Annotated in this window: 43 protein-coding genes and 1 riboswitch (1 of these 44 running past the window's edge); of the genes, 26 read left to right on the top strand and 17 right to left on the bottom strand. The window is 60.4% G+C overall.

Features of this window, described 5'->3' with window-relative positions; genetic code table 11:
• The 6 genes from DNK49_RS18320 to DNK49_RS18295 all read left to right on the top strand — a co-directional run.
• Positions 1-712, top strand: the final stretch of a protein-coding gene (locus DNK49_RS18320; protein WP_110527940.1) for a type IV pilus secretin PilQ. 1,442 nt of this gene lie to the left of the window's left edge; only the last 712 of its 2,154 coding nucleotides appear in the window; its start codon lies beyond the left edge, outside the window; the stop codon is at positions 710-712.
• A gap of 84 nt (positions 713-796) precedes the next feature.
• Positions 797-1,327 carry a shikimate kinase gene (locus DNK49_RS18315; protein ID WP_110527937.1) on the top strand — a complete coding sequence of 177 codons (531 nt, stop codon included), beginning with the start codon at positions 797-799 and terminating at the stop codon, positions 1,325-1,327.
• Complete coding sequence (gene aroB, locus DNK49_RS18310) at positions 1,315-2,397, top strand: 3-dehydroquinate synthase (RefSeq protein ID WP_110527934.1); 1,083 nt, start codon at positions 1,315-1,317, stop codon at positions 2,395-2,397. Before DNK49_RS18315 ends, aroB begins: the two co-directional genes overlap by 13 nt.
• 5 nt (positions 2,398-2,402) lie before the next feature.
• The gene (locus tag DNK49_RS18305; protein ID WP_110528063.1) at positions 2,403-3,527 is read left to right on the top strand and encodes a deoxyguanosinetriphosphate triphosphohydrolase; all 1,125 of its coding nucleotides are present in this window, start codon (positions 2,403-2,405) and stop codon (positions 3,525-3,527) included.
• A gap of 248 nt (positions 3,528-3,775) precedes the next feature.
• Positions 3,776-8,449, top strand: coding sequence for a glutamate synthase-related protein (locus DNK49_RS18300; RefSeq protein WP_110527931.1), 4,674 nt, complete (start codon positions 3,776-3,778; stop codon positions 8,447-8,449).
• A 2-nt stretch (positions 8,450-8,451) separates the two neighbouring features.
• Positions 8,452-9,918, top strand: coding sequence for a glutamate synthase subunit beta (locus DNK49_RS18295; RefSeq protein ID WP_110527928.1), 1,467 nt, complete (start codon positions 8,452-8,454; stop codon positions 9,916-9,918).
• A 134-nt stretch (positions 9,919-10,052) separates the two neighbouring features.
• Here the strand turns inward: DNK49_RS18295 and DNK49_RS18290 are convergent, their stop codons facing one another.
• Positions 10,053-11,237 (bottom strand): acetate/propionate family kinase, encoded by a 1,185-nt coding sequence (locus DNK49_RS18290; RefSeq protein ID WP_110527925.1) that lies wholly within the window; start codon positions 11,235-11,237, stop codon positions 10,053-10,055.
• A complete protein-coding gene (locus DNK49_RS18285) occupies positions 11,234-12,646 on the bottom strand; it encodes a bifunctional enoyl-CoA hydratase/phosphate acetyltransferase (RefSeq protein WP_110527922.1) in 1,413 nt (470 codons plus the stop codon). Before DNK49_RS18285 ends, DNK49_RS18290 begins: the two co-directional genes overlap by 4 nt.
• Before the next feature lie 199 nt (positions 12,647-12,845).
• On the opposite strand from DNK49_RS18285, the gene glmU reads away from it, so the two are divergent.
• From glmU to DNK49_RS18250, 7 genes are all read left to right on the top strand, one after another.
• Entirely contained in the window at positions 12,846-14,204 is a 1,359-nt protein-coding gene (glmU, locus tag DNK49_RS18280; protein ID WP_110527917.1) for a bifunctional UDP-N-acetylglucosamine diphosphorylase/glucosamine-1-phosphate N-acetyltransferase GlmU, read from the top strand.
• A gap of 56 nt (positions 14,205-14,260) precedes the next feature.
• Positions 14,261-16,087 (top strand): glutamine--fructose-6-phosphate transaminase (isomerizing), encoded by a 1,827-nt coding sequence (glmS, locus tag DNK49_RS18275; RefSeq protein WP_110527914.1) that lies wholly within the window; start codon positions 14,261-14,263, stop codon positions 16,085-16,087.
• Between the two features lie 201 nt (positions 16,088-16,288).
• A riboswitch (glycine riboswitch) is annotated at positions 16,289-16,383 on the top strand.
• Between the two features lie 152 nt (positions 16,384-16,535).
• Positions 16,536-17,204 carry a trimeric intracellular cation channel family protein gene (locus DNK49_RS18270; protein ID WP_110527911.1) on the top strand — a complete coding sequence of 223 codons (669 nt, stop codon included), beginning with the start codon at positions 16,536-16,538 and terminating at the stop codon, positions 17,202-17,204.
• Positions 17,205-17,367: 163 nt separating this feature from the next.
• Positions 17,368-17,895 carry a GNAT family N-acetyltransferase gene (locus DNK49_RS18265; RefSeq protein WP_165843374.1) on the top strand — a complete coding sequence of 176 codons (528 nt, stop codon included), beginning with the start codon at positions 17,368-17,370 and terminating at the stop codon, positions 17,893-17,895.
• Between the two features lie 129 nt (positions 17,896-18,024).
• Entirely contained in the window at positions 18,025-19,590 is a 1,566-nt protein-coding gene (locus tag DNK49_RS18260; protein WP_110527905.1) for a diguanylate cyclase, read from the top strand.
• 117 nt (positions 19,591-19,707) lie between these two features.
• Positions 19,708-22,599, top strand: coding sequence for a bifunctional diguanylate cyclase/phosphodiesterase (locus DNK49_RS18255; protein ID WP_243632436.1), 2,892 nt, complete (start codon positions 19,708-19,710; stop codon positions 22,597-22,599).
• Positions 22,600-22,740: 141 nt separating this feature from the next.
• Complete coding sequence (locus DNK49_RS18250) at positions 22,741-24,000, top strand: nitronate monooxygenase (RefSeq protein ID WP_110527902.1); 1,260 nt, start codon at positions 22,741-22,743, stop codon at positions 23,998-24,000.
• A gap of 37 nt (positions 24,001-24,037) precedes the next feature.
• On the opposite strand, the gene DNK49_RS18245 is transcribed toward DNK49_RS18250, so the two are convergent.
• Positions 24,038-25,300, bottom strand: coding sequence for an Hsp70 family protein (locus tag DNK49_RS18245; RefSeq protein WP_110527899.1), 1,263 nt, complete (start codon positions 25,298-25,300; stop codon positions 24,038-24,040).
• Between the two features lie 197 nt (positions 25,301-25,497).
• Between DNK49_RS18245 and DNK49_RS18240 the strand changes: the two genes are divergently transcribed.
• From DNK49_RS18240 to DNK49_RS18220, 5 genes are all read left to right on the top strand, one after another.
• Positions 25,498-27,120: a thymidine phosphorylase family protein gene (locus DNK49_RS18240; protein WP_243632435.1), complete on the top strand. Its 1,623-nt coding sequence runs from the start codon at positions 25,498-25,500 to the stop codon at positions 27,118-27,120.
• 2 nt (positions 27,121-27,122) lie between these two features.
• Positions 27,123-28,016 carry a ribose-phosphate diphosphokinase gene (locus tag DNK49_RS18235; protein ID WP_110527897.1) on the top strand — a complete coding sequence of 298 codons (894 nt, stop codon included), beginning with the start codon at positions 27,123-27,125 and terminating at the stop codon, positions 28,014-28,016.
• Between the two features lie 192 nt (positions 28,017-28,208).
• On the top strand, positions 28,209-29,123 hold the full coding sequence (locus DNK49_RS18230) for an adenylate/guanylate cyclase domain-containing protein (RefSeq protein WP_110527894.1): 915 nt from the start codon (positions 28,209-28,211) through the stop codon (positions 29,121-29,123).
• 78 nt (positions 29,124-29,201) lie between these two features.
• Complete coding sequence (locus DNK49_RS18225; protein ID WP_110527891.1) at positions 29,202-30,179, top strand: efflux RND transporter periplasmic adaptor subunit; 978 nt, start codon at positions 29,202-29,204, stop codon at positions 30,177-30,179.
• Complete coding sequence (locus DNK49_RS18220) at positions 30,176-33,295, top strand: efflux RND transporter permease subunit (protein WP_110527888.1); 3,120 nt, start codon at positions 30,176-30,178, stop codon at positions 33,293-33,295. The genes DNK49_RS18225 and DNK49_RS18220 overlap by 4 nt, the downstream gene beginning before the upstream one ends.
• 51 nt (positions 33,296-33,346) lie before the next feature.
• Here the strand turns inward: DNK49_RS18220 and DNK49_RS18215 are convergent, their stop codons facing one another.
• From DNK49_RS18215 to DNK49_RS18185, 7 genes are all read right to left on the bottom strand, one after another.
• Complete coding sequence (locus DNK49_RS18215; RefSeq protein WP_110527885.1) at positions 33,347-34,651, bottom strand: TolC family outer membrane protein; 1,305 nt, start codon at positions 34,649-34,651, stop codon at positions 33,347-33,349.
• Positions 34,652-34,665: 14 nt separating this feature from the next.
• Positions 34,666-34,989 carry a rhodanese-like domain-containing protein gene (locus DNK49_RS18210; protein WP_110527882.1) on the bottom strand — a complete coding sequence of 108 codons (324 nt, stop codon included), beginning with the start codon at positions 34,987-34,989 and terminating at the stop codon, positions 34,666-34,668.
• 9 nt (positions 34,990-34,998) lie between these two features.
• Positions 34,999-35,652: a protein-L-isoaspartate O-methyltransferase family protein gene (locus tag DNK49_RS18205; protein WP_110527878.1), complete on the bottom strand. Its 654-nt coding sequence runs from the start codon at positions 35,650-35,652 to the stop codon at positions 34,999-35,001.
• 123 nt (positions 35,653-35,775) lie between these two features.
• A complete protein-coding gene (locus tag DNK49_RS18200) occupies positions 35,776-38,946 on the bottom strand; it encodes an efflux RND transporter permease subunit (protein WP_110527875.1) in 3,171 nt (1,056 codons plus the stop codon).
• Positions 38,943-40,046 (bottom strand): efflux RND transporter periplasmic adaptor subunit, encoded by a 1,104-nt coding sequence (locus DNK49_RS18195; protein ID WP_243632434.1) that lies wholly within the window; start codon positions 40,044-40,046, stop codon positions 38,943-38,945. Before DNK49_RS18195 ends, DNK49_RS18200 begins: the two co-directional genes overlap by 4 nt.
• Positions 40,046-40,705: a TetR/AcrR family transcriptional regulator gene (locus tag DNK49_RS18190; protein WP_110527872.1), complete on the bottom strand. Its 660-nt coding sequence runs from the start codon at positions 40,703-40,705 to the stop codon at positions 40,046-40,048. Before DNK49_RS18190 ends, DNK49_RS18195 begins: the two co-directional genes overlap by 1 nt.
• A 61-nt stretch (positions 40,706-40,766) precedes the next feature.
• Positions 40,767-41,228 (bottom strand): hypothetical protein, encoded by a 462-nt coding sequence (locus DNK49_RS18185; RefSeq protein ID WP_110527869.1) that lies wholly within the window; start codon positions 41,226-41,228, stop codon positions 40,767-40,769.
• A 153-nt stretch (positions 41,229-41,381) separates the two neighbouring features.
• Here DNK49_RS18185 and DNK49_RS18180 point away from each other — a divergent pair, with 153 nt between their 5' ends.
• Both DNK49_RS18180 and DNK49_RS18175 read left to right on the top strand, forming a co-directional pair.
• The gene (locus DNK49_RS18180) at positions 41,382-42,785 is read left to right on the top strand and encodes an aminotransferase-like domain-containing protein (protein WP_110527866.1); all 1,404 of its coding nucleotides are present in this window, start codon (positions 41,382-41,384) and stop codon (positions 42,783-42,785) included.
• A 79-nt stretch (positions 42,786-42,864) separates the two neighbouring features.
• Positions 42,865-43,446, top strand: a complete 582-nt coding sequence (locus DNK49_RS18175) for a Uma2 family endonuclease (protein WP_110527863.1) — start codon at positions 42,865-42,867, stop codon at positions 43,444-43,446.
• A 107-nt stretch (positions 43,447-43,553) separates the two neighbouring features.
• Here the strand turns inward: DNK49_RS18175 and DNK49_RS24455 are convergent, their stop codons facing one another.
• From DNK49_RS24455 to DNK49_RS18145, 6 genes are all read right to left on the bottom strand, one after another.
• Positions 43,554-45,281 (bottom strand): carbonic anhydrase, encoded by a 1,728-nt coding sequence (locus tag DNK49_RS24455; RefSeq protein ID WP_243632433.1) that lies wholly within the window; start codon positions 45,279-45,281, stop codon positions 43,554-43,556.
• A gap of 177 nt (positions 45,282-45,458) precedes the next feature.
• Positions 45,459-46,190, bottom strand: coding sequence for a class I SAM-dependent methyltransferase (locus DNK49_RS18165; RefSeq protein ID WP_110527860.1), 732 nt, complete (start codon positions 46,188-46,190; stop codon positions 45,459-45,461).
• Positions 46,187-47,272, bottom strand: coding sequence for a glycosyltransferase family 4 protein (locus DNK49_RS18160; protein WP_110527857.1), 1,086 nt, complete (start codon positions 47,270-47,272; stop codon positions 46,187-46,189). The genes DNK49_RS18165 and DNK49_RS18160 overlap by 4 nt, the downstream gene beginning before the upstream one ends.
• Positions 47,273-47,319: 47 nt before the next feature.
• On the bottom strand, positions 47,320-48,189 hold the full coding sequence (locus tag DNK49_RS18155; RefSeq protein WP_110527852.1) for a glycosyltransferase family 2 protein: 870 nt from the start codon (positions 48,187-48,189) through the stop codon (positions 47,320-47,322).
• Complete coding sequence (locus DNK49_RS18150) at positions 48,186-50,132, bottom strand: hypothetical protein (RefSeq protein ID WP_133255124.1); 1,947 nt, start codon at positions 50,130-50,132, stop codon at positions 48,186-48,188. Before DNK49_RS18150 ends, DNK49_RS18155 begins: the two co-directional genes overlap by 4 nt.
• A gap of 11 nt (positions 50,133-50,143) precedes the next feature.
• Positions 50,144-50,563, bottom strand: coding sequence for a pilin (locus DNK49_RS18145; RefSeq protein ID WP_110527845.1), 420 nt, complete (start codon positions 50,561-50,563; stop codon positions 50,144-50,146).
• 221 nt (positions 50,564-50,784) lie between these two features.
• Between DNK49_RS18145 and DNK49_RS18140 the strand changes: the two genes are divergently transcribed.
• The 6 genes from DNK49_RS18140 (at position 50,785) to DNK49_RS25175 (ending at position 57,372) form a co-directional block, all read left to right on the top strand.
• Positions 50,785-51,864: a glycosyltransferase family 4 protein gene (locus tag DNK49_RS18140; protein ID WP_110527842.1), complete on the top strand. Its 1,080-nt coding sequence runs from the start codon at positions 50,785-50,787 to the stop codon at positions 51,862-51,864.
• Positions 51,861-52,754, top strand: coding sequence for a glycosyltransferase family 2 protein (locus DNK49_RS18135; RefSeq protein ID WP_110527840.1), 894 nt, complete (start codon positions 51,861-51,863; stop codon positions 52,752-52,754). Before DNK49_RS18140 ends, DNK49_RS18135 begins: the two co-directional genes overlap by 4 nt.
• A 95-nt stretch (positions 52,755-52,849) precedes the next feature.
• Complete coding sequence (locus DNK49_RS18130; RefSeq protein WP_110527837.1) at positions 52,850-54,187, top strand: flippase; 1,338 nt, start codon at positions 52,850-52,852, stop codon at positions 54,185-54,187.
• A gap of 136 nt (positions 54,188-54,323) precedes the next feature.
• The gene (locus tag DNK49_RS18125) at positions 54,324-55,094 is read left to right on the top strand and encodes a hypothetical protein (protein ID WP_133255123.1); all 771 of its coding nucleotides are present in this window, start codon (positions 54,324-54,326) and stop codon (positions 55,092-55,094) included.
• Positions 55,095-55,096: 2 nt separating this feature from the next.
• Positions 55,097-56,206, top strand: coding sequence for a polysaccharide pyruvyl transferase family protein (locus DNK49_RS18120; protein WP_110527831.1), 1,110 nt, complete (start codon positions 55,097-55,099; stop codon positions 56,204-56,206).
• A 311-nt stretch (positions 56,207-56,517) separates the two neighbouring features.
• Positions 56,518-57,372, top strand: coding sequence for a glycosyltransferase family 9 protein (locus DNK49_RS25175; protein ID WP_368737412.1), 855 nt, complete (start codon positions 56,518-56,520; stop codon positions 57,370-57,372).
• Positions 57,373-57,527: 155 nt separating this feature from the next.
• On the opposite strand, the gene DNK49_RS18110 is transcribed toward DNK49_RS25175, so the two are convergent.
• On the bottom strand, positions 57,528-57,671 hold a 144-nt coding region (locus tag DNK49_RS18110; protein ID WP_165843373.1), incomplete at its 5' end, for a transposase.

The following is a 57,671-nucleotide window of genomic DNA, read 5'->3' as shown; positions in this document are numbered from 1 at the left end:
GAACGGCGCCCAACTGGGATTCGGTAAGTCGGAGTTTGTGAGCGTTGGAGCAGATGGAACTATTGATACCGGTAGCAACGCGCTTATTAACGGTATGGTGCAACGTGTTGGTGAGTCCGTGACTTCTGGTGCTGGTTATCAAAGAGGCGGGTTCGGCGTAATGAACTTGACCCTTTTTAACAGCAGTTTGACAAGGTTCTTGAATCTGGAGCTTCAAGCTCTGGAGTCTGATGGGCGAGGGCGGGTTATTTCTAGTCCGCGCGTACTGACCGCGAATCAGGTTGAAGCGTCGATAGAACAGGGGAAAGAGGTTCCTTATCAGGAGTCAACCAGTTCAGGTGCTACTAGTGTTTCGTTTAAAAAGGCCGTATTGTCATTGAAAGTCAAGCCTCAGATCACGCCGGATGGGCGGTTGCAGCTATCGATCGAGGTTAACAAGGATCGAGTGCTTCGTGAGGAGGCCTTGTTCAACGTGCCTCCGATCGAAACCAAAAATGTGAAGAGCGAAGTGCTGATCGAGAACGGTGGTACGGTTGTGATCGGCGGTATCTACGAAGAAGAGGATACAACCAACATTGATCGGGTTCCGGTGCTAGGTGAATTGCCTGTAGTTGGAGCGCTCTTCCGTACGACGAGTCGTGATACCTCTCGGCGCGAGTTGTTGGTGTTTGTCACGCCTCGCATCGTTTCGGACTCGCTGACGCTCAGATAAGTCGCTACCTGCTGCTACAATCCGGGGCGGTGTCTCTCAGTGGGGGCACCGCCCTTTGTTTTTCTGGATTCCGGCGATATTCGTGTGACTTGTCTGATACTGATCGGCATGATGGGTGCCGGAAAAACAACCGTGGGGCGGGAGTTGGCGCGACGTCGGAAGATGCGCTTTGCCGATTGCGATCATGAGATCGTGGCTCGCACCGGGGTGAATATCCCGACGATTTTCGAAATCGAGGGAGAGGCGGGATTTCGCCGGCGGGAGGCGCAGGCGCTTGATGAACTGACTGCAGAGCCTGATCTGGTGCTTGCGACTGGGGGCGGTGTCGTGCTGGATCCAGCAAACCGCGCACTGCTGGCAGCACGTGGTGTGGTGATCTATCTCGATGTGCCGCCGCAAATCCTGTGGGAGCGTACCCGGCACGACCGCAACCGGCCGCTGCTCCGCGTGGAAAACCCCCGTCAGCGAATCGAAGAACTTCATCGGCAGCGTGACCCCCTGTACCGCGAGGTTGCGGACATCATCGTCGAGGGGGGGCGCTGCAATCCGGGTGCAATGGTGCGCCAGATCGAAAAGGCCTTGCAGGCCCTGGACAAGACTTCATGCGAACACTGAATGTCGCGCTGGGTGAGCGTAGTTATCCCATCCATATCGGGCCATCGCTGCTTGAGCGGGCTGACCTGATTCTGCCCCACCTCAAGACTCGTCGTGTCGCCATCGTGACCAATGATGTCGTCGGGCCGCTGTACCTCGCCCGCCTGCAGCAGGCGCTGCAGTCGCAAGGCGTTGATGTTGCTTCGGTTGTGTTACCTGATGGTGAGGCGAACAAGGATTGGCCGACGCTGAATCTGATTTTTGATGCATTGCTTGGAGGACGCTGCGAGCGATCCACGACCTTGATCGCCCTTGGTGGTGGAGTGGTTGGGGATATGGGTGGGTTTGCTGCAGCGTGTTATCAGCGCGGCATGCCGTTCATCCAGATTCCCACAACGCTGCTGGCGCAGGTGGACTCCTCTGTGGGTGGCAAGACGGCGATCAATCACCCGCTGGGCAAAAACATGATTGGCGCCTTCTATCAGCCGAAGCTCGTGCTGGCTGATACCGGTGTGCTCGATACCCTGCCGCCGCGCGAGCTGGCTGCGGGCGTCGCCGAAGTGATCAAGTACGGGCTGATTCGTGATCTGCCCTTTCTTGAGTGGCTCGAGGCCAATCTGGATGCCCTGCTGGTACGCGACCCTGAAGCGCTGGCGTTTGCGATCGAGCGATCGTGTGCGAACAAGGCCGAGGTTGTCGTGGCGGATGAAACTGAGCAGGGTGAGCGCGCCTTGCTCAATCTTGGGCACACCTTTGGTCACGCGATTGAGACCGGTATGGGTTACGGCCAGTGGCTGCATGGCGAGGCCGTTGCGGCGGGCACCATGATGGCAGCCGAACTGTCCCGTCGGCTGGGGTGGCTGACTGATGCTGATGTCGTCCGGGCCGAGACCTTGTTCTTGCGGGCGGGGCTGCCTGTCCATGGGCCGGTGCTTGGAGTGGAGCGTTACCTGGAGTTGATGTCTCACGACAAGAAGGTTGAGGCCGGGCGTCTGCGCCTGGTGTTGTTGCGTGAATTGGGGCGTGCCCTGATGTGGGGTGAGGCTTCTGAGGGTGACATCTCAGCGGCAATCGAGGCGCGTTGCAGGTGACCTTGGTGATCGAGCTTGCGCGCTACGCGGTCGTCGAGGGCAATAGTCGGGGGCGACGGCATGACGAACCGCCTCCGTCCGGACGCAGCGAGTTTCAGCGCGATCGGGATCGCATCATTCATTCGACCGCATTTCGCCGACTCGAGTACAAGACACAGGTTTTCGTCAATCACGAGGGTGACCTGTTTCGTACGCGCTTGACCCATAGCATCGAGGTTGCGCAGCTGACGCGCAGCATTGCACGCGCCTTGCGCCTGAATGAGGATCTGGCTGAGGCGATTGCCCTGGCGCACGACCTTGGGCATACACCTTTTGGACATGCCGGGCAGGATGCGCTCAACACATGCATGAAGCAGTACGGCGGATTCGAGCATAATCTGCAGTCCTTGCGTACGGTCGATCTGCTCGAGGAGCACTACGCGGCGTTCGATGGTCTCAACCTGATGTACGAAACCCGCGAGGGAGTTCTCAAGCACTGTTCGCGAGCCAATGCCGAGCAGTTGGGGGAGTTGGGTCTGCGCTTCATCGAAGGCCGACAGCCCTCGCTCGAGGCCCAGCTTGCCAATCTGGCCGATGAGATCGCCTACAACAATCATGATGTCGACGATGGTCTGCGTTCCGGTCTGATCACGCTGGAGCAGCTTGCCGACGTCGACGTGTTTGCGCGTCATCGTCAGGCGGTCGAATTGCAGTGGCCAGGCTTGGGTGGGCGTAAGCTGGTGCATGAGACGATCAGGCGCATGGTCAATAGCATGGCGCTGGACCTGATTGCCCAGACTCAACGCAACATTGTCGCTGCTGACGTACAGTCGTTGGATGACGTCAGAAGTGCCCCGCGACTGGTTGCATACTCTTCCGACCTGCAGCCCGATCTGCTGCAGCTAAAGCAGTTTCTGCGCGAAAACCTTTACTGGCACTATCAGGTGCTGCGAATGACCGACAAGGCCCGGCGAATCATCGAGGACCTCTTTGGTGCCTTCATGTCCGATGCGCGTTTGCTGCCGCCTCAGTATCAGTCCAAGGCGCGCGAGGACAAGCCGCGCGCGATCGCGGATTACATCGCCGGCATGACTGACCGCTACGCCATGCGCGAACATCGGCGACTCTTTGCGGTAGGTGAAATTCACTGATTTGTCATAGACTTGCCGCAGCGCAAAAAAGTCTTGAACGATGACCGGCCCGGGGGTATATTCGGGCATCCGAAGAAGTGTTCGAAGCGATCGATCTGCGGTAATACCGATCGTGCAAGCCGGGGTGCCCGCGCGCCCGGCTTTTTTGTGTCCGCACGGTTTACACACGTGCGGGTTTGAAAAGCGACGAGAGTCGCCCGAACCGCGCCGGCAAGTCCCGGCGACATGTTGTTTCGAGGACGAACGAGATGGATCTCCCCCAAAAGCAGGGTCTTTACGATCCGGCGAACGAACATGATGCCTGTGGCGTCGGCTTCATTGCGCACATCAAGGGCAAGAAGACCAACGACATCATTCTGCAGGGTCTCGAGATCCTGAAAAACCTGGATCATCGCGGTGCCGTGGGTGCGGATGCACTGCAGGGCGACGGTGCGGGCATCCTGATCCAGATTCCCGATCAACTCTATCGCGAAGAAATGGCCAAGCAGGGCGTCACCCTGCCGGCGCCGGGCGAATACGGCGTGGCCATGGTGTTCATGCCCAAGGAAGCTGCATCCCGCCTGGCCTGTGAGGAAGAGGTCGAGCGTGCAGTGCGTGCCGAAGGTCAGGTCGTGCTTGGCTGGCGGGATGTGCCGGTCAATGCCGACATGCCGATGTCCCCGGCGGTCAAGGCCAAGGAGCCGGTGATCCGTCAACTGTTCGTCGGCCGTGGCCCGGACGTGATGGTGACCGAGGCGCTGGAGCGCAAGCTCTATGTTGCCCGTCGCCGTGCCGCCAACGCCATTGGTGCGCTGCAACTCAAGCACGGTCAGGAGTTCTACATGGTTTCCATGTCGGCCCGCACCGTCAATTACAAGGGCCTGCTGCTGGCCACTCAGGTGGGCGAGTACTACCTGGACCTGGTTGATCCGCGTGCAACCTCGGCGCTGGCCCTGGTGCATCAGCGTTTCTCGACCAACACCTTCCCGAAGTGGAACCTGGCGCACCCGTTCCGCTACATCGCCCACAACGGCGAGATCAACACCGTACGCGGCAACTACAACTGGATGCGCGCGCGGGAGAAGGGCGTGCACTCGCCGCTGCTGGGTGAAGACCTGCAGAAGATCTGGCCCTTGATCTACCCCGGCCAGTCTGATTCGGCTGCTTTCGACAACGCGCTCGAACTGCTGGTGATGAGCGGCTATTCGATGGCCCATGCGGTGATGATGATGATCCCGGAAGCCTGGGAGTCGCACACCCAGATGGACGAGAAGCGTCGCGCCTTCTACGAATATCATGCGGCCATGATGGAACCGTGGGACGGCCCTGCCGCGGTGGCGTTCACCGACGGTCGTCAGATCGGCGCCACGCTCGACCGCAATGGCCTGCGTCCCGCACGCTACCTCGTCACCGATGACGATCTGGTGGTCATGGCGTCCGAGTCCGGTGTGCTGCCCATCCCCGACAGCAAGATCGTCAAGAAGTGGCGCCTGCAGCCGGGCAAGATGTTCTTGATCGACATGGAGCAGGGTCGCATCATCGACGACAAGGAACTCAAGGACAGTCTGGCGTCGGTCAAGCCCTATACCGACTGGCTCAGCCGCATCAACATCAAGCTTGACGGCCTGCAGTCGCCAGCCGACGCTTCGGCACCGGACTGTGCGGCCAGCCTGCTTGATCGTCAGCAAGCCTTTGGCTACACCCAGGAAGACATCAAGTTCATCCTTGAGCCCATGGGCAAAACGGGCGAGGAAGGCACTGGTTCGATGGGCAATGACTCGCCGCTGGCGGTGCTGTCGTCCAAGGAAAAGCCGCTGTACAACTACTTCCGTCAGCTCTTCGCGCAGGTCACCAACCCGCCGATCGATCCGATCCGCGAGCAACTGGTGATGTCGCTGGTGTCCTTCATCGGACCCAAGCCCAACCTGCTCGAGATCAACGAGATCAATCCGCCGTTCCGTCTCGAAGTGACTCAGCCGGTGCTGGACTTCGCCGACATGGCCAAGATCCGCAACATCGCACGTTATACCAAGGACAAGTTCCGTTCGGCCGAGCTCGACATCTGTTACCCGCTTGCGTGGGGCAAGGAAGGGGTCGAAGCACGCTTGGCTTCGCTCTGTGCCGATGCCGAAAATGCCGTGCTGGAGGGCAACAACATCCTGATCGTGTCCGACCGCAAGGTTTCGGCCGAGCAGGTGGCCATTCCGGCACTGCTGGCGTTGTCGGCCATCCATCAGCACCTTGTCACCAAGGGCTTGCGTACTCGCGCCGGTCTGGTGGTCGAGACCGGCACCGTGCGTGAAACCCACCACTTTGCCGTGCTGGCGGGTTACGGCGCCGAAGCCGTGCATCCCTACCTGGCGCTCGAAACCCTGCAGCAGATGGCGGGCAGCGAAGAAGCCGGTGCCAAGTACGTCAAGCACTTCGTCAAGGCGGTTGGCAAGGGTCTGATGAAGGTCATGTCCAAGATGGGCATCTCGACCTACATGTCCTACACCGGCGCGCAGATCTTCGAAGCAGTGGGCCTCAACAGCTCGCTGGTGGACAAGTACTTCACCGGCACCACCACGCAGGTCGAAGGCATCAGCGTGTTCGAGGTCATGGAAGAGGCCATCCGCCTGCACCAGAAGGCTTTCAGTCCTGATCCGGTGCTGGCCAACATGCTCGACGCCGGCGGTGAGTACGCTTTCCGCATCCGTGGCGAAGAGCATATGTGGACGCCGGACGCCATTGCCAAGCTGCAGCACTCGACCCGTTCGGGCAAGTATGACAGCTACAAGGAGTACGCCCGGATCATCAACGATCAGAGCAAGCGTCACATGACGTTGCGTGGTCTGTTCGAGCTCAAGCCCGCGGGCGCACCGGTACCATTGGACGAGGTCGAGCCCGCCAAGGAGATCGTCAAGCGTTTTGCGACTGGCGCGATGTCGCTCGGTTCGATCTCGACCGAGGCGCACAGCACGCTGGCGATTGCGATGAACCGCATCGGCGGCAAGTCGAACACCGGCGAAGGTGGCGAGGATCCGATGCGCTTCAAGCCCATCACCCAGGCCATGAAGCTGTCGCAGATCATTGGCGAGAGCCGCATCGAGCGCGACCTCGAACTGTCGGCCGGCGATTCGCTGCGTTCGGCGATCAAGCAGGTGGCCTCGGGTCGGTTTGGCGTGACGACCGAATACCTGGTCAATGCAGATCAGATCCAGATCAAGATGGCGCAAGGGGCCAAGCCCGGCGAAGGTGGGCAGCTGCCCGGCCACAAGGTGTCCGAGTACATCGGCTTCCTGCGCCACTCGGTGCCGGGTGTCGGACTGATCTCGCCGCCGCCGCACCATGACATCTACTCCATCGAGGATCTGGCCCAGCTGATCCACGACCTGAAGAACGCCAATCCGAAGGCCGATATCTCGGTCAAGCTGGTGTCCGAGATCGGTGTCGGTACCGTGGCCGCTGGTGTGGCCAAGGCCAAGGCCGACCATATCGTGGTGGCCGGTCATGATGGTGGTACCGGGGCTTCGCCGCTGTCGTCGATCAAGCATGCGGGTTCGCCGTGGGAGCTCGGCCTTGCCGAAACTCAGCAGACCCTGGTGCTGAATCGTCTGCGCAGCCGCATCCGTCTGCAGGTGGATGGTCAGATCAAGACCGGCCGCGACGTCGTCATCGGCGCACTGCTGGGTGCCGATGAGTTCGGCTTTGCTACCGCGCCGCTGGTCGTCGAAGGCTGCATCATGATGCGCAAGTGCCACCTGAACACCTGCCCGGTGGGCGTGGCCACGCAGGATCCGGAGCTGCGCAAGCGCTTTACCGGTCAGCCCGAACACGTGGTCAACTTCTTCTTCTTCATCGCCGAAGAAGTGCGCGAGTTGATGGCGCAGTTGGGCATCCGCAAGTTTGACGACCTCATCGGTCGCGCCGATCTGCTCGACATGAAGGGCGGTATCGAGCACTGGAAGGCAAAGGGGCTGGATTACTCGCGCATCTTTTATCGCCCGAACGTGCCGGCCAGCGTTCCGCGCCTGCACACCGAGACTCAGGATCACTGCCTGGAGAAGGCGCTCGACAACGAACTCATTGCCCTCGCAGCGCCTGCGCTGGAGCGTGGCGAGAAGGTGTCGATCGATCTGCCGGTGCGCAACGTCAATCGTACCGTGGGTACCATGCTGGCCGGGCGTGTCGCCGAGAAGTATGGCCATGCTGGTCTGCCCGAGGACACCATCCATGTGCGTCTGACCGGCACCGCCGGGCAAGCCTTTGGCGCCTTCCTGTCACGTGGCGTCACCCTGGAGCTGGTGGGTGAAGGCAACGACTATGTCGGCAAGGGCTTGTCGGGCGGGCGCATCATCGTTCGGCCGCAAGCCGAGTTCCGTGGCAAGACGGCGGACAACATCATCATCGGCAACACCGTGCTGTACGGTGCGACCGAGGGTGAGGTCTATCTGGCGGGTGTCGGCGGCGAACGTTTTGCCGTGCGTAACTCCGGCGCCACCGCCGTGGTCGAAGGCGTGGGTGACCATGGTTGCGAGTACATGACCGGCGGTACCGTGGTCGTGCTGGGTCAGACCGGGCGCAACTTTGCCGCTGGCATGTCGGGTGGCGTGGCCTATGTGCTGGACGAGGTGGGGGATTTCGAGCAGCGCTGCAACATGGCACAGGTGGCGCTCGAGCCGTTGCCGGAAGAAATCGAGGCGCGCAAGGATTCCGATCTGGGCGACGAACTCGAGTCTCATGGCCGCGTCGATATCGACCACCTGACCATGGGGGATGAGCTGATCCTGAAGGGGTTGATCGAGCGTCATGCCCGCTTCACCGGCAGCCCACGTGCCCGTGAAATTCTCGATAACTGGGGGGCCTGGCGTAACAAGTTCGTCAAGGTCATGCCGAATGAATATCGTCGCGCGCTCGCCGAAATGGCCGAGCAGCGCCAGCAGCAACTGGAGGCCGCGTAAAAATGGGCAAGCCCACCGGATTTCTCGAATACCAGCGTCTGTCGCAGGCTTACGAGCCTGTGCCGGAGCGGATCAAGAGCTACAAGGAGTTCGTGCTCCGCCTGTCCGATGAGCAGGCTGCGGTGCAGGGTGCGCGTTGCATGGACTGTGGCATTCCGTTCTGCAACAACGGTTGCCCGGTCAACAACATCATTCCCGACTGGAACGACCTGGTGTATCGCGGTCAGTGGCAGCAGGCGATCGAGGTGCTGCACTCGACCAACAATTTCCCCGAGTTCACGGGTCGCATCTGTCCGGCCCCCTGTGAAGCGGCATGTACGCTGAACATCAACTCGGACGCGGTTGGTATCAAGTCGATCGAGCAAGCCATCATCGACAAGGCCTGGGAGCAGGGCTGGGTCAAGCCGCAGCCGGCTGCCGCCAAGACGGGCAAGAAGATTGCCGTGGTCGGTTCCGGCCCCGCGGGCATGGCAGCGGCGCAGCAGTTGGCGCGTGCTGGCCACGACGTCACCGTGTTCGAGAAGAACGACCGTGTCGGCGGCTTGCTGCGTTATGGCATTCCCGACTTCAAGATGGAGAAGTCGCTGATTGACCGCCGCGTCGAGCAGATGCAGGCCGAGGGCGTCACTTTCCGCACCGGTGTTGTCGTCGGTGCGAAGGATATGCCTGCTGGCATCATCAATGACGCCAAGGAAGTGGTCACGGCTGATCAGCTCAAGGCCGAGTTCGACGCCGTCGTGCTGGCCGGTGGATCAGAAGTGCCGCGCGACCTGCCGGTGCCGGGGCGTGAGTTGGCGGGTGTGCACTACGCGCTGGAGTTCCTGATTCCGCAGAACAAGCAGGTGGCTGGTGACCGCCCCAACCCGATCTCGGCGGAAGGCTGCAATGTGGTGGTGATCGGCGGTGGCGACACCGGCTCCGACTGCGTCGGCACCAGCTATCGCCACGGTGCGACGTCGGTCACCCAGTTCGAGGTCATGCCGCAGCCGCCCGAGCAGGAGAACAAGGCGCTGACCTGGCCCTACTGGCCGATCAAGCTGCGCACCTCGTCCTCGCATCTGGAAGGCGAGACCCAGCGCGAATACGCGATTGGCACCAAGGAGTTCATCGGTGAGAACGGCAAGCTGACCGGTGTGCGTACTGTCCGCCTCGAGTGGAAGGACGGTCGTATGAGCGAGGTTGCCGGCTCTGAGCAGGTCTTCCCGGCCGAGCGCGTCTTCCTCGCGATGGGCTTCACCAACCCGGTGGGCGGCATGCTGGAGGCCTTCGGGGTGGATAAGGATGCGCGTGGCAACGCCAAGGCAACGACCGATGGCGAAGGCTGCTATGCAACCAACGTCGACAAGGTGTTTGCTGCGGGTGATGTGCGCCGTGGTCAGTCGCTGGTGGTGTGGGCTATCCGTGAAGGACGCCAGTGCGCCCGCGCAGTCGATGAGTTCCTGATGGGGGCGAGCGTGCTGCCGCGTTGATCGCGACACGTCTTCAGATGTGAAACAAGGGCAGCTCAGGCTGCCCTTGTTCGCTTCGAGATGCCCACGTGGAAGCGCGGTGTGTCGAGGTACTGGCAGGACGCGGCCGGAGCGCGTCCTGTCGCACTGCTTGCTTACAGGTCAAGCAGTTCCACGGTGTAGCGCGCGATCATGCCTTCTTCGTTGGTCGGCACGACGGCAACGGCAACGCGACTGTCGGCGGCGTCGATGCGGCTTGCACCGGCCTCGTTCGCGCTGGAGTCGATGGTGATGCCCAGCCAGCCTGACAATGCGGCCACTTTCTCGCGTACCACCGCAGCGTGCTCGCCAATGCCACCGGTAAACACCAATGCATCCAGTCCGCCTGCTGCGGCAGCCAGCGAGCCAAGCTCGCGGGCGATGCGGTAGCAGAACAGTTCGACCGCTTCGGTCGCTTCTGGCGCGTTCGAGGCCAGCAAGGTCCGCATGTCCTGGCTGATGCCAGAAACCCCCAGCAGGCCCGATTCCTTGTACAGCAGATTGGTCAGCGCTTTCGCGCTCATACCTTTCTGCTCCATCAGGTAGAGCATGACGCCGGGATCCAGGCTGCCGGTGCGGGTGCCCATCATCAGGCCCTCCACGGCGGTAAAGCCCATGGTGGAGGCCATGCTCTTGCCGTCGCGCAGGGCGCACATCGAGGCGCCGTTGCCGAGATGGGCGATCACCACACTACCGTGAGCCTTATCCCCGATGACTTCGGGCAGCTTGCGCGCGACGTAATCGTAGGACAGGCCATGAAAGCCGTAGCGCTTGATGCCTTCGGCGCTGATCGCACGCGGCAGCGCAAAGGCCTGGGCTACCGCTGGCTGGGTACGATGGAAAGCCGTGTCAAAGCAGGCCACTTGCGGCACGTCGGGCATCAAGGCGGATACGGCCCGGACGGCGCGCAGGTTGTGAGGCTGGTGCAGCGGTGCGAGCGGGACGAAGGCATCGAGCTCACGCAACAAGCCCTCGCTCAGCTTGACCGGGGCGCTGTAGCGATCACCACCGTGAACCACCCGGTGACCTGCCGCGACGATTTCCAGATCGGGGTTGTGTGCGGCCAGCCAGCGGAACAGGTGCGTCAGCGCGTCGCGATGCTGCTCGCCCTGTTCGCCGTGGGTGACCACGGGTTCGTGATGGCGCGTGCCGTTGGCCTCCTTCGCGGACAGCTCGGGTGTGGCGCCGATGCCTTCGATCTGGCCCGAAAGTGCCGGATTGGCGGCCAGGCCGGGTTCGAGCGGAAAAAGGGCGAACTTCAGGCTGGACGAACCTGCATTGAGTACAAGAACGGCTTTCATACCTTCAGTGCCTCCCGCTTGCGATGGGCCATCAGCTGGGCAATGGCACATGATGCCGCGCGAGTCTCTGCCGTGTCGGCACGGCTGGTCAGCACGATGGGGACGCGTGCGCCGAGCACGACCCCGGCCATCAGCGCGTCCGCAAGGTATTCAAGCTGCTTGGCGACCATGTTGCCCGACTCCAGGTCGGGGACGACCAGAATGTCGGCATTGCCGGCAACCGCCGAGCGGATGCCCTTGGTCTTGGCGGCAACCAGCGACACTGCGTTGTCGAAGGCCAGCGGGCCATCGAGCAGGCCGCCGCGGATCTGCCGGCGATCGGCCATCTTGCACAGTGCGGCGGCATCGATGGTGGAACGCATCTTGGAGTTGACCGTCTCGACTGCGGCGAGGATGGCGACCTTGGGTTCCAGCAGGCCGAGCATGTGGCCGAGTTCGATGGCGTTCTGGATGATGTCGACCTTGTCTTCCAGCGTGGGGTCGATGTTGATGGCCGCGTCGGTGATCATCAGGGGATGCGGGTAGGTCGGCACGTCGGCGAGGAACACATGGCTGATGCGGCGAGCGGTACGTAGCCCGTTGGCTTTGGAAACCACCGCCCCCATCAGTTCGTCAGTGTGCAGTGAGCCCTTCATCAGCGCCTCGATGCCACCGTCACGGCACAGCGCCACGGCGGTCTCGGCCGAGGCGTGACTGTGTGGGACGTCGACGATGCGGAAGCCCTTCAGGTCCAGTCCTTGTTCTTCGGCGACCGCGCGGATCTTGTTTTCCGGGCCAACGAGGATGGGGTCGACAAGCCCGGCATGAGCGGCCTGAATGGGGCCGCGCAGCGATTCAGCGTCGCACGGGTGAGCGACTGCGATCGGGATCGGCGACAGCCCGGCGGTGATCGACAGCAGGTGGCGATAGCGCAGCTCGCGATCGGAAATGGTGACTTCGGGCAGCACCACGCGGGGGCGGGAGATCTTTTCGGTGGGGGCGGCGACTTCTGCCGTGCCGTCAATGACCTTGAGTCCGTCCTGATTCACGGCAAGGCAGTCGAACACGATGTGGTGATTGTGATCGTACTTTTCCTTGCAGGTCACCGTGATCGTCAGCGTGTCACCGATGGTGATCGGTCGCCAGAAATTGAGCCCCTGCGACACATAGACGGTGCCGGGTCCGGGAAACTCGGTGCCCAGGATGGTGGAGATCAGCGTGCTGCCCCACATGCTGTGGCCGACCACTTCGCGGAACTGGCTGGAGCGGGCGAATTCCGGATCCACGTGCGTCGGATTCACGTCGCCTGACATTGCTGCGAACAGGTGGATGTCCTCGGGGCGCAGCGTACGCATCAGTTGTGCGAAATCGCCGAGCTGTATCTCGTCGAATGTGCGGTTCTGGATCAGCGGTTGAGCGGGATGGTCCATGGCGAGCCCTTGATTTTGAGTGCGTTGCAACATCGGCATTCTATGCCCATGTTCGTGACGCGAGTTAGATCAGGATCAGAAAACGCCTGCATTGCAACACGGCCCTGCAATGTCATGCTCGACAGGTATCAGGTCACGATGGTGCCAGGAGGGCGCATGCTAGAATTCGCGCCATCTTGAATTCCCTTCGGATGTCTTCATGGAAGTCGTGATCCTCGCTGCCGGACAGGGCAAGCGGATGCGTTCGGTCTTGCCCAAGGTCCTCCAGCCCATTGCTGGCAAGCCGATGCTGGCTCATGTGCTGGCCGCGGCCCGGGCACTCGAAGCCAGCCGCATCTGCGTGGTCTATGGTCATGGTGGTGAGGTGGTGCGCGAGCGCCTCGATGCAACGGATCTGGCCTGGGCGCGTCAGGAGCCCCAGTTGGGTACGGGACATGCAGTGCAGCAAGCCTTGCCGCATCTGTCCAGCCAGGGCATGGCGCTGGTGCTCTACGGCGATGTGCCGCTGATCGGTGTTGCCACCCTGCAGCGCCTGGTAGGGGCGGCCGGTGTCGCCAGCCTGGGTTTGCTTACCGTCACGCTCGACAACCCCACTGGCTACGGACGCATTGTGCGTGATGAAGCAGGGCGTGTCCTGCGCATCGTCGAAGATAAAGATGCCACAGACGCGCAGCGCGCCATCCGTGAGGTCAATACCGGCATTCTGGTGGCGCCGGTTGAGTGCTTGCGCAACTGGTTGGGTCGAATCGGTAATGATAATGCGCAGGGGGAGTACTACCTGACGGACATCATCGGCATGGCCGTGGCCGAGGGCGTCGAGATCGTCACCGTCCAGCCCGATGCCGTCGCCGAAACGCTGGGTGTCAACAGCAAGCCGCAGCTGGCTGAGCTCGAACGCCTGCATCAGTCCATGATTGCGCGCCGGCTGATGGACGATGGTGTAACCCTGATCGACCCTGCACGCATTGATGTGCGTGGCGAGCTGCGTTGTGGCCGTGATGTCGAGATCGACATCAATTGCGTGTTCGAAGGCAGTGTGGTGCTGGGTGATGGGGTGCGTATCGGCGCCAATTGCGTGATTCGCGATACCGTCATCGGCGCGGGTACCCGGGTAGCGCCTTTTTCCCATCTGGACAACACCCTGATGGGTGAGGACTGCATCATCGGGCCCTACGCCCGTACCCGGCCCGGCACCCGCTTGGGCAAGGACGTCCACGTCGGCAATTTCGTCGAGATCAAGAACAGTACCGTTGCCGACCACTCCAAGGCCAATCACCTGGCTTACGTGGGTGACGCCGACATCGGCCAGCGCGTCAATATTGGTGCCGGCACCATTACCTGCAATTACGACGGCGTCAATAAGTACCGTACGGTCATCGAAGATGATGTTTTCATTGGATCGGACACGCAACTGGTTGCGCCGGTCAGGGTCGGCCGTGGAGCAACGCTGGGTGCGGGGACCACGCTCACCAAGGATGCGCCGGCGGAGCAACTGACGGTGTCGCGCGCAAAGCAGTTGTCGATTGCCGGCTGGAAGAAACCGGTCAAGAACAAGTAAGCCATCTTCACGCCGTGGCTTGAAGGCCACAGCAATCGAATCAGGGGATCCAGGCCATGTGCGGTATCGTGACGGCAATTGCCACCAATAACGTTGTACCCGTCCTGCTCGAAGGCTTGCGCAAGCTCGAGTACCGTGGGTACGACTCAGCCGGACTGGCCGTTCTGTCCGGATCCTTGAGCCGGCTGCGCGCTGCCGGTCGGGTGGCCGAGCTTGCGGCGTTGGCCGATGCCCGGCAGTTGTCGGCCAACATCGGCATTGCCCATACCCGCTGGGCAACGCACGGGGTGCCTTCCGAGCGAAACGCGCATCCGCATATTTCCGGCGGCCTGGCAGTTGTGCACAACGGCATCATCGAGAACTTCGAGGCGATCAAGTCCAGTCTCGAGGCCCGCGGGTATGTGTTCGAGTCCGAGACCGACACCGAGGCCATCGCGCACCTGGTCCACAGCAAGCTCGAAACCCACCCTGACCTGTTCGAAGCGGTCCGGCTGGCCACCAACGAACTGGTGGGCGCCTACGCCATCGGTGTGCTGGCAGAGGCCGACCCGTTCCGCGCCATCGTCGCCCGTCGCGGCTCACCCCTGCTGCTGGGGATCGGCGAGCAGGGCATGTATGCCGCGTCTGACACCGCTGCACTGCTGCAAGTGACACGCAAGGTGGTGTACCTGGAAGATGGCGACCTTGCCGAGTTGCGGCTGGACGGTTACCGGGTGGTCCGTCCAGACGGTGAAGCGGTCGAGCGCGAAGTGCATCTCTCCAGCCTGTCGGCCGATGCCGTCGAACTGGGCCAGTTCCGCCACTACATGCAGAAGGAAATCTTCGAGCAGCCGCAGGCGCTGGGCAACACGCTGGAGATGATCGCCGGCGGCGGCGCCATCTCGCCCCAGCATTTTGGCGCGCGTGCGGCCGAGATCTTTGATGGTGTGCGTCGGGTGCTGGTGCTGGCCTGCGGCACCAGCTACCACGCGGGTCTGGTCGCGCGTTACTGGCTGGAGTCGGTGGCAAAGATCCCGACCACGGTCGAGATTGCCAGCGAGTATCGCTATCGCGAGTCCGTACCCGAGGCCGACACTCTGGTGGTGGTCATCTCCCAGTCTGGCGAGACCGCCGACACCCTGGCTGCGCTCAAGCACGCCAAAACGCTCGGCATGGCACGTACCCTGGCAATCTGCAACGTGCCGGAATCCGCCATCGTGCGCGAGTCGGCGCTGCGCTTCATCACCCGTGCCGGCCCGGAGATCGGCGTTGCCTCGACCAAGGCCTTCACCACCCAGCTTGCCGCCTTGGCCCTGCTGACGCTGGCCCTGGCCAAGCTCAATGGGCGACTGCCAGAGGCCGAAGAGCAACGTCATCTGACTGCGCTGCGGCACCTGCCGGTTGCCGTGCAGAAAGTGCTCGAACTCGAGCCCGAGATCGAAAAATGGGCACAACGTTTCGCCAGCAAGGAGCACGCCCTGTTCCTAGGCCGTGGCCGTCATTGGCCGATCGCCATGGAAGGTGCGCTCAAACTCAAGGAAATCTCCTACATCCACGCCGAGGCCTACGCAGCCGGCGAACTCAAGCACGGCCCCCTGGCACTGGTGGATAAGGACATGCCGGTGATTGCGGTGTCCCCCGCGGACGAATTGCTCGAGAAGCTCAAATCCAATCTGCAGGAAGTCCGTGCCCGCGGCGGAGAACTCTACGTCTTTGCCGATGCCGGCAGCGAGATCCCCGAGTCCGAAGGTGTGCACATCCTTCACATGCCGGAGCACTATGGCATGTTGTCGCCCGTACTGCACGTCATCCCGCTGCAGCTGTTGTCCTACCACGCCGCGTTGGTGAAGGGGACGGATGTGGACAAGCCGCGTAACCTGGCAAAGTCGGTTACGGTGGAATAGTGATCGGCATGGATGCGATGAAGACGCTAGTGCCCGAGAAGATGGCGCCATACAGAAGCCAGTGAAGCGCGCGCTTCCCCGGAATATGTGAGCGCGTGACACGTGTGGTGGCAAGGGGGGCAGCGCTGGGTTGCCGCTGAGGGTGTTTGGCTTGACGAGCAGTCTGGGGGCTATCTTTTTTCGCTGCGGCTCACGATAATCCGACCATCCGCGGGAGAGAGGGGCTGGCATTGCCGGACTCCGCCGAAGGCGCAAACTCCCATAATCGCTCAGGCATGAAGAACCGCGGGGATCATTCGCCGACTGGAGAGCAGTTGCAGACGTTTCGACATCTGGCAACTCACCGAAGGGGCAGGCCCGTGTGGGCTGAAACTCTCAGGTAAAAGGACAGGGGGAGAGGCGTCGCCGGCACGTTTGTACGTTGCCGGACTGGACGGAGCCTTTCCTCATGCTGGACACCCTTGCCCACATCTTTCAGCCGCTTGCCACCAAGCAGTTCGACCTGCTGCTGGTCATCTACCTGATTGCCATCACCACCGAAGCCATGTCCGGCGCGCTTGCCGCGGGGCGTCGCAACATGGACGTTTTCGGGGTGGTCGTGATTGCCTTCGTGACCGCCCTCGGCGGGGGCACGATCCGGGATGTGGTGCTGGGCAATTTCCCGATTGGCTGGACGCAGCATCCAGAGTATGTCTATCTGGTGTTGCTGGCGGGTCTGGCAACGACTGTGCTGGCCAGGTTCATGCACCACATGAAGCGCATCTTCCTGATGCTGGATGCGATGGGGCTGGTGGCGTTCTCCCTGATTGGCTGCACCATTGCACTGCAGCTCGAGTACCCGGTGATCGTGGTCATCATGGCGGGCATGCTGACCGGTATCAGCGGCGGCATCCTGCGTGACGTGTTGTGTAATCAGGTGCCGGTCGTTTTCCGCCGGGAGCTCTACGCCAGCGTTTCCCTTGTGGTCTGCGTACTTTTTCTGGGGTTGCAGACGCTGGGGGTGGACGCTGACCTGAACACCCTGTTCTGCTTCGTCCTGGGGTTTGGTTTTCGCATGTTGGCCTTGCGCTATGGCTGGAAATTGCCAACCTTCTCCTATCAGCAACGCTGGGACTAGCAGACTGTCACCTTGCTGCAATAATCGGTTGATACATTGTGTAACACAATCGTAATGCAGGCCGCGCGTGTTTGGGCGTGTGGGTTTTTCTATGGTGCAGGATCAGGCAGCGGCGGGCGATACGTTTCAAGCAAGGTGGTGCGCAGGGGGGCGGAACTTGGTCTTGCGACCGGTGAGTCCGCAGGATGTCCGCCTTTCACAGGCGTTCATCGAGAGTTTGTCCTTCAGTTCGCGCTACTTCCGCTTCGGTCGGGGTGATGTCGTTTTTGCCGACAAGGAGCTGCTGCAATTGTGTAGCCCCGATCCGCGCGAGTGTGCCGATTTCATCGTTCTGGATGTGACCGACCCGGTTCCGGTGGAGCTGGCATCGGCCCGCTATTGCATACAGCCCGGCACCCGGTCCGCAGAGTTTGCGCTTGCCGTTGCGGATGATTGGCATGGGCAGGGGCTGGGACGCCGGCTGGTCGACGCCCTGCTCGCCAGCGCCCGGCGGCATGCTCTGGAGGAGATCTACGGTATCGTTCTGGCAACGAACTGTCGTATGCTGGCATTTGCCCAGCGCCTGGGCTTCGAGTGTTCGGAGGCTCTGGCGGAGGGGGTGCTGCTGAAGGTGGTGCATCGCATTGATCGGCCTCCGCTTGCTCCGCCCATGGAAAGGTTCGTCCCGGGCGTAGGGGTGTCAATCCGTTAAGCCGGCGGGGGTAGCGTGGACGACAGCGGTTGTTCAGTGCGCTAGCATGCGTTGAACATCGCTTTGACGTGCGGCCCTGCACGCGGATTGCTTTGCGTTGTCGTGCCGCCTTTTACTTTGGCAAGATCGATGGCCAGCGATCAGAAGGCCTTATCCCCCAATACGCCGAACAGCCCGGCTGTGCGGTTGACCGTGCGCTATGTATTTGCGCTGACGGTGGTCGCCTTGCTGGTGACGGGCGGCCACCTGTTCATGCGGCAGGCGCTGGAGGCTGCTGAGAGCGATTCTCGCGTCATCAATCTGGCGGGGCGGCAGCGGATGTTGTCGCAGCGCATGGTCAAGGATCTGGCGGCTCTGGCGCTTGAACCGCGCGTGGCAGGCTCGGTGTGGGCGCGTCTGGATGGCGATCTGACCGCATGGGTGCGCACGCATGCAGGTTTGCTGGAAGGGGATGCCGGACTGGGCTTGCCGCCGGCCAAGGATGCATCGATCAGGCAGATGTTGGTGGCGCTGGATCCAGACGTGCAGGAACTTCAGGCCCAGATATCGACGACCTTGATGACGCGCGTTCTGCCTGATCAAACGCTGCTGCGCGCTGCCATTGATGTCAGCAACCGGTTTGTCGAGCGCATGGATGCGCTGGTGTTCGAATGGGATGCCCTGTCCAAGCGCCAGATCGAGCGCCTCAAGCAGGTTGCCCAGGTGAGTTGGCTGTTGGCCCTGCTGACGCTGGTGGCCGAGGCAGTATTCATTTTCCGGCCGTTTGCACGCTGGTTGGCGGACAGCGAGGCCTCCCTCCGCAGTCAGCAGCATGTTCTGGCGGAGAACGCCTTGTTGTTGGAGCAGACAGGTGAGTTGGCAGGCGTCGGTGGCTGGGAACTCGCACTTGATCGGCGGGCGTTCGTGCCCGCGCCACAGGCGGCGAAGCTGTTGGGTTTGTCGGCTGGATGTGAAATGCCGCTTGCTGATCTTGTGCGCATGGTGGTCGCAGATGCCCGGCCGGTGCTCGAGCGGTCTATTGACAAGGCAATTGCAGACGGGGGGGCGTGGGATGTCGAGTTGCCGCTGGTGAATGTCGCGGGACGCGAGATGTGGCTGCGGGTGGTGGGGCGTGCGGTTCGCGAACAAGGGCGGACGGTGCGCGTCTTCGGCGCGCTGCAGGACGTGACCAATATGCGCTCGCTGGCTTACCAGGCCAGTACTGATGCCTTGACGGGTTTGCCGAACCGGCGGCACTTTCTTGCACGCCTGACTGACGAGCTGGCACGAGTCCAGCGGATGAAGCGCCACGCGGCGCTGCTGATGCTGGATCTCGATCACTTCAAGCAGATCAACGACCGTTACGGTCATGCCGCGGGTGATCTGGTACTTCAGCGCGTTGCGGTCGCACTTCATGATGTGGTGCGGGCGACCGATGTGGCTGGACGGATTGGCGGCGAAGAGTTTGCCGTACTGATGCCGGAGTCTGCACTCGATCAGGCTCGGCAACTCGCCGAAAGGATCCGGGCGGCGGTTCAGGCGCTCAATATTGTCTATGGTGAAGTGAATTTGGGCGTCACCGTCAGTATTGGTCTTGTGGAACTCGATGCCAGCTCGACCGCGGATCAGGCGCTGAGCCTGGCGGACAAAGCCCTGTACAGCGCCAAGGCGCATGGAAGGAACCGCGTCGAGGCGGCCCTCTCGGCAGATCATTGACATCCCGGTTGGGACTTTTGCACGGTTTTCACCGTGCAGCGACGCGGTTGCCGATTGTGGCGAGTAGAATCCGACTACTCAATAAGTCATAGTCTGAGTCGTTCAGCCGTCGCCATCGTGTCCCTCTCCAACCAAGCCAGAACCATTCCTCGACTCCACCTGATCGGCACGCTGGTCGTGGTCGTGGTCTTGACGCTGGCGCTGGGCAGCTTCTTTTCGTGGCAGTACATCGAGGCGCATCGTGCGTCGATCAGCCGTCTGGAGCAGGTGGTCACGCGTCAGGTCGAGGCCAGGCTCGATGCCGAGATGGCTTCTGCATTGGCATACCTGGAATTTACCCGCTCACGCACCGAAGACACCTTGCGCCGAGCGGTTGTCGAGCCGGTCGATGCAGCGATGCAGATCGTCGAGGCCATTCATGCTCGCGAGTCCGGGCAGCGGCCGGATGCCGAGATCCAACGCCTGATCATCGAGGCGCTGAGACCGGTGCGTTTCTTCGATGGGCGGGGTTACTACTTCATTGATGACATGAGTGGCCGCTTCGTGCTGCTGCCCACCGCGCCGCAGTTCGAGGGCCAGTTGCTGCCCGACAATCGGGACGATACCGGGCACTACATCATGCGCGGTCTGATCGAGGCGGCGCGCAAGCCGCGTGGCGAAGGGTTCTCACGCTACCGCTGGTATCGTCCGGATGACCCGTCCCGCATGGCCGACAAGCTGGCTTATGTGCGCTACTTTCCGCCCTATGACTGGCTGATCGGTACGGGGGACTATACCTACGAGTGGGAGGCACGCCTTCAGCAGGAGGCCATTGCCCGCCTGCGCAGCATCCGGTTTGGCGAGAGTGGGTATATCGGCATGATTGATGCCGAGGGGCGTTCCCTGCTGTCACCATCGGCACCCGAGCTGGAAGGCAAACACTACAGCGAGCTACCGCCTGCGCAAGCGGCGGCACTGAAGACCCTGTTCAGCAAGGCGCGGGAGGGCGGTGGACTGGTCCGCTATCAGTGGCCCAATCCGGCGACCGGGCAGCTGGCGACCAAGCTGGCCCGGGTGGAGACGGCACAGCCGTGGGGCTGGGTGTTGGTTGCTGCGGTCTTCGAGGACGAGTTGCGCGGCGCGCTAGCGCATGAGCGGCAGTCGTATGAGGCTGCGAGTGGCCCCAGGGTACATGGTCTGTTGTTGGCCATGGGGCTTGCATTGTCGATTGCGCTGCTGGGGTCATGGCTCTTCTCGCGCTGGTCGGGGCGCCTGTTCAAGCGGTACCACGACGAGAACCAGGCGCAGCGCCTGGCTCTGCAGGTCCAGGCGGAGAGCCTGCGCGAGAGCGAGGACAAGCTCGCGACCATTCTGGATAGCGTCGAGGCCTACATCTATATCAAGGATCGGGACTATCGGTATTTGTACGCCAATCGTAGGGTGTGCGAACTGTTTGGCCGCGAGTTGGAGGGGGTGGTTGGCAAGTCCGATGAGGACTTCTTTGACATGCAGACGGCGGCCAATCTGCGCAAGAACGACACGCCGGTGATCGAGCAGGGAGAGCGGGTGGCGCTGGAAGAGGTCAATACGACCCTGGATGGCAAGGTTGAGCGTGCATTCCTGTCGATCAAGCTGCCGTTGCGGCGGGAGGACGGGACGGTTTACGCCCTGTGCGGCATCTCGACCGACATCACCCAACGCAAGGCGATGGAGGAGGAGATCCGTCACCTGGCCTTTTACGATCCGCTGACCGACCTGCCCAACCGCAGGCTGCTGATTGACCGCCTGCAGCAGATGATTGCGCAGGGGGCACGTACGGCCCAGCATGGCGCGTTGTTGTTCATTGACCTGGATAACTTCAAGACCTTGAACGATACCTTGGGGCACGATCAGGGCGACGCATTGCTGGTGCAGGTTGCCCACCGTCTGCGTGCCTGCGTGCGTGAAGAGGATACTGTGGCACGCATCGGCGGCGATGAGTTTGTCGTCATGCTCGGCAGCCTGGGGCTGCAGGCCGCCGAGGCGGCGTCGCGTGCACGCGCGGTGGGTGAAAAGATCCTGGATGGCCTGGGGCAGCCTTATGGGTTGCAGGGGCGTGCGCATTTCAGTACGCCCAGCATTGGCGTGACCGTGTTCGCGGGTCGGGGCCTGAGGGTGGATGAGCTGCTCAAGCAGGCCGATCTTGCGATGTACGAGGCCAAGGCCGCGGGGCGAAACACGCTGTGTTTCTTTGATCCTGAGATGCAGGCTGCGCTGACCGCTCGCTCGATGCTGGAGTCTGACCTTCGCCTGGGGCTCTCGTTGGGGCAGTTCATGCTGCACTACCAGGCTCAGGTGGATGAGGGGGGCGCGCTGGTCGGTGCGGAAGTCCTGCTGCGTTGGCAGCATCCGGTCAGGGGGCTGGTGTCGCCGCTCGATTTCATCCCGCTGGCGGAGGAAACCGGGCTGATCCTGCCCTTGGGTGCGTGGGTGCTGGACGAGGCTTGTGCCCAGTTGGGCCGCTGGCGCGCCGATGCCCGCACCTCGGCGCTCACACTGTCGGTCAATGTCAGCGCACGTCAGTTCCATCAACCCGGTTTTGTCGATCTGGTCATCGCAGCCCTCGAACGTCACGGTGTGGATGGGGGCTTGCTCAAGCTTGAGCTGACCGAGAGCCTGCTGCTTGACGACGTCGATGACACCATTGCCAAGATGAGTGCGTTGAAGGCGCGTGGGGTGGGGTTCTCTCTGGATGATTTCGGCACCGGCTATTCGTCGCTGGCGTATCTGAAGCGGCTGCCGCTGGATCAGTTGAAGATCGATCGCTCCTTCGTGCGTGATCTGCTGACCGACCCCAACGACGCCGAGATTGCCCGCGCCATCATCACCATGGCCGACAGCCTTGGGCTGTCGGTGATTGCCGAAGGGGTGGAGACCGAGGCGCAGCGTGCTTGCCTAGCGAATCAGGGTTGTCATGCCTACCAGGGTTACCTGTTTGGTCGTCCTGGTCCAGTGGAGCTGCTCTGGGAGCAGCTCGTCCCAAAGGCGTAAGGTGAGCACCATGCGGTCGGGCGTGAGTGGTATCGAAGCCGCGTATCGATGGACCTACAGGCGCTAATCGGCGGTTTTTGATGTCATGTGTTGCCTGGCTGGGCGATAATGTCGGACTGTGGCAAAACGGATATTCTGGACATGAAGCGCGTTGATGATTTTCGCCTGCGGCTGGGCTCGCACGAACTGGTTCCGATCATGGTCGGTGGCATGGGGGTCGACATCTCGACCGCCGAGCTTTCGCTGGAGGCGGCGCGGCTGGGCGGCATCGGCCATATTTCCGACGCCATGGTGCCGACGGTATCCGACCGCCGTTTCAACACGAAGTACGTCAAGAACAAGCTCAAGCAGTACAAGTTCAACGTTGCCAACTCTGACAAGTCGGTGGTGCAGTTCGACCTCGGCCTGCTTGCCGAAGCGACTGCCATGCACGTCGGGCGCACCATGGAGGCCAAGCGTGGCCCGGGTCTGGTGTTCATCAACTGCATGGAAAAGCTGACCATGAACAGCCCCAAGGAAACCTTGCGGGTCCGGCTTCAGGCCGCCATGGACAACGGTATCGATGGCATCACGCTGGCCGCCGGCCTGCACCTGGGGTCTTTCGCGCTGATCCAGGATCACCCGCGCTTCAACGATGTCAAGCTGGGCATCATCGTGTCTTCGCTGCGCGCCCTGCAGCTCTTCCTCAAAAAGAATGCGCGCACCGGTCGCTTGCCTGACTACGTGGTTGTCGAAGGCCCGTTGGCCGGCGGTCACCTGGGCTTTGGCATGGACTGGGCGCAATATGACCTGGCGACGATCACCGCCGAGATCCGCGACTGGCTCAAGGCCGAGCAGCTCGATATTCCGTTGATTCCGGCTGGTGGCATCTTTACCGGTTCGGATGCGGTCAACTTCCTCGAAGCCGGTGCGGCAGCGGTACAGGTGGCCACCCGATTCACCGTGACCACCGAGTGCGGCCTGCCCGAAGACGTGCAGCAGGAGTACTTCAAGGCCAGCGAGGATCAGATCGAGGTCAACGGCATCTCACCGACGGGTTACCCGATGCGTATGCTCAAGAGCAGCCCCGCGATCGGCAGTGGCATCCGTCCCAATTGTGAGGCGTTCGGCTATCTGCTCGATGCCAAGGGTAACTGCCAGTATATCGATGCCTACAACCGCGAGGTGGCGGCACACCCCGAAGATGCCAAGATCAAGGTATGGGACAAGACCTGTCTGTGCACCCATATGCGCAACTTTGATTGCTGGACCTGCGGGCACTATACCTACCGGCTCAAGGACACCACCCGGCAGAATGCCGACGGCAGCTACCAGATCCTCAGCGCCGAGCACGTATTCCACGACTATCAGTACAGCACCGATAACAAGATCGCCTTGCCGTCCGCTCCGGCTGCGGTCTGAGCTTTTGCGCCAGGGGCGGATGTCTCGCCCCTGGCGCTCAGCCGTACCGGCGGGCGGCCTGTACCGCAAGGCCGGCGCCGATGCTGCCGTACAGGTCACCCTCCACGCAGCGTGCCCCGGGCAGTTCTGCAGCGATCCGTGCGCGTAGCTGGGTGACCCCGCTGGCGCCGCCAGTGAAATACACCGTGTCAATCTGTTCGCGCGCCAGACCCGACTCTTTCAGCAATTCATCTACGGTAGCGGCGACCCGTTCCACCAGCGTGCGGGTTGCGAGGGTGAAGGCCTCGCGGCTGATCGTATGGTTCAGCCCTTGCTCCAGGCGGTCCAGCGTCAGTTGGGCGGTTTCGTTCTCCGACAGGTCGATCTTGGCCTGTTCTACCTGCAAGGCCAGCCAATGCCCTTCACGCCGCCCGACCAGGCGTGACAGACGATCCAGCTCGGTGCGTGCGGCCGCGTCGCGGTAGATGTGCTGCAGGTCCGACGCGGTTTGCCGGCTGTAGGCAAAGTTGATGGTATGCCAGGTTGCGAGCTGGAAAAAAATGCTCGAAGGCACCTCTGCGCCGTTCTTCATCTTGCCGCGATAGCCAAGCAGGGGCATCACGCATTCAAGGCTGAGGGCGCGATCGAAGTCGGTACCGCCAATATGAACGCCGGCATTGCCAAGCAGATCGGCGCTGCGATCTTCGAGCAATGCCCGTTCCGGCGAAAGGCGTACCAGCGAAAAATCTGCCGTGCCGCCGCCGATATCTGCAATCAGCACACGCTCTTCCCGGGTCAGCGACGCTTCATAGTGCAGGGCGGCACCGATCGGCTCGAACTCGAAGCTGACCTCGCGAAAGCCCGCTTCGCGTGCGATCTCGGCCAGCGTGTCCTCGGCTCTGCGGTCGGCGACGAGGTCGTCGTCAACAAAATGTACCGGACGCCCGAACACTGCCTGGTCAAAACTGCGACCCGCCTGCTGTTCGGCACGCCGCTTCAGTTCGCGAATGAAGCTGGCAAGCAACTGGCGGTAGGAGAGGGCTCGGCCCAGCACCTCGGTATGACCGTCGATCAGGCTGCTGCCCAGCAGGCTTTTCAGGGCCCGCATCAGACGGCCCTCATAGCCTTCAAGGTATTCCGCCAAGGCAGCCCGGCCGAAGCAGGTCGTATTCTCGTCGGCATTGAAGAACACTGCGGAAGGCAAGGTCGGGCGCGCATCCTCGAGGGCAAGCAAGGTGGCCATCCCGGGTCGTAGCCAGCCGACCGTGGAGTTGGAGGTGCCGAAGTCGACGCCGCAGGCGCGTGCTGGCGAGGTAAACATGGGAGCGTGCTGTCCAGCAGGAAAGGGCCAAGATGCTACGCCATGCGGGCCTTCGCCGCGACCCCTTTGCCCGTCATCCTGGTGAAGTCCGGCGTGTGCGAGTTGCAGCGCGGACACGCGTGTGCGCTTGCAGCGTGCCCTCAGGCGGTCAGGGGTGTAGGCTTGACCCATGACTGTTCTCTGGCCTGACTGTTCCCATGAACGAGCCCAATGACCGGATTGCGGATGAGCCTGTGGCACTGTCGCCGGTTGAGGCGGATCCGGGTGTGATGGATGCGCAGCCTCGGCGCCTGAGCTTGCGCCGAGTTGCAATCGATACTTATCGCGAGAATGTGGTTTATCTGCATCGCGATTGTCCGGCCTATCGCGCAGAGGGGTTTCAGGCCCTCTCCAAGGTCGAGGTTCGCGCCAACGGTCGCCGTATTCTGGCCACGCTCAATGTGGTCGATGATGAGTCGATCGTGGGTTGTCGCGAACTGGGTCTTTCGGAGGATGCCTTTGCGCAACTAGGGGTGGCGGATGGGCATCCTGCATCGGTGTCGCAAGCTGAACCGCCCTCGTCGATTCCAGCCCTGCATCGCAAGATTGCCGGTGAGCGCCTCGGACAGGCCGATTTTCGCGCCATCGTGCGCGACATTGCCGAGCATCGTTATTCCAAGATCGAGCTGACTGCCTTCGTGGTCGCTTCCAATCAGGGCGAGCTCGACCGGGAGGAAGTGTATTTCCTTACCGAGGCGATGGTGGATGCCGGTAGCCGGCTGGACTGGCGTGAGCGTACCGTCGTCGACAAGCATTGCATTGGTGGTATCCCGGGCAACCGGACGTCGATGCTGCTGGTGCCGATTGTGGCAGCACACGGCATGTTGTGCCCAAAGACCTCGTCACGTGCCATCACGTCGCCGGCGGGCACAGCCGATACCATGGAGGTATTGGCCAATGTCGAACTGCCGATGGATGTCCTGGCCGAGATCGTGCGTGAACACCGTGCCTGCCTGGCCTGGGGGGGGACGGCCCACCTGTCGCCGGCAGATGATGTGCTGATTTCGGTGGAGCGTCCGCTGTCGATTGACTCTCCGGGACAGATGGTGGCCTCCATCCTGTCGAAGAAGATCGCCGCGGGATCGACACATCTGGTGCTGGATATCCCGGTGGGACCCACCGCCAAGGTGCGATCGATGCCCGAGGCACAGCGGCTGCGCAAGTTGTTCGAGTTCGTGTCCGGTCGCATCAATCTGGCGATCGATGTCGTCATCACCGATGGCCGCCAGCCGGTGGGGCGTGGTATCGGGCCGGTGCTCGAGGCGCGTGATGTGATGCAGGTGCTCGAGAACGATCCTGCTGCACCCAACGATCTGCGTCAGAAGGCGTTGCGCCTGGCCGGCCGCATGCTTGAATTTGATCCGGATGTCCGCGGAGGCGACGGCTTTGCGATTGCGCGCGACATCCTCGATTCGGGACGGGCGCTTGCCAAGATGCGGGCCATCATACAGGCCCAGGGCGCGCGTACCTTTCAGCTTGAGCAACTGGCACTGGGCTGCCTGCATTTTGACATTGAGGCCGAGCGCGATGGCGTGGTGACGGGCATCGACAATCAGCAACTGGCGCGTATTGCCCGTTTGGCCGGGGCGCCCAAGGTGCAGGGCGCAGGTGTGGACCTGTTCTGCAAGCTGGGTGACACGGTCATGGTGGGTCAGCCTTTGTACCGGGTGTACGCTGACTATGCCGCCGATCTTGAGTTTGCACGTCAGGCTTGCGTTCGGGCCAGTGGCTATCAGCTGGGCGAGGTTGCTGAGGTGCCACACTGTTTCGTGGAGTTCTGATCATGACGGGTGTACTGCTGTACTTTGAGGATGAAACGGGGCTGGCGCTGCGCCTTGCCGAAGCAGCGGGGCTGGAAGCCCGTCGTGTCGAGTGTCATCGCTTTCCCGACGGAGAGTTGCGCCTGCGCCTGCCCGAAGTTTTGCCGCAAAACCTGGTGGTCCTGCGCGGATTGCAGCTGCCAAACGACAAGCTGATCGAACTCTTGCTCGTCGCACGTTCGGCACGTCAGCGTGGCGTGCATCGGATCGTGCTGGTGTGTCCCTATCTGGCTTATATGCGACAGGACATGGCGTTTGCACCTGGTGAGGTCGTCAGCCAGCAGGTAATTGGCGGATTCCTGGCCGGACTTTTCGATGCTGTGCTGACTGTTGATCCACATCTGCACCGTGTGTCGTCTCTGGCCGAGGTGATGCCCGGTTGTCAGGCGATAGCCTTGAGTGGTGCGCCATTGCTGGCTGAGCTGGTGGCCGAGCGGCGCCCGGACGCTTTGCTGCTGGGGCCGGATGGAGAGTCTGCACAGTGGGTGTCGGTCGCTGCGGCGCATGCTGGACTGGATCACGCCGTCTGTACCAAGGTGCGTCATGGCGATTGCGAGGTCGCGATCGAACTGCCCCGCGTTCCACTGGCCGGGCGCAAGGTGGTGCTGGTCGATGATGTTGCCAGCAGTGGGCATACGCTGGCGGTTGCGGCGCGTCTGGCCCTGCAGGCGGGTGCTGTTTCGGTAGACGTTGCGGTGACCCATGCCTTGTTTGCCGGTGCTGCGTTGCAAAACGTACAGGATGCAGGCGTGGGTGAGATCTGGAGCACCGATAGCGTGGCCCACTCGACCAATGTCGTCAGCGTGGCACCGATGTTCGCATGCGCGCTTGATCAGTTGCATCGGGGGGGCAGGTGATCCTTGGGGTACGCAACTTCATGGTGGCACCGTCTGTCCGAGCAGGCAGGATTGGTGCGGTGCATGCAAATCGATGACGATTCGGGTCGGTAATGCTAGGATCACGTTCCGCCGTCAAGTGACTTTTTTCACGGTATCCAGGAGCCCGGCAGTCTCCTGGCAGGGCAATAACCCAAACGGGCGAGGAGGCGTGTGGAGCAAGCGGGTAAAACCGTCGTGTTTGCCGACCTGACTGGCAGCACCGGTTTGTTCGAATCGGCGGGTAACGTGGTAGCGACGCATGTCGTGACGCGCTGTACCCAGGCACTCGGAGCGCATTTCGCGCGTGCCGGCGGCCGTATCGTCAAGTTTCTTGGCGATGGGGTGCTGGCGACGTTCGATGACACCGTGGCTGCGGTCGAGGCGTGCACCCGCACCCGCGACATCCTGCACGACCTCAATACCGAGCAGTTCCGCCATGCGCCGCTGGCCTTCAAGATTGGCATCGCCCATGGCGCGATCATCGAGCAGGATGGTGATTGCTACGGCGACACCGTCAATGTCGCTGCCCGGCTCTCCGATCGTGCCGAAGCGGGGGAGATTCTGGTCAGCGAGTCGGTCTTCAATCGTCTTCCCGAGTTGCAACGCCTGTCGTGCAGCAGCCTCGACCGCATCATGGTCAAGGGCAAGGCCGAACCCCTGCGTGTCTGGCGGATAGATTGGGCCAGAACCGCCGAAACCACGCTGACGATTCCGCTGGACATGCTCGATGGGCGCGGGCGACTTGCCGCTGGCCAGCGCCTGCATCTCGATCTGCTCGATCAGCACCTGCAGTTGCTGTCGTCCGATGGGCCATTGGTCATTGGTCGTGGTGACGAGGTGGGATTCTCCATCAACGATCCCCGGGTGTCGCGGCGCCATGCCCGTATCGAGTGGACTGCAGGTCAGTGCGTGCTGACCGATTTCAGCAGCAATGGCACCTGGGTCAGTTTCAAGGGTGCGGCTTCGCCGGTGATGCTGAAGCGTGACAGTTGCATGCTGCATGGTAGTGGTGAGATCGGCCTGGGGGCGGCACCCGGCGATTTCACCGCGCCGACCTTGACCTTCCAGGTCATCGACGACGCCTGACACCCTTGATGCGCATGGGGCTCGATATTTCTCCCCTGCGTGTTCCCTATTCCTGCATTTTCGCTTGCCATCAATCCGATGAAGCTCCTACCTGCTGTGTTGTTGTGCTTGTGTGCCAGCGTTCAGGCTGCCGAATGGACGACCCGCCCCCTGGGCGAGCTGGCGGTCTTCCCCGAGTTCCGTGCGCCGGTGGTGGTCATTGCGCGTGACGAGGCCCGGTTGGCCGCAGAGGTGTCCGCGCGGGTCGTGGCGATGCCCGTGCGTGAGGGGCAGGCCGTCCGTCAGGGGGCAGAGCTTGTCCGGCTGGACGATGCCGGATTCCGGATTGAAGCGCAGCGTGCGCAGGCTCAGGTTGACCTGGTCACCAGTCGCATCCGGCTGGCGCAGGCACAGTTGGAGCAGTCGCGTGCGCTTGCCGGCAAGGGCTTCATCAGTGCGGATGGCTTGCGTATCAAGGAGACTGAACTGTCCGTGCTGGGCAATGAGCGCGCCGCGGCCGTTGCGGCCCTGGATGCCGCACGTCTCGCCCTGGCCCGTACGGTGGTGAGGGCGCCATTCGATGGTGTGGTGCGTGAGCGTCAGGCCAGTGTCGGCGATCTTGCGGGACCAGGAACAGCACTGCTCACTCTGGCTTCGAGTGCGCCAGCCGAGGTGCATGCCCAGGTGCCGGCGGGCATGGTGGGCATCTTGCAGCAGGCCAGTACGGTGTCGCTGCATGTGGGCGATGCCCGCGTACCCGCCAGCATCGTGAGGGTTTCGCCGGTGCTCGAGCGTGCGGGTCAGACACGCACCGTCGTGCTGAGTGCAGGGCAGCCCCTGCCGCCCGGACTGGCCGGTGAGTTGCGCTGGCAGGGGGCAACTCCGCATCTACCGCCGGATTACCTGCTGCAGCATGAGCGTACGACGGGGGTATGGCTGGCGCGTGATGGAAGGGCGGTATTCCACCCGCTACCGGCAGCGCAGGCCGGCAGGGCGGTGCCACTCGATCTGCCGCCGGAAACGCAGGTCATCGACGCCGGCCGCTTCTCACTGTCAGCGCATGAGGGGGCGAAGTGAGCGGCTTCTACCGGCGGCTGATTGACAATCATCCGCTGGCCAACATTGCATTTGTGCTGGTGCTGCTGGGGGGCGTGTTCAGCTATCTGACCATGCCGCGTGCGCAGGATCCGGAGATCAACTTCAATTGGGTGAGCATCATCACCACCTTGCCCGGTGCGTCGGCCGAGGATGTGGAGCGAGAGCTGACCGGTCCGCTTGAGGATGCGATCAAGCAGGTCAAGGATATCCGCTTCGTGTCTTCGTCCAGTCGAGAGGCGGTGTCATCCATTCTGGTACGTTTCGAGGAGATTCCCGAACGCACCTTCGACAAGCGTATCAACGATCTGCGGCGCGAGATCCAGAACAAGGCAGCTGCCGAACTGCCTCCCGAGGCCAACGACCCGCAGGTGCTGGAGATCACGTCGTCGAACGGCTTTCCCACCGCAATCCTGGTGTTGCGTGGCACTGGGGGGGAGGCGCTGCGGTCGGCCGCCTTTACCACCCGCAAGGCGCTGGAGAGGGTCACTGGCGTCGATCAGGTCATCGCTGCCGGTTTCGATGATCCCCAACTGCAGGTCGATTTCGACCCTGCCCGCCTGGCGGCGACAGGCTTGTCGCCGATTCAGCTATCCAACAGCGTTGCTGCCTGGTTTGCCAATACTCTGGGGGGACGGGTGCAAGTCGGTGACCGTGACTGGCTGGTGCGTCTGGAGGGGAAAACGCCCGATCCGGAAACCTTGGCACAGGTCGCGGTGGTCACCCCTCAGGGGCGGGTTGCGCTGGACGAGGTGGCGGCGGTTGCGCGTGGACACGAACGTCCCGCGCAGTTGGTGTCGTACAACGGCCAGCCGGCGGTGATGCTGTCGGTGACCAAGGATGCGCGCGCCAACACGCTCGATCTGGTCGATCGGCTCAATGACTTCGTTGTCGAACGCAATCGCCTGCTGGTGCCGCAGGGTCTGGAACTGGTGCTGGTAGACGACCAGACACATGCCACCCGCAACGCCATCGGCATCATGGAGTCCAATGCAGTGTTCGGGCTGGCGGCGGTGCTTGGCATGTGCTGGCTGTTCCTCGGTTCGCGTCTGGCACTGCTGGTGGGCATCGGCGTGCCCTTTGCGCTGGCCGGCACTTTTGTCGCGGCCAACATGATTGACTCGACACTGAACCTGACGGTACTGCTGGGTGTAGTGATTGCGCTGGGGATGCTGGTGGATGACGCGGTGGTGATCGTGGAGTCGATCTACTACCGCATGCAGCGTGGAGAACCGGCTCATGACGCGGTGATCGGTGGTGTGGCTGAGGTTGGCCTGCCCGTGCTGGCGTCGGTGTTGACCACGATTGCCGCGTTCCTGCCGCTGATGCTGTTGACGGGCATTCTGGGCAAGTTCATGTTTGTGGTGCCTTTCGTCGTGACCGTAGGCCTGCTGGTCAGCCTGTTTGAGGCGTTCTGGATCCTGCCAACGCATATCCTGAGCCTCAAGCCCGATTTCGGCGGGCAGCGCACGCGCACCCAGGTATGGCGCGAGCGCTTCACTCACTGGGTGAGGGTCAAATATGCGCGGGCGCTGGTTGCGGTGCTGCGTCGGCCAAAGAGCATGGCTGCGGCGCTGATGCTGGTGATGGCGGGTGCCGTGGGTGCATTGGGCAGCGGTTTGGTCAAGGTCGAGTTTTTTGCCTTCGATTCAATGCGTCTGTTTTACATCAGCGTCGATATGCCGGCAGGCGTCACGCTGGAGCGTACGCTGGCTGAGACAGAGCGCGCGCGCAAGGTGGTCGAGGATGCTCTGAATGGTGATGAAGTGCGTGCGGTCACCAGCTATGCCGGTCTAAAGTTTACCGATACCGAACCGGTGTATGGCGATCAGTATGGCCAGGTGCTGGTGTCGCTATTGCCGCGCGAGGAAGATATGCGCGACACCGCGGAGGTGATTGCGGCATTGCGTGAGCGGGTGGAAGCACTGAACGGTGAGGGGCGCTTCTCCTTCCTCGAGCTCAAGGGTGGGCCGCCGACCTCCAAGCCGATCAGCATCAAGGTGCGCTCGGACGACTACGTACAGTTGCGTGCCGCAGCTGATGCCCTGCTGGTTGAGGTTGGCAAGCTGCCCGGCGTGCGCGACATCACCGACGACGATGTGCCAGGACGCAGCGAACTGCGGCTGGTGCTCAATCGTGAGAAGCTGGCCCGTGCCGGTGTTGGTGCGGGCGAAGTTTCGCGCTTGCTAAGGCTGTATGGTGAAGGCGAGATGGTTGCCACGACCCGGGATGCCGGTGAGAAGGTCGAGGTTGTCGTCCGTGCGGCGGCGGAATCCATGGCCGACATTACCGAGCTGTTGCAGCGCCCAGTGTTGCTGCAGGACGGGCGTAGTGTGCAGCTGGGAGATCTGGTCGATCATCAGGTTCGTCTCTCGAAAGGCTATATCCGTCACTATCAGCTGACCCGCGCGATTACGGTCGAGGCTGAGCTCGATCGTGGTGAAATCGATACCGTAACAGCCAATGAGCGATTGAAGGCTGCATGGGCGCAGATGCGCGAGGCCTACCCGGCGGTTGAACTGGATTATTCCGGCGAGCTGGAAGACATCGAGGAGAGCATCGATTCGATGAGCAAGCTGTTTGCGCTGGGCGTGGGCTTGATCTATCTGATCCTTGCGACCCAGTTCCGCAGCTACTGGCAGCCGTTCATCATTCTGGTGACGGTGCCGCTGGCTTTTACCGGCGTCGTGCTTGGCTTGCTGATATCGGGTAATCCGCTGTCGCTCTATACCCTGTATGGGGTCATTGCGCTGACCGGTATCGCAGTCAATTCGGCCATCGTGCTGATTGCTGCAGCCAATGAACGACGCGAGGCGGGTATGTCGGTGCAGCATGCGGCAATCTACGCTGCCCGTCGGCGGGTGGTGCCAATCCTGATCACTTCCATTACGACGATTGGCGGGCTGTTTTCGCTGGCTGTCGGGCTGGGGGGCAAGTCGCTGATGTGGGGGCCGGTGGCAGCGAGCATCGTCTGGGGCCTGGGTTTCTCCACCGTGCTCACCCTCTTCGCCATCCCGCTGATCTATCGCATGGCGATGATGAGGGCAGGCGGCTCGGCCCGTGTCGGCGGGGTTGTCACCTCGCCCAATGCAGGGTGAGGACGGTCATGGGCGGGAGGAATCCCGCCGGAGTGCTGGCAGGGAGCGTTCTTAGGGCGCCAGTAGTGCGTTGATGGCCTGAACATCGGCTTCGTCCAGCGTGCCAGCGGCCGCTTTCAGGCGCAGTTGGGCCAGCAGCGTGTCGTAGCGTGCGCGAGACAGCTGTTGCAGCGTATCGGCAAGCTGGCTCTGGGCGTTGAGCACGTCGATGTTGATCCGCACCCCTACCTCATAGCCCAGCTTGTTGGCCTCAAGTGCCGAGGTCGATGACACCCGGGCTGCCTCAAGTGCGCGAACCTGTGCCAGACCGCTGGTGACCCCCAGCCAGGACTGACGGGCAGCAAGCGCGGCGTTGCGGCGTGCGTCTTCGAGGTCGGCGTCCGCCTTGAGCTTGAGTGCGGCAGCCTCTCGTTCGCGCGAGGAGATGCCGCCGCCCTGGTAAAGCGGGACGTTGAGCTGTAGCGCGAGCGAGGTGCTCTCGTTGCGGTCGAGTGCCGTGGAGGGGCGGTTGTTGCGGGCGTGGGTGGCGACCAGATCTACCGTGGGAAGATGGCCTGCCCGGGTACGTTCGACTTCGCGGGTGGCGATTTCGCGGTTCAGTTGCTGGGTCTGCACCTCCAGCCCATCGCGTTCTGCTGCGCTGACCCAGTCGCTGATGTTGTCCGGCTGCGGGCGCTGCAGTGCGACCCCCTCACGTAGCGTTGCCAGTACGTCGGGCTCCTTGCCGATGATCTGAGCCAGGGTCTGGCGGCTGACGTCCAGTGTGTTCTGGGCGGCAATTTCCTGCGCCTGGGCGAGGTCGAAGCGCGACTGGGCTTCGTGCACATCGGTGATGGTGACCGTCCCCACTTCGAAGCTGGTCCGGGCAATTTCCAGTTGCTCGGCTGCTGCGGTACGCAGTTGGGTGACGGCGGCCAGCGCGTCCTGGGCGTTGAGGACGTTGAAGTAGGCTTCCGATACCCGCAGGATCAGGTCCTGCCGTGCTTGCATGAACTGGGTGTCGGCCAGCGCAGTCTGTAGTTCGCCCTGCTTGTACTGCACCCAGTTCTGCCAGCGGAACAGCGGTTGGGTCAATTGCAGGGCGTAGCCATTGCTGTTGTAACGGGCGTCCGCATTGATGCCGGTACTGGTGCGTGAATCGACATCGTTCCAGGTGGTGTTGGCCGAAGCACCCAGGCTGGGCAGCAGACCGGCACGACCCTGGATGACTTTTTCCTGACCCGCTTCAAGCTGTGCGCGTGCGGCGGAGAATCTGGCGTCGTTGGCGAGTGCGTCACGGTACACCTGCATCAGATCGGCGGCGCTGGCACCTCCGACGAACAGGCTGGAAAGACAGACCGCTATCACTCGCTTCATCAGGTTCTCCGGGTTCAGTACTGGGGCATCTTGGGGTCGACTCGGCCAGCCCATTCGGCGACGCCGCCGCTCAGGTTGATGACCTTGGCGAAGCCCTGGCGTTCGAGAAACATGGCAACCTGGGCGCTACGCCCGCCGTGATGGCAGATCACGACGATTTCGCGCCCCGCATCGAGTTCGTGAATGCGTGCGGGCACCGTACCCATCGGCATCGGTTGCGAGCCGTCGATGTGGCAAAGCTGGTATTCCCACGGCTCGCGAACGTCGAGCAGCAAGGGAGCGGGGCGCTGGGTGTCCTGTAGCCACTGGGCGAGTTCGACAGGTGAAATCTGTTGCATGGTGTGTGCTCAGAAGCGGAAGCTGTCGTGGCGCGGTGCATTGCGCAACATCGGCACCAGGGTCTCGAACACGTCTTCGCTGCGGAAGCGGCCTTCGGCTTCGCAGGTGACCAGACGGGCCTTCATGACGGGCGCTTCACCAACGAAGGCGAACAAGCGGCCACCGACCTTGAGTTGTTCGAGCAGTGATTGCGGGATGAAGGGCAGGCCGCCCGACACCACGATGACGTCGTAGGGGGCGCGTTCGGCCCAGCCCTGGGCGGCATCGCCTTCTTCGACGATCACGTTCTCAACGCCATAGCGCGCCAGATTGGCATGGGCAAGCTTGACCAGTTCAGGTTCGATATCCACCGTGCGCACCCACTCGGTACGGGCTGCGAGCAGGGCAGCGAAGTAGCCCGACCCGGCGCCGATCTCCAGGACCGAATCGGTCTTGTGCAGTTGCAGGGCTTGCAGGATCTTGCCTTCGATGACCGGCTTGAGCATGACCTGACCGCAGCCGATGGGGATTTCCACGTCGGCGAAGGCAAGCGAACGCGCGCTTGCGGGCACGAATTCCTCGCGCTTGACCGTCATCAGGAGGTCGAGCACGGTTTGATCCAGCACCTCCCAGGGGCGGATCTGCTGCTCGACCATGTTGAAGCGCGCTTGTTCGAAATTCATCAGGGACTCCTGGCGAAATATTAGCACACGCTAATGTTTAGCGTATCCGAAAGAAAAACTTTCGTATTCTAGCCCACTTGGTGCACTGCACGTATGGGTTCGCTCGCATGTGCTGGAACGCCCTCATGCCGTCTCCGGTGTGGCAGGACGCACCCGATACCAGGCGGCATACAGCGCTGGCAGGAACAGCATCGTCAGTACGGTTGCGACTGTCAGCCCACCCATGATGGCCACTGCCATCGGACCGAAGAAAGCCGAGCGCGACAAGGGAATCATCGCCAGGATGGCAGCAGCAGCGGTCAGCATGATGGGACGGAAGCGGCGTACGGTGGACTCGACGATGGCCTCCCAGGGCGGATGTCCGGCCTGCAGGTCCTGTTGGATCTGGTCCACCAGGATTACCGAGTTGCGCATGATCATGCCGGACAGCGCAATCGTGCCGAGCATGGCGACAAAGCCGAAGGGCTTGTTGAAGGCGAGCAGGAAGGCTGTGACGCCGATCATGCCCAACGGCGCAGTCAGGACCACCATGAAGGTGCGCGAGAAGCTCTGCAACTGCAGCATCAGTACGGTGAGCACGGTCAGGATGAACAGCGGAACACCGGCCGCGACCGAACTGCCGCCCTTGCCGCTTTCTTCCACTGCGCCGCCCACATCCAGCCGGTAGCCCAGTGGCAGCGCCTGGCGGATTTCCGCAATGTCACCGGCCAACTGCGCCACGACCTGCGCGGGCTGCACGGTGCCGTACAGGTTGGCCCGTACAGTAACCGTGGGAATGCGATCGCGGCGCCAGATCACGCCCTCCTCGAAGCCGTATTCCACCATCGCGACTTGAGCCAGGGGCACGCTGTGACCGCTGGCAGCGGGAATCATCAGGTTGGGCAGCTGGCTCATGTGCAGGCGTTCGTCGGCGCTGCCGCGCAGCATGACCGACAGTGTCTCGCTGCCTTCGCGGAACTGGGTCAGCGTCGTGCCCTGCAAGGATGTGGTCAGCAGGCGGGCGATGTCCTGGCTGGAGACGCCGAGCAGGCGCGCCTTGTTTTGGTCGATGTGCAGGCGGATGGACTTGGAGGGTTCTTCCCAGTCGAGGTGCACATTGGAGAGTTGTGGGTGGGTGCGCATCGCGTCCGCAACCTGATGGGCGATGCGGCGCATTTCCGCGAAGTCATGGCCGCTGACCCGATACTGCACCGGGAAGCCGACCGGCGGGCCATTCTCCAGGCGGTTGATCATCGCCCGTAGTGGCCAGGGCTCTTCGGCAAACAGCTGTATCAGACGGGTGCGCAAGGCCTCGCGCTCGTTGCTGCCTTTGGTCAGGATGACGAACTGGGCGAAGTTGGTTTGTGCAAGTTGCTGGTCCAGCGGCAGGTAGAAGCGTGGGCTGCCCGCACCGACCCAGGCAACGTAGTTCTCGATGCCTTCCTGATTGTCGAGGAAGCGTTCGAGGCGCTTGACGGCGTCTTCGGTGGCCTGATGCGAGACCCCTTCGGCCAGACGCAGGTCAACCAGCAGTTCGGGTCGGGTGGAGTCCGGGAAGAACTGCTGCGGTACCAGGCGCGCGAAGGCGACCAGCGACAAGGCGAAAATCAGCACGGTTAGGCTGATGACCCACCAGCGGTGGCGCACGCAGCGATCCACCAGCGCGCGGAAACGGTTGTAGAACGGGGTGTGGTAGATCGCGAACTCGTCGTGTGTGGGATGTGCTGCACTTTCATGGCGAGCCATGCGTGCTGCCAATGCGGGCGACAGCCGGCCTGCCAGGCGGATCAGCGGGGAGCCGCGTCCTTTGTTCTTGCGAAAGTCCGGTAGCAGGTAATAGCCCAGATAGGGTACGAACAGGACTGCCGCGACCCAGGACACCAGCAGTGCGATCACCGTGACCTGGAAAATGGAGCGGGTATATTCCCCGGTGGCTGATGCGGCGGTGGCGATCGGCAGAAACCCGGCGGCGGTCACCAGCGTGCCCGACAGCATCGGCATTGCCGTGGAGGTGTAGGCATAGCTGGCGGCGCGGACACGTTCCCAGCCCTGTTCCATCTTGGTGGCCATCATCTCGACGGCGATGATGGCGTCGTCCACCAGCAGGCCGAGGGCAATGATCAGCGCGCCAAGCGAGATCTTGTGCAAGCCGATGTCGAACAGGTGCATGAACATGAAAGTGATGGCCAGCACCACCGGGATGATGATCAGCACCACGATGCCGGTGCGCAGGCCCAGCGAGATCAGGCTGACCGCCATCACGATGACGACCGCCTCGATCAGCACCTTGACGAATTCGCCCACCGAACTGCGTACCGCACGCGGCTGGTCGGCTACGCGTTCAAGGGTGATGCCTGCAGGCAGTTGGGCCTGGATGCGGCTGACCGCGTCGTCCAGGTGTCGCCCCAGTGCGACGATGTCACCACCTGCCCGCATCGAGACACCGATGCCGAAGGCGTCGTGGCCCATGAAGCGCATGCGCTCGCCAGGTGGGTCGGCCAACCCGCGGCGGATGTCGGCAATGTCACCGAGGCGGAAGCTGCGCGTACCGACGCGGATGATGGTGTTGCCGATGGCGTCGAAGTCGTCGAACGCCCCGTTGGGGCGCAACCAGATGCGCTCGGCCTCGGTTTCGAAATGACCTGCACCCGTCACGCTGTTCTGGCTGGACAGTGCCCCTGCGATGTCGGCGATGTTCAGGCCCAGCGTTGCCAGCTTGCTGTTGGAAAGTTCGATGTACACCCGCTGCGGCTGCTCGCCGAAGAAGGCCACTTTGGCTACATCCGGTACGCGCAGCAGTTCGCCACGGATGGCATCTGCCTGGCGCTTGAGTTCGGCATGGGGGACGCCGTCTCCCAGTAACGCAAAGAGATTGCCGTAGGTGTCACCAAACTCGTCGTTGAAGTAGGGGCCGCGCACACCGTCGGGCAAGGTGCCGGCCATGTCGCCGACCTTCTTGCGCACCTGATACCAGACATCATCCATCTGATGTGCTGGCGTCGAATCCTTGGCGAGGAAGAAGATCAGCGCCTCGCCGGGTTTCGAGTAGCTGCGCACGAAATCGACCTGGGCGACCTCCTGCAACTTCTTCTCGATGCGATCGGTGACCTGGCGGGCCATCTCGTCCGCACTGGCGCCAGGCCATTCGGCGCGGACAACCATGACCTTGAAGGTAAAGGGTGGGTCTTCGGACTGGCCCAGGCGGGTGTAGGAGAACAGCCCGATTAGGGTCAGTGCGATCAGGAAATACATCACGATCGACGGATGGGCCAGCCCCCAGGCCGAGATATTGAACCGGCTGCGTGGGCTGCTCATCGGCCGACATCCAGTGCGGGTTGACTGCCTTCCTCGATGGCACGTACCGGCTCACCTTCGGTCAAGGTGTGGGCGCCCGCGACCACGACGCGACTCCCTGCAGGGAGGGGGGTGCTCAGCATGGCGCCATCCTCGCGATAGGCGGTGACGGTGACGGATGTGCGTTGCACCAGGCCTTGCGCATCCACCAGCCATACCGAAGTTTCGTCGCCGACCTTGCTGACTGCGGGCAGCGGCAGGGTCTGTGTCACCGTGGTGCCAGAGGCAAGGGCGACGGTGGCGGTGGTGCCAAGGGGCACGGTATTGCCGTCGGCGATGGACACGCTGACGGCAAAGGTTCGGCTGGCCGAGTCGGCTGCGGGGCTGATCTCGCGAATGCGGCCCGTCAGTGTGCGCTCTGCATCCATCCACAGCCGGATCTGCGCCGGCATGCCGATCGACAGTGCCGAAATGCGGCTTTCAGGTATCGCAATCCTTACTTCGCGCTCGCCAGGCCGCGCCAGGCGGACGACCCCCTGACCCGTGCTCATGACCTGGCCTGCTTCTGCCAGTACGGCGGTGATGATGCCGTCACTGTCTGCCTGCAATCGGGTGTAGTCGGTCTGGTTGGCTGCGCGGGCTGCGTCGGCACGCGCCTGCCGGACGCGTGCTTCGGCGGCCTGGAGTGCGGTGCGCCGGCTATCGAGCGCTGACGCGCTGACGAACTGGCGTGCGAGCAGGGCCTCGGTGCGGGCGAGTTCGCTCCGGGCCAGGCTCAGGTCCGCTTCTGCTGCCGCCAACTGCGCGTTGGCGGCAGACGCTGCCAGCTGGATGTCGACGGGGTCGAGGCGGGCAAGCGTTTGTCCTTTGCGGACGGAGGTGCCGACGTCGACGAGTCGTTCAGTCAGTTTGCCGGGGACGCGGAAACCCAGCTCGCTTTCGTAGCGTGCGCGGACCTCGCCGCTGTACACCTGCTGGGCTTGGGCGCCCGCGTCGGCTCCCACCGTGCGTACGAGCACGCTGCGGGTGATCGGTTGCGGGGGCGGAGGTGGGCTGCACGCGCTTAGGCTGGCAAGGGTGAGCAGCAGCATGGCGAGGGGTCGGATGTGGGGAGCGGGCATCACGCGTTGTCCTTGCGTGTTTCTGAGGTGAGAAGGCCGTTCAGCACCAGGTCGATATGGGCTTCGACGTAGGCGCGGGGGTCGATGATGTGGCTGCAACAGGTCGCAAAGGAGTGACGCCAGATCGCCAGGTGCACCAGCGGGGCAATCATCAAGGTGTCGATGTAACGGGTGTCGACCGCGCGGAACATGCCGCGATCGATGCCGGTCTGAATGACGGTGCGCAACAGTGCCAGACCACGCTGGATCACTTCTTCGTCGTAATAGCGGGCGACCTCGGGGAAGTTGCCGGCTTCCGACATCATCAGCTTGGAAATTCCGCCCAGTGCCGTGTTGCCGATGTCCTCCCACCAGCAGTTCAGGAAGGCGGCCAGCAATGCAGGCGGATCATCCAGTTGCTCGGCCAGCATCGCTTCGCCGGCCTCGATGGCGGGGATGACGCCCTCGCGGATCACCGCTTTGAAGAGGGCTTCCTTGCTGTCGAAGTAAAGGTAGAGCGTGCCTTTCGAGACCCCCGCCCGGGCCGCGATTTCGTCAAGGCGTGTGGCGGCGTAGCCCTTCTCGACAAACAGTGCGAGTGCGGCTTCTGTCAGCTCCTGTGGCCGTGCTTCCTTGCGGCGTTGACGAGAAGGGGGGGCTGAGGGCGGTCGGGAAGGCATGCTGGGTCTTTAATAACTGACTAGTCAGTCATTAAAGACCAGTTGTCAGGTATCTGGCAAGTCAATTTTGCATGACGGCTTCACCTTGCGCGTGCAGCACCCTGACGCGACTGCGGCATCCGGTCTGGTCGGGCAAGGGCATGGCGTAGATGCCCGATCCTGTCAGTCGCGGCGGCGCAGCATCATCGGCCGTCCAGCTGCTGACGGTCTTCAAGCTGCGGGCGTCGATCGCCACCCCACCTTGACGGCTCCATAGCAACAGACGGTTGCTTGCCACGTCCAGCGCCACCGACTCCGGGCAGAGCGTGGGTGGCAGCTTGACCTGACCAAGCGGGGTGATGCCGCTACGCAGCGAAAAGGCTTCCACCTGCCCGCGTGCTGCATCGACGCGGTAGAGGGATTGCATCTCCGGCCACGCCAGCTCTACGGTTTCGCCATAGTGGGGGTTGCCGCATGCGATAGCCATGGCAGCGATGGTCAGGATGGCGGGCGCGCGGAAGAAGAGGGGTGAAAGTAGAGGCATGGCGGGCTCCTTGACAATCGACTGTTCGAGCCCAGACACTACCTGACAGTTGAGGGTCTGAAACGGACACAAGGTATGCCGATTCGCTGAATCGTACTGGCCGTTCCGGCAGTACAGGCCTGTTGTGAAGCGCTGCCGCCCAAGGAGAGGAACATGTTGATGGTCAGTCTGGATGGATCGCTGGCGGTGCCGCTGGTCGAGCAGATCGTGGATGCGGTACGCGGCCAGATTGACGATCGCATTTTGCGGCCCGGCATGAAGATGCCGCCGATCCGCAAGTTTGCCGAAAGTCAGCAGATCAGCCGCTTCACCGTGGTGGAGGCCTACGACCGGCTGGTGGCGCTGGGTTATCTGCGATCGCGGCGCGGGTCGGGCTTCTTTGTTTCACCGCGCCGTGAGGGGCAGCAGGGGCGAGCTCAGGCGCATGCCGACCGTGCCGTGGATGTCGCATGGCTGATGCGTCAGGCGCTGGACGATCGCCCCGGCCAGATCAAGGCCAGTGCGGGCTGGCTGCCGGCTGACTGGCTCGACGACGAGGGGCTGCGTCGCCATCTGCGCAGTTTGTCGCGACGACCCGATGCACGACTGACCTGCTACGGCACGGCGCAGGGCTATCTGCCACTGCGCCAGCAACTGCAGGTCAAGCTTGCCGAATTTGGCATTGGGGCGGCGCCTCACCAGATTGTCCTGACCGAGGGCGCGACCCGCGCGCTCGACATCATTGCGCGCCACCTGGTCAAGCCGGGAGACACTGTACTGGTCGATGATCCCGGCTACTTCAACTTCTTTGGCAACCTGCGCCTGCAAGGGGCCAAGCTGGTGGGCGTGCCACGCAACATCGATGGGCCGGACGTCGATCAACTCGAGGCCCTGCTGGCGGTGCACAAGCCGCGGGTGTTCTTCACCCATTCGGTGCTGCACAACCCCACCGGTGCGAACCTGTCGCCGGGTGTGGCCTTTCGCATCCTGCAGTTGGCCGAGAAGCACGACTTCCTGCTGATTGAGGACGACACCTATGCGGACCTCCATCCCCATGCAACGACCCGCCTGGCCAACCTGGACCAGCTGAACCGGGTGATTTTCGTCGGCAGCTTCTCGAAGACTCTGTCGGGTAGCTTGCGGGTTGGGTTCCTGGCCGCGCGCCCCGACCTGGCAGCAGAACTGACCGATGTCAAAACGCTGACCACGGTGGCGTCGAGCGAGTTCAACGAGCAGCTTATCTACCAGATGCTGACCGATGGCCACTACCGCAAGTACATCGACCGGCTGCAGGGTCGCCTGGCGCAGGCAACCGACACCTGCCTGCGCATGCTGGATCGTGTTGGAATGGAGGTCTATCTCGAGCCGAAGGGTGGCGTCTTCCTTTGGGCCCGTCCGCCAGGTATCGACGATGTGGCCGAGCTGGCCTCAACCGCCGCGGCGCACAACATCATGCTGGCCCCCGGCAAGGTGTTCCGCCCGCAGATGCAGCCCAGCCCGTGGCTGCGCTTCAATGTGGCATTTGCGGCTGTGCCCGAGGTGGAGCGTTTCATGGGAGAGGCGATGGCGAGGGTGTAGCGCGGGGGTAGGCTGCGAGCCGCCCGGTTTGGCTCTACACTAATGACATGTACCGAGCGTGTAAGCGGAGGACTGCAGCATGGCATTACCTGCAACACTAACGGCTATGACCCGCGCCGAGTTTCTGGCTTGGGAAACGGTGCAAGCCGACAAACATGAGTATTGGCAGGGCGACGTGTTTGCCATGGTGGGCGCGCGCCAGGTGCACGTGATCGTGAGTCTGAATGTCGCAACACTGCTAAAGGCGCATCTGCGCGGAACATCCTGCCGCGCATACATGGCTGATATACAGCTTGAGATCGCCGCTGCCGATGCCGTGTTCTATCCGGATGTTCTGGTCAGTTGTGATGCCGCAGATCTGGCTGCCGACAGGGTATTGCAGCACCCCAGAGTCATCATCGAAGTGTTGTCCGAAAGCACAGCGGGCTACGACCGTGGCGCGAAGTTTGCTGCCTACCGTCGTCTGAGCAGCTTGCAGGAGTACGTCCTGATTGATCCCGACCGGCTCACGGTTGAGATCTTTCGCCGAACGGACAACGACGACTGGCTGTTTTCGACTCACGACAGCGCGCGTGGCTTGGTGTTGAAGTCCATCGACTTCGAGGCGTCGTTGGTCGACGTGTTCGAGGATGTTGGTACGGATCCGTCTCCAACTACTTGAGTAAAGATCTTTACATGCTTGCAGCACTGCCCAGGTCGCAGGTGCTGCCCATCAAGTGCGTGGAGCCTGCACGCGGTCTTGAGGCACAAGTTGTACTGGATGCAACTTCAGCGTGACTCCAGCAGCAAACGTCCATGGCTTGGCTGGATCGGGCGGGCGTTGCGCGGGTGCAGGCGGGTGAAGATTGCCAGTTGATCCTCTGACAGCGTCACCGGCGTCTTGAGTACCACCCAGATCACGCCCTCGGTGCAGGGGGGGGTGGTCAAGGAGCCACTGTACAAAAAATGGCCCGTGGCGGTGGGTATGAAACCATTCAGGTCGATGGTTGCATCCGGCGCATAGGTACTGCCGCGCTCAAGCGGTAGATGGTTGAGCAGCGTTTGCAGCATGTCGTTGGCGCTGTCGCCGCGTTCCAGCAGCACCCCCAGCATGGCAACCTCACCCTCTGCGTTGCGATGGTAGAAGTTCACCTCCATGTCCGAGGCGGCGCCACCGACGCGTTCCCCTGAGGGTTGATGCAGTGTCAGGTGCTCCAGGGCGTAACGTTTGCCGCGTACCTCCATGCTCATGCCGTCGCCAAGCTGTACGCGCAGCATGTTGCCGGTGTCAGTAATGCGGAACTGGGTGGCGCGGTAGTCGAACTTGACCGGTTCCAGATCCACCGCAATGCCGTTGCGCAGGTCGATGGGCGATTGCCGGACGCCCTCTTCACAGATCCGCCAGTCTGGCCGCAGCTTGCCCCAGCGGTCTGGCCCGGTCTCACCGGTATAGCTCCAGCCGGTCAGTGCGGGCGTGGTGGAGGGTTGTGGCGGTGAAGGTGGAGCGACAAGGGGTTCTGGTGTTGAGGCTGCGGGGCGGGCAGGTGTGGGCGCAGGCCGCACCGGCCGCACGGGTCGCGCAGCCGGGGTTGTTGTACGGGCAGGGCGTGTCGTGGGCGCCGGGCTGCTTGCCGGGACAGGTGCCAACGTTGGCGCCTCCACGGTAGCGACGGGGGGCGTTGCTTCAACTTCGGTTGCGCTAGGGTTGGTCAGCAGGGGGGGCGGGGTGATCGGCTTGATGTCACTTGTAGCGCTCGTTGCCGACGGCGTAATTGGGCGGGGCGCCGATGCATCGGACCTGGCGGCCTGTTCCGCAAGGTTAGGGCGAATCGACGGAATGGCAGGTGCGGTCTGGCTGGTCGGCGTGCTTGCAGCAGGCGTTGGTGTGGTCGATTGCGGGCTTGCCTCGGTGGCGAGCTTTTGTGCGGGGGTGAGCGGGGTGCTGGTGGGTGCGTTTGGTGTGCTGGCTGCTGCAGGGGCGCGCGCGGCGGGTGTCGTGGGTGGGGGGGATGCCGTTGCCCGGGGCGGTGCGGGCTCCACTGCACGTAGTGGCGGCACGGGCCCCGTCTGCGGTCTGGCTTCGGCGGCGGCCTTGCCTGCGGCGTCGGCCAACTTCTCCAGATCGCCCATGCCGCCGCCTGCGGGACGGCACACTTCACGCCACATCCGCTCATCCGCCGAATTGCGCGCAACCATCACCGGCGTCTGGTCAGAGACAGACTCCTCCTTCAGTACCCGCTCCGCTCCATCCAGATACACCCGCTTGATCGTGACAAACGAGCGATTCAGGCAGTCGTAACGATTCAGCGCCTTGACCGTCCGGTAGCCTTCACGTGCTGCTTCGTCATCGGCCAGTACGATACGCCCCCAGGACACCTTGGTGCCACGATCGGAGTCGAAGATGCTCGCCCGGTCGATCTCCACCTTGCGGCCACGGTCGCTGAGCACGAGTTGCCAGTCGGCGGCGTGTGCGAGTACCGTGGTGCAGCTTAGTAGAGCAGCGACCAGAAGCTGCATGCAATGGTATTGGGCCCGAGGAGGAGGCATGGCTAGGCGTCCGGGGGAGTCTTGTGACTGTTACGGCCGCTGATGGGGAACCTTGAGGGTACCGTGTAATGTTGAGAGTATGTAATGTACGAAAAATGCTACCTGGTAGACCGGCGATAACTATATTGATTTTATGTATTTCTGAATTTAGCGTAGATGCTCAATCCTGTATATCAACGTTGGAGTCACCGACTTGAGTAGCATGAGAGCCCAGTCGGGCAGTAATCCGATCCATCGTGCCATCCCGTGCGCCCCTTCTATGGCAAGAGTCTCTCGGATCGATTCGATGTGTAAATGCTTGAACGCCAAGTTGGCATTCTTCAGCAGATTTTCCAGTTCGTTGGTGCTTAGTGGTTCGCAATCGTAGAAGTCGCCCTTTCTTGTGAGCTTGAGATAGGGGGTACGTAGTGCGTGTGGTAGCCAACTTAGGAAGGGGAGACGGTAGTGTGGCTCGTTGACCATCCATCGGTTGGGTACGGCGAGATACCCCAATCCCGAGGCAGCCATTACGCGGCTGACTTCACGGAGGTGGTCGGTTTGGGCTTCACGCTCGCCGACATGCTCGATTACGTGATTGCTGATAACGATGTCGAAGTATCTGTCGGCAAACGGTAGCTTGGTGCCGGAGATCTGCACGAAGGTATAGCCAGCCGATACCTTGCGTATATCCACGATGTCGACAGACGTTACCTCCAGTTGGAGCGCATCATGGGTTGCAAAATAATGTGCTATGCCGCCGTTGCCGGTACCGATGTCGAGCAGACGTAAGGGTTGAGTTCTGTCGGCGAGACTGAGCAGACGCTCAATCTTTAACCCTTTCGCGCTGCGCGACGCAACGTCCAAGGGGGCATGAGCTTTTCGCGTGGCGGTCGATGTCATGTCTCACCTCGCCTTGAAGCCGGTTTGATCGCAGCTTCAATACGCTCGCCAAAGCGGGGCCACGCGAATTGTTGCGCGAAAGAGCGTATGGTGGTCTCGTCCAGGGGGGTGTCTAGCAACTCAAGTACCGCAGCAGAAAAAGCCGCGCTGTCACCGGGTGTTACCAAGCGACCGCTGACCCCTTCGCCGACTGCGTCGACTACACCTCCGCAAGCATAAGCGACGGTAGCGAGACCATGAGACGCAGCCTCGACCGCAACCATTCCGAAACCCTCCGGATCTCTAGCTCGGTGCCTTACCGGAAATACGTGGAGATCTGAACCCTCGTATGCATCCTGCAAGGCGCCTTCGTCCACGCTTCCCAGGAGCAGCAGATTCGGGCCAACGCCTGCCAAATCCGCGGCTGCTAGGATGCTTTCTGGCGTCTGAGTCTCGGAGAACAAGGCATTCTGGGGAATGCTGCCGATAATGACGAGTGTCGTCTCCGGGCACCGCTCGACAATGAGCGGAAGAACGTCGCTGACGAATTCACGAAGTCCCTTTCGGGCCGCAAGGCGCCCGACGGACAACAGAACTTTGCGTTCCTCGAGTGCATGTGCTGTGCGAAACCTTGTTCTAGCTTCTGAATCAGATGGGAGCAGGTTTACGCCTGGTGGAATGATCGTGATCCGTTCTGCGGGCACGCCGGCCAGCAGTGCAAATTCTGCTGTAGCGCGACTGTTGGCGATCACGACATCCAGTCGTCGTATGATGGGCAACCAGATCGCTTGATACACGGGATGAGGTACGGTGAGATCGAGTCCATGTACATAGCTGCACGCCCGTGCCCCGGTCAGCCTGGCCGCCAACCATGCTAGAGGGGCGGTCAGGCCACTGCCAGCGAACACGATATCTGGCCGCCTAGTGACTGCTTCCCGAAGTGTCTTCCACAGCGCTACCAGTAGAAAGCGGCTTAGCGGACGTAGTGGAGCTTGCCGAACAACAACGTTGGGCAATCGGCAGGTCGCGCCTCGTGGCGCCACCAGTTGAAGCGTGTTGTTTCTGGACAGTTCGCAGACAAGGTTTTCTGCCAAGCGCTCCATGCCACCACGAAGCGGTGGAAAGTTGCGGGTAACGACCAGTATTCGTGTCACTTCCGTGAATCGCCAGTGTCTTTATACATTAGTGCGGTGATCTGCTCAGAGATCAGGCCCATCAGGAAGGTAACAGCCGAACCTGTGTAAAGAAGGGCACTCATGTTCGTGAACCGACCAAAGCTAAATAGCGTCCATACGTACCAACCCGTAGCTAACACGAACATCAATAGGGCGACAGGGGCGAAGATCTTGAGTGGTGAGTACAGTGTTCCGATCTTGAAAATGATCATCAGGAAACGTGAGCCGTCGTGCAGTAGACGGATATGGCTTTTACCGATCCGTTTTGCGGCGTTGATCGGTAAGTACGAGACTCCGTAACCGGCGCGGAAAAAAGCCATGGTACAGGTGGTGGGATAAGAAAACCCGTTGGGTAGCAGATATAAAAATTCACGAAATTTGTCCGACCGGACCACACGGAAGCCGGAGGTAAGGTCTTCAATCTTGTGTCCAGTCATATAACTGGCGAGACGATTGTAGATGCGGTTGGCAAGGCCGCGTCCAACGCTTGCCTGAGATCCCACCTTGCGTGAGCCGACAACCATGTCATAGCCATTTGCTAGCTGCGCCAACAGTCGAGGAATGTCCCGCGCGTCATGTTGGCCGTCGGCATCCATGAAAACGATAAATTCCCCTGCGGCTGCACGCGTCCCGGTCTTGATGGAGGCGCCGTTCCCTTTGGGAATGGGATGGCTGATGACGACTGCCCCCGCGTCTTCTGCGATCTGAGCAGTGTTATCGTTCGATCCATCATTGATGACAATTACCTCCGCTTCAGGCAATAGATCTTTAATGCTATCGAGTACCGATCCAATTGCATTCGATTCGTTCCGCGCCGGGAGAACGATTGACAGCTTCTGCGTCATTGGGTGCTGGACTCCACTTCGTCGATAATTGGCGTTGCAGACAGAGGTCTTAGTCTCATTTCAGCCTCTTCGACTCTTGAGATTAAGTCATGCCACTCCTGCTGAGAAACAGCATTAGGCTTTGATGCACCCTTGATAAGTCGCAGCAGTGCGGTAATCGATTCATGGTCATTTTGCGTGACGGCTGCTTCTAGCACGAAGCCAACTGTGCTGAAAGATTTAGTATAGTTCAAAGCCTCGAGCCAAAAATGCAAAGCACTATCCAAGTCGCCTTCACGATAAGCTGCTAATCCAATTAGCATGAGCATGTTGTGCGAAATTGCCGGACTGCATGTGTAGGCCTCTTGCTGCAAATAGGCACTGGCAATCTGCGCGAGAGATTCATGTGTTACCCCGGTACATGGGCGGCGACCTATTGTTGCGGCAAGGTGCTCTAAAATATCAGTACTCCAACCTTCGTATGCGAGATTAGATATCGACCACAGCACATCTTGCACCAGTTGTGAGTGATCGTTGTTGGGGTTGGTTTGGCAGGCGCTAAGTAGGCGTTGAAGCCTCAGGCCGGTGCTGTCCCGTTCATTGAGAAGAACGTGGTCAAGATATGCCTGCGCTTGAGCAAGGCCATACCGATCGTCCAATACATACGCAAGATTCAGGGCTGCTCGTGTACTACCGGGTTGTTCTTTTGCCCAGATCTCGGCTGCGAGTTCCCGATCACCCCACAGCGAGGCGTTCATCCAGGTTACTGTTGCAATCACCACGGCGTAGAGGATTAATCCGATTCGTTTGGTGCGGATCGGTCCCGAGCTGCAATGAACCCATCCAACAATTGCGAAAGTCGGGAGCAAGGCAGGCAAGTAGTTTCGATGAGCAAAATAGGGCTCCAGTGCAACCCAGCCTGACTCCATCAAATGGCCAAAAAAGAACCAAGCTGCCGCAAGTGCTGTCAGGCGCCAACCAAGCCTCCACATCACCCAAGGCGATAGCATCAGCCCGGCCCAGATAGGCAATCCAACATGTAATGCGTCACCGTACTCCCCTATATTCTGAAAACGAAATGGATTGAGCTCTCCCAGCGTCGGCAGAACAAGTCCTTTGATATACACCATCAAGATTAACCCTTGGCTCCCCAGACGTTGCCACACATCGAAGCCTCGCGCTATCTCGGTGCATTGTCCCCAGATCGCGTGTCGAAAGAGCAGTCCTAGAAGTACCAGGCAAGCCGATGCCAGCACCCAGAAGGTCAGGCCCGGGCGCCTTACGGAGGCGAAATGCAGGATTCCAGCTTCCAGGATAAGCGCATAGGCGACAATCAGCGCGCCACTTTCCTTGCTCAGGATTGAGAGGGCGCCAGCGAGCGCAATGGCGCCAAGCGCGATCCATTGTCGGTGCCAACCAGCATTTGCGGCACCTCTGAGTTTCAGATAACTTATAAGGCCAACCAAGATCCAGGTGGTAGACAGCAGGCTCATTCGCTGAACTAAAAAGAACACAGTTGAGTTCAGAAGAGGCATGCTTGCCCAAATCAATGCGGCCATCCAGGCGATACTGAGATTCGTTGGGTTACTTATATGTAGGCGGTTTCCGATAAGCAAAAAAAGCCAGAGAGCGAGAAGCGCATTAATTGAATGAAAAGCGATGTTCCATGCAAGGAACTCGGTCGGCTCTGGCCACAGGTCATGCTGCAGCGCGAAAGTGGCCATCGAGATGGGGCGGCCCAGTGGTCCGGCAATTCCGCCCTGAATCCACTGAATCGCACTGGTTGCATCAGAAATTGTCCGCAGACCACTCAGATTTGCACGATCATCAAAATGGACGATGCCGGGAAGGGCCGGTGTGAAGATGAGATAAATAACAAGCGCTAAGGCTGCGGGGCCAAATAGGCTGGTCCAGAAAACAAAACGCCCGCCATTCCTGGCGGGCGATGAATCTACTGAGAACACCTTGCGATGTGTCAGCGGCAGGACGAGGGACGGAACTTCGCGGCAATGGTTCCGCCACAAGTCCAAACCACTTGCCCGGTTGTGCCGTTATAAACCGCAGATAGTTCGATGGTTTGACCATCCGGGACATTGGCACCAACGGATCTGGATGTTGCAATGATCTTACGGTTATCCCCATCCCATTCCACGCTTTCAACATACCTCGATTCCTGGGTCGGGACCGAGTAATCAGAGGCTGGCAGCGCGCCTAGCGTCGAAGCAGCTTCTGAAATGTTCGTACGGCCCGAGGATGCAGCCAACATCACCTCCGAAACTTTGGCTCGGGTAGTGTAGTCTTGATAGGCCGGCAGTGCTACCGCAGCCAGGATGCCGATGATCGCAACGACGATCATCAGTTCGATCAGAGTGAAGCCTTGTTGCATTTTCTTCATGATGATTCTCCTTGAAGGATGAAGCAGGGACGCAAATCGTATCCTGTTCACGATGGTTCAAGCAAATAGTATGCCACACTGCATGCTCCGCTGGAGCGTTGTTCTTGCGTCAGGTTTCTGTCAGTGTTTGACCTGATTGCGCCGAAGAATACCATTAGAATGTCAAAATTCGACATAGGTTATCAAGTCTTGATGGGCATGCTGCTCTTCTATGGGCTGAGATGAAGACTCACCTGCTCTGCAAACGCTTCTATACTAATAAGGATCTGTTGCGGGACCGCTTTGGTCGCTTGTTTCATTTGCCTGTCCGTCTCGCTGGCGTGGGTAATCCGACGGCTGTGACTGCGATTGACTACCGCAACGCCCGTCGCGATGAGGTGATTGAATGCGGGGTGCGCTTTCGGACGGCTCCGGCGACCCCACTCAAACTGCCTACGTTGCTTCCGCGTCTTCATGGGCTGTTGGTGGAGGATTGTCCAGACGTTCTGATCGCAAGTGGGGACAGTCATATCGGGTTTCTCGGACTTAGGTTGGCGCGGCGCTTGCGAATGCACTTCGTCTTTGACGTTTACGACTACTATCCTGCGTTTGCTGGAAATCGTATTCCGGGCATGAAGGCCATGTTTCGGTATGCGGTGCGTAATGCCGATCTGGTCCTGTGTGCAAGCTCGGTGCTGCGTGATCGGCTTGCGGAGGTGAATCCGCGTTGTGTCCTGATTGAGAACGGTTTCGATCCTGTTTTATTTTCATCGGGGGAAGCGAGGCAGGCGCGCGAGGCGTTGGGGTTGGCGCTGGATGAGCAGATTGTGGGCTACTTCGGGTCTTTGACGCCTTCGAGAGGGCCATTGTTGATTGAGGCTTGTCGCCGTCTGCGCGAGGGTTATCCAAGGCTGCGTCTGTTGCTGGCCGGCCCGGTGCTGGATCTCGCCTTTTCCGAGCCGTGGATTACCTATCTGGGTGTTCAGCCTCAGGAGGCCATTCCGAACATGATTCGGGCATGCGATGTTGTTACGCTTCCGTATACTGATGATCCTTTCAATGCCATGGCAGGGGCTTGCAAGATTGCCGAATACCTTGCCTGTGGCAGGCCGGTTGTTGCCACCCGTGTTTCCGGACATGTGGAAATTTTTCAGGATGCGCCGGATGGTCTTTGCTTGCCTAATGTGGACGATATGATTCGGGCGCTGCGGGCGCAACTCGACGCGCCGAAGGTGTTGCCTTTTCCGCGCAATATGACTTGGGACGCCATTGCCGCAAAACTACATGCCGAGCTTGTGCAGTTGGGTGTGGCGACTCAATGACGGCCTCTGTGCCCTCTCTTCATATCGTTATCACCGACTTCAATGGTTTCGGGCAGACCAAGCTGTGTCTGCAGGCCTTGAGGTCCAGCTTCGATCGTGACTTTCATGTCATCGTGGTTGACCACGGCACCACGGATGACACCCGGAGGGCGCTTGAGTGTCACTTTCCTGAGGTGACTCGCTTACGTGGGTCTCCAGAGTTATGGTGGGCTGGCGCGACCAACCTTGGTGTGCGCAAGGCGTTGGAGTTAGGCGCGGCACGTGTCATGCTACTTAACAACGATTGTTATGTGACGCCTGAGACGATAAGCGCACTTGGCGTCATTACTCGGGAATATCCAGATGCGATCGTAGCTCCGGTTCAGCGTGATGCTGCGAGCGGCCGGATTACCTCAATTGCGCCCCGAGACCGCCTCTGGCTGGGGTTTCCTACCGTTTCAGGGGGAGGGATGCTGACTCCTGAAGTCCAGGCGAGAGGATCGATTCCGTGCAGCCTCATCATTGGGGGGCGAGGCGTGTCGATCCCCTCAGGGGTTTTTAATAAGCTTGGATTGTTTGATGAGGTGGGGCTACCACACTATTTCGCGGATCACGACTTCTACTTTCGTGCGCGCAAGGCAGGGATTCCGCTATGTGTTGCTACCCGTTCTGTGGTTGATGTCGATCGCACGCGAACTTCGGTCGCTGATGGTCTTGACGTCTTGAGCTTCAGTGCGTTCGTAAACACACTGACAAACCGGCGTTCCCACCGAAATCTACGCGATGCTATTGTTTTTTTTCGAAAGCACTATCCGATTCAGGGGCTGTACGGTGCTGGTGTCATGTTTTATTTCACTCGATATTTTCTTGTATATCTTGCTAGCAGGATCAGGCGGCTGGTCCGGTTTTGATCCAATTTCGGGTAGGCTGAGTCAAGCAATGCGGACTTTGTTAAAGGGTGGTCAGTTACAGAGGGCTTGAATGAATGTGATCAAGGTTTCTTAAAATGAGACTGATTCCAGTCTTTATTCTTCGCAGAATAGCTGATAGGCAAGGCCTTGTTCAAGTCGTTGATAACATTGGATGGTTGTTTTTTGACAAGATCCTACGACTGGGTGTCGGGCTGTTGGTGGCAGTGTGGATTGCTCGTTATCTTGGTCCTAGCGGGTTTGGTTTGATCAACTTTGCTTTGGCGCTGACCAGTGTGTTTAGCGCGGTCGCAGGTTTGGGCCTGCACGGCATTGTTGTTCGTGATCTGATTCGTGACCCTGGCGGTGCAAGGCTCACTCTGGGTAGTGCGGTTCTGCTACAGGTCATCAGCGGCTTTCTGGCCTATGTGCTGATGCTTGGTGTCAGTGCCTATCTGCGCCCGGATGATGCACTTTTCCGCTGCGTCACTGCCATCATTGGCGGCATGATCTTGTTTAAGGCCTGCGAGGTCGCTGCGTTTCGTTTTGAGTCAAAGCTGCAGTCAAAGTACACAGTGTTGGTGCAAGGAGGTGTATTCGTATTGTTTTCAGGCATGAAGGTTGGCCTTATCTTGCACGATGCGCCGTTGATTGCTTTTGCGTGGGCAATGTTTGCTGAAACGGCATTGACTGGCATTGCGTTGCTTACCGTGATGAGCCGTATTGATCTTCGTCTCAAGACCTTAATGGCCAGTCATGATCGCGTTCGATCTCTGCTAATGGACGGTTGGCCGCTGGCGATCTCCGCGCTTGCCATGATTTTGAACATGCGTATTGATCAAGTGATGCTTGGGGAGTTGATTGGAAATGAGGCCGTGGGAGTGTACGCTGCATCGGTTCGCGTCGCGGAGGCATGGTACTTCATTCCGTTGGCGGTAATCGCATCGGTTTTTCCTTCGGTCTCACATGCAAGGGATTGCAACCGTAGGCTCTATCATGTTCGTCTGAAATTGTTGCACGATAGCGTTGCAGCTTTGGCGTTGAGCGTAGCATTGGTGACGATGTGCATTGCCCGTCCGCTAATGGCTTTGCTATACGGCAAGGAGTTTGAAGCTGGTGGTGAGGTGCTTGCTGTACTTGCGTGGTGTGGTGTATTTGCTAGCCTTGGTTTTGCGAGTGGTCGATGGTATGTGCTTGAGGATTTGCAAAGGCTTGCACTGTTGCGCAACCTTTTTGGTGTGGCGATTAACGTCGTGATGAATGCCTTGTTGATCCCACTCCACGGACCGCTTGGGGCCGCAGTTTCAACGTTGATTGCGCTATGGTGTGCAACGGTGTTGTTTGACGCCTTTGATAAGCGGACTAGAGATATTTTTTTGATGAAACTGGAGGCATTGCTTTTGATTGGCTTGTTTCGCAGGTGGTTTTCCAGATAAGCGGGACGTTTTGGATGGGTGATGGTCGATGTTTATTAGGTTCATGAGTGCATTGAGAGGACTGAAGAGCCTGTTCCGGAACGCTCACTCCAGACCTAATTCCGCTCGGGATGAGGTTGTAGCGCAAAAACAACTCATGTTGACATATCAGCAACTCGATGATGGAGAGCAACTGCCCTTCCGCCAAGTGGGATTCGGCATTTACTCTCAGCACGATGAGGATGGGATACTTGTTTATATCTTCTCTCGTATCGGTGTCCGAACCTGCAAAGCTGTTGAAATGTGTGCCGGCACCGGAGATGAATGCAATGTAGCCAACCTTCTCATTAACCATCGGTGGACTGGCTTGTTGGTCGATGGTAATCCGAAAAACGTCGATCTCGCCCGAGAGTTCTATCGGCGACGTACTGAAACGATGCACTGGCCGCCAACAATTCTACACGCCTGGATCACCCGAGCTAATGTGAACAAGCTACTGCTTGATGCAGGGTATGATGGCGAAATTGATTTGCTTTCGCTAGATGTGGATGGTGTGGATTACTGGTTGTGGGAGGCTATGACAGTCATCACCCCTAGGGTAGTTGTGTTGGAGTACAACCATTTGCTTGGTCCGGATGTTGCTGTCACCGTCCCCTATCGTGATGATTTTGTGGCTGAGTTCACTGAGTTCGGTAGTGACTACGCTGGGGCCTCACTGGCGGCTTTCATCAAGTTGGGACGGCGTAAGGGCTACCGCTATGTGGGCTCCAATACTATCGGCACAAATGCGTTCTTTGTCCGTGACGATGTCCCTTGCGACGCATTACCGGAAGCCGATCCGCACGAAGCTTTCATGCATCCCCGTGTTCGATTTGGTATGGAGGTGCGTCATCCGGGAGTCAAGGACAAGAGGTGGGTGGAGGTTTGAGTATGTCAGCTGCGATTATTACGACGGTGCGTCACAATATTGGCGATGACTTTGTGCGGGAAGGCATCCTTTACCTTTTGAACAATGCTGGTCTTGATTGTGCAGTTGAAGTGATTCATAAGCACTCTCCGGTGACCGTCGTTCGCGGCCTCGAGTTTGTACGCAACTTACACGTTTCTCATGTTCTTGAACCGCTTACGCGTGCTATAGGCTTGAGTAATCGTATTGATGATGCCCATGTACTGATACAGAGTGGCGCCCCGATTTATTGGTGCCACGAGGGTGGGCCTCACTGTTCGGATAATGAGTGGTTTGATCCACTCATTCGCCAGCGATTTTTGCCAAATAGGCGCGACCGTCCCTTTCTTAATATCGCCGGCGGAAGTTGTCAGCGTTATCATTCAGATGGCAGCGAGCTTGAACTCTGTTCAGCCTGCATGAGCTATTTGCGGGAGTTTTTCGATGCCTGCGACTTAACGCTACTCCGCGATGAGTTGGCGCGAAGGATGCTCAATTTAGCAGGACGCGATGCTCGAGTACTGCCTTGCACGTCCATTTTTGCCCGTGATCAATTGAAGATGAGGTCTGAACCGGGGGAGTATATCGTCCTCAATTTCATGGAGAATGGTGGGCACTATACCTTTGGACAAGAGATCGACGCGGGCTCGTGGCGGCGCTTGTTTGTTGAGCTCGCTGGGATCGTGGCAAAGATGGGGCGAGTGGTTATTGCATGTCATACTCCGCACGAGGAAGCGTTGGCGCGGGAGTTAGTGCCAAGCCTTGATCGATTCTTGATCCCGAATGAGCACACTGAATTTATGAAATTTTACTCTAGGGCAAAATGGGGAGTACTCAATCGCGTGCATGGCGCTTTCATGATGGCTTCTTTTGGGCGGCCGGCAGTGGTTGTCGGGAGCGATAGTCGTGCCCGTATGATCGAGAATCTAAATCTTGATGCCTATTTTGTCGGTGACATCTCATCGGCTGCTCTGGAGGGTATCGCCGAGTCTGCGCGTTCTCGTTGCAACGGTTACCTTGAAGAGATTGAGGAAATTCGTATGTCGGCGAGGTTGGCTTATATCGACGAACTCAAAACCGCACTCCAACTGTGACCGTACGATCGGTTTTTAGAGCACTCTTGCTCGAGATTCGAGACAGTGTTTTTCCTATCCTTGACAGTTTTTTTCTGTATGGCCGACAAGAGGGGAAGGGGGGGGTAGCCGTTGTGCGTCTGGATGCGATCGGAGACTTCATCCTCTGGCTCCCATTCGCGCAGGTGTATCGGCAGTTATACCCTGATCAAAAGATTGTGCTCTTTGCCAACGAAGCCTGGGCCGACTTCGCGCGCTCTTTCGCATTTTGGGATGATGTCGTCTCGGTGCGCGTGGACGATCTTGTTTACAGTCCGCTCTACCGGTGGCGGATGCTGTATAACATTTCGAAGTATGGATTCTCCGTCGCCATACATCCTACATGTTCTAGAGTATTGCTCAAAGGCGATAGCTTGGTGCGGGCGACCAAGGCGCATGAGCGCATTGGGTCTGCTGGAGATCAGTCCAATATTTCAGCGCGACACAAGGCCGTAAGTGATTCGTGGTACACACGACTTGTGCCGATGAATCTCCGCTTAATCGCAGAACTTGAGCGAAATGCCGAGTTTTTTCGGGGTTTGGGTGGAGAGAGGCAGCATCTATTGCCGATGGGGGACGTTCCAGGTGGGGAGGTGCATGTCTCAGTCCCTGCTGGGGCATATGTCGTTCTCTTTCCGGGTGCGTCATGGGAGGGGCGAAGGTGGCCCGTTTCACGGTTTGCAGAACTTGCTCAGTGGTTGTTTCGGTCTTTTGGTCTTTGGGTCGTCATTTGTGGTTCTGAAAATGAGCGGCATCTAGCGGAGATGCTGGTGGGGGGCGCTGGAGTCCCGAATATATCCAATTTTGCGGGGAAAACTACACTCGCAGAATTCGCGATGTTGATTCAACGGGCAACGCTTCTGATTGGAAATGAGACATCTGCTATTCATCTCGCGTCGGCGGTTGGCACTCCATCAATCTGTCTTCTTGGAGGAGGCCATTTTGGGCGCTTCGTGCCTTATCCGAAGGACTGGTCGGGATGCCAGCCGCGCCCCGTTTATTTCGTGATGGATTGCTACGGTTGTAACTGGCGTTGCACCAAGCCTCGCGCCCCCGGAGGTTGCGTTCCATGTATCGACGCAATTTCATTGGACGCAGTGAAAAGGGAGGTTAGCAGGCTGATGCATGAATTGCCCCGGGTTTCCTAGGGAACCCCTGGTCAACTGATGTTCTGAGCACTCGCACCCAAGCCAGCCATTTCGCACCGACTCCGATGATCGATTTTTCCGCTTTTCCCGCTGTATTTCGAGGCCGTTTCGGTCTCGAGCACCCATTTCCAGGTGCAGCGGGCGGATTTCGCCCATCAATTCATCAAGGCTTGCCTCGCCAGGTAAAGATTGGTCAGCCCGATCAACGAGAACACCTGCGCGGCGTTCTTCGCGATCCCCTTGTAGCGCACCTTCGTGTAACCGAACTGGCGCTTGATGACACGAAACACATGCTCGAC

Origin of the sequence: Parazoarcus communis SWub3 = DSM 12120, assembly GCF_003226565.1 — a bacterium.
Taxonomy (GTDB): Bacteria; Pseudomonadota; Gammaproteobacteria; order Burkholderiales; family Rhodocyclaceae; genus Parazoarcus; species Parazoarcus communis.
Note: the sequence above shows the minus strand (reverse complement) of the source record. Positions and strands in the feature narration are given on the sequence as shown.

What these genes read in the sequence shown, in the direction of transcription:
- DNK49_RS24455 (WP_243632433.1), bottom strand. Translation starts at nt 45,281, where the DNA reads ATGCAGCTTCTGGTCGCTGCTCTACTAAGCTGCACCACGGTACTCGCA.
- DNK49_RS18185 (WP_110527869.1), bottom strand. Translation starts at nt 41,228, where the DNA reads ATGCCTCTACTTTCACCCCTCTTCTTCCGCGCGCCCGCCATCCTGACC.
- DNK49_RS18135 (WP_110527840.1), top strand. Translation starts at nt 51,861, where the DNA reads ATGACGGCCTCTGTGCCCTCTCTTCATATCGTTATCACCGACTTCAAT.
- DNK49_RS18125 (WP_133255123.1), top strand. Translation starts at nt 54,324, where the DNA reads ATGTTGACATATCAGCAACTCGATGATGGAGAGCAACTGCCCTTCCGC.
- glmU (WP_110527917.1), top strand. Translation starts at nt 12,846, where the DNA reads ATGGAAGTCGTGATCCTCGCTGCCGGACAGGGCAAGCGGATGCGTTCG.
- DNK49_RS25175 (WP_368737412.1), top strand. Translation starts at nt 56,518, where the DNA reads ATGCTGTATAACATTTCGAAGTATGGATTCTCCGTCGCCATACATCCT.
- DNK49_RS18225 (WP_110527891.1), top strand. Translation starts at nt 29,202, where the DNA reads ATGAAGCTCCTACCTGCTGTGTTGTTGTGCTTGTGTGCCAGCGTTCAG.
- DNK49_RS18200 (WP_110527875.1), bottom strand. Translation starts at nt 38,946, where the DNA reads ATGAGCAGCCCACGCAGCCGGTTCAATATCTCGGCCTGGGGGCTGGCC.
- DNK49_RS18245 (WP_110527899.1), bottom strand. Translation starts at nt 25,300, where the DNA reads ATGTTTACCTCGCCAGCACGCGCCTGCGGCGTCGACTTCGGCACCTCC.
- DNK49_RS18285 (WP_110527922.1), bottom strand. Translation starts at nt 12,646, where the DNA reads ATGGACCATCCCGCTCAACCGCTGATCCAGAACCGCACATTCGACGAG.
- DNK49_RS18240 (WP_243632435.1), top strand. Translation starts at nt 25,498, where the DNA reads ATGAACGAGCCCAATGACCGGATTGCGGATGAGCCTGTGGCACTGTCG.
- glmS (WP_110527914.1), top strand. Translation starts at nt 14,261, where the DNA reads ATGTGCGGTATCGTGACGGCAATTGCCACCAATAACGTTGTACCCGTC.
- DNK49_RS18190 (WP_110527872.1), bottom strand. Translation starts at nt 40,705, where the DNA reads ATGCCTTCCCGACCGCCCTCAGCCCCCCCTTCTCGTCAACGCCGCAAG.
- DNK49_RS18175 (WP_110527863.1), top strand. Translation starts at nt 42,865, where the DNA reads ATGGCATTACCTGCAACACTAACGGCTATGACCCGCGCCGAGTTTCTG.
- DNK49_RS18215 (WP_110527885.1), bottom strand. Translation starts at nt 34,651, where the DNA reads ATGAAGCGAGTGATAGCGGTCTGTCTTTCCAGCCTGTTCGTCGGAGGT.
- DNK49_RS18140 (WP_110527842.1), top strand. Translation starts at nt 50,785, where the DNA reads ATGAAGACTCACCTGCTCTGCAAACGCTTCTATACTAATAAGGATCTG.
- DNK49_RS18195 (WP_243632434.1), bottom strand. Translation starts at nt 40,046, where the DNA reads ATGCCCGCTCCCCACATCCGACCCCTCGCCATGCTGCTGCTCACCCTT.
- DNK49_RS18210 (WP_110527882.1), bottom strand. Translation starts at nt 34,989, where the DNA reads ATGCAACAGATTTCACCTGTCGAACTCGCCCAGTGGCTACAGGACACC.
- DNK49_RS18155 (WP_110527852.1), bottom strand. Translation starts at nt 48,189, where the DNA reads ATGACGCAGAAGCTGTCAATCGTTCTCCCGGCGCGGAACGAATCGAAT.
- DNK49_RS18205 (WP_110527878.1), bottom strand. Translation starts at nt 35,652, where the DNA reads ATGAATTTCGAACAAGCGCGCTTCAACATGGTCGAGCAGCAGATCCGC.
- DNK49_RS18270 (WP_110527911.1), top strand. Translation starts at nt 16,536, where the DNA reads ATGCTGGACACCCTTGCCCACATCTTTCAGCCGCTTGCCACCAAGCAG.
- DNK49_RS18180 (WP_110527866.1), top strand. Translation starts at nt 41,382, where the DNA reads ATGTTGATGGTCAGTCTGGATGGATCGCTGGCGGTGCCGCTGGTCGAG.
- DNK49_RS18145 (WP_110527845.1), bottom strand. Translation starts at nt 50,563, where the DNA reads ATGAAGAAAATGCAACAAGGCTTCACTCTGATCGAACTGATGATCGTC.
- DNK49_RS18290 (WP_110527925.1), bottom strand. Translation starts at nt 11,237, where the DNA reads ATGAAAGCCGTTCTTGTACTCAATGCAGGTTCGTCCAGCCTGAAGTTC.
- DNK49_RS18120 (WP_110527831.1), top strand. Translation starts at nt 55,097, where the DNA reads ATGTCAGCTGCGATTATTACGACGGTGCGTCACAATATTGGCGATGAC.
- DNK49_RS18295 (WP_110527928.1), top strand. Translation starts at nt 8,452, where the DNA reads ATGGGCAAGCCCACCGGATTTCTCGAATACCAGCGTCTGTCGCAGGCT.
- DNK49_RS18235 (WP_110527897.1), top strand. Translation starts at nt 27,123, where the DNA reads ATGACGGGTGTACTGCTGTACTTTGAGGATGAAACGGGGCTGGCGCTG.
- DNK49_RS18165 (WP_110527860.1), bottom strand. Translation starts at nt 46,190, where the DNA reads ATGACATCGACCGCCACGCGAAAAGCTCATGCCCCCTTGGACGTTGCG.
- DNK49_RS18160 (WP_110527857.1), bottom strand. Translation starts at nt 47,272, where the DNA reads ATGGAGCGCTTGGCAGAAAACCTTGTCTGCGAACTGTCCAGAAACAAC.
- DNK49_RS18250 (WP_110527902.1), top strand. Translation starts at nt 22,741, where the DNA reads ATGAAGCGCGTTGATGATTTTCGCCTGCGGCTGGGCTCGCACGAACTG.
- aroB (WP_110527934.1), top strand. Translation starts at nt 1,315, where the DNA reads ATGCGAACACTGAATGTCGCGCTGGGTGAGCGTAGTTATCCCATCCAT.
- DNK49_RS18130 (WP_110527837.1), top strand. Translation starts at nt 52,850, where the DNA reads ATGAGACTGATTCCAGTCTTTATTCTTCGCAGAATAGCTGATAGGCAA.
- DNK49_RS18300 (WP_110527931.1), top strand. Translation starts at nt 3,776, where the DNA reads ATGGATCTCCCCCAAAAGCAGGGTCTTTACGATCCGGCGAACGAACAT.
- DNK49_RS18260 (WP_110527905.1), top strand. Translation starts at nt 18,025, where the DNA reads ATGGCCAGCGATCAGAAGGCCTTATCCCCCAATACGCCGAACAGCCCG.